This window comes from Actinocrinis sp., from assembly GCF_035605935.1.
In the GTDB taxonomy this organism is placed as follows: Bacteria; Actinomycetota; Actinomycetes; order Streptomycetales; family Catenulisporaceae; genus Actinocrinis.
Genome location: NZ_DATNGK010000289.1, coordinates 1 through 48,107, shown reverse-complemented (window position 1 = coordinate 48,107; position 48,107 = coordinate 1). Strand labels below are relative to the sequence as shown.

The 48,107-nt window shown below is 68.0% G+C and carries 38 protein-coding genes and 1 pseudogene; 23 read left to right on the top strand and 16 right to left on the bottom strand.

Annotation, left to right across the window (positions count from 1 at the left end; genetic code table 11):
• Positions 1-109: 109 nt before the first annotated feature.
• From VN779_RS23375 to VN779_RS23355, 5 genes are all read right to left on the bottom strand, one after another.
• Positions 110-787 carry a response regulator transcription factor gene (locus VN779_RS23375; RefSeq protein WP_325726924.1) on the bottom strand — a complete coding sequence of 226 codons (678 nt, stop codon included), beginning with the start codon at positions 785-787 and terminating at the stop codon, positions 110-112.
• Positions 788-814: 27 nt separating this feature from the next.
• Entirely contained in the window at positions 815-2,023 is a 1,209-nt protein-coding gene (locus VN779_RS23370; protein ID WP_325726922.1) for a sensor histidine kinase, read from the bottom strand.
• 54 nt (positions 2,024-2,077) lie between these two features.
• Entirely contained in the window at positions 2,078-2,575 is a 498-nt protein-coding gene (locus tag VN779_RS23365; protein ID WP_325726920.1) for a hypothetical protein, read from the bottom strand.
• 191 nt (positions 2,576-2,766) lie between these two features.
• Positions 2,767-4,455, bottom strand: coding sequence for a phosphatidylglycerol lysyltransferase domain-containing protein (locus tag VN779_RS23360; protein ID WP_349260909.1), 1,689 nt, complete (start codon positions 4,453-4,455; stop codon positions 2,767-2,769).
• Between the two features lie 254 nt (positions 4,456-4,709).
• On the bottom strand, positions 4,710-5,495 hold the full coding sequence (locus VN779_RS23355; RefSeq protein ID WP_325726916.1) for a G1 family glutamic endopeptidase: 786 nt from the start codon (positions 5,493-5,495) through the stop codon (positions 4,710-4,712).
• 250 nt (positions 5,496-5,745) lie between these two features.
• On the opposite strand from VN779_RS23355, the gene VN779_RS23350 reads away from it, so the two are divergent.
• The 4 genes from VN779_RS23350 to VN779_RS23335 all read left to right on the top strand — a co-directional run bounded on the left by VN779_RS23350 (position 5,746) and on the right by VN779_RS23335 (position 9,279).
• Positions 5,746-6,672: an LLM class F420-dependent oxidoreductase gene (locus VN779_RS23350; RefSeq protein ID WP_349260908.1), complete on the top strand. Its 927-nt coding sequence runs from the start codon at positions 5,746-5,748 to the stop codon at positions 6,670-6,672.
• A 76-nt stretch (positions 6,673-6,748) separates the two neighbouring features.
• Entirely contained in the window at positions 6,749-7,690 is a 942-nt protein-coding gene (locus VN779_RS23345; protein ID WP_325726912.1) for a cation diffusion facilitator family transporter, read from the top strand.
• A gap of 123 nt (positions 7,691-7,813) precedes the next feature.
• Positions 7,814-8,158, top strand: a complete 345-nt coding sequence (locus tag VN779_RS23340) for a hypothetical protein (protein WP_325726910.1) — start codon at positions 7,814-7,816, stop codon at positions 8,156-8,158.
• A gap of 629 nt (positions 8,159-8,787) precedes the next feature.
• A complete protein-coding gene (locus tag VN779_RS23335; protein ID WP_325726908.1) occupies positions 8,788-9,279 on the top strand; it encodes a DUF3145 domain-containing protein in 492 nt (163 codons plus the stop codon).
• 89 nt (positions 9,280-9,368) lie between these two features.
• Here the strand turns inward: VN779_RS23335 and VN779_RS23330 are convergent, their stop codons facing one another.
• The 5 genes from VN779_RS23330 to VN779_RS23310 form a co-directional block, all read right to left on the bottom strand.
• Complete coding sequence (locus VN779_RS23330; protein ID WP_325726906.1) at positions 9,369-11,024, bottom strand: DUF2079 domain-containing protein; 1,656 nt, start codon at positions 11,022-11,024, stop codon at positions 9,369-9,371.
• Between the two features lie 88 nt (positions 11,025-11,112).
• Positions 11,113-11,439, bottom strand: coding sequence for a hypothetical protein (locus VN779_RS23325; RefSeq protein WP_325726904.1), 327 nt, complete (start codon positions 11,437-11,439; stop codon positions 11,113-11,115).
• Between the two features lie 78 nt (positions 11,440-11,517).
• Positions 11,518-12,342, bottom strand: a complete 825-nt coding sequence (gene otsB, locus VN779_RS23320; protein WP_325726902.1) for a trehalose-phosphatase — start codon at positions 12,340-12,342, stop codon at positions 11,518-11,520.
• A 49-nt stretch (positions 12,343-12,391) separates the two neighbouring features.
• Positions 12,392-13,657 (bottom strand): helix-turn-helix domain-containing protein, encoded by a 1,266-nt coding sequence (locus tag VN779_RS23315; RefSeq protein WP_325726900.1) that lies wholly within the window; start codon positions 13,655-13,657, stop codon positions 12,392-12,394.
• A gap of 140 nt (positions 13,658-13,797) precedes the next feature.
• Positions 13,798-15,093, bottom strand: coding sequence for a geranylgeranyl reductase family protein (locus VN779_RS23310; protein ID WP_325726898.1), 1,296 nt, complete (start codon positions 15,091-15,093; stop codon positions 13,798-13,800).
• 704 nt (positions 15,094-15,797) lie between these two features.
• On the opposite strand from VN779_RS23310, the gene VN779_RS23305 reads away from it, so the two are divergent.
• The 13 genes from VN779_RS23305 (at position 15,798) to VN779_RS23245 (ending at position 36,274) form a co-directional block, all read left to right on the top strand.
• Positions 15,798-16,787, top strand: a complete 990-nt coding sequence (locus tag VN779_RS23305) for an ABC transporter permease (protein ID WP_325726896.1) — start codon at positions 15,798-15,800, stop codon at positions 16,785-16,787.
• 68 nt (positions 16,788-16,855) lie between these two features.
• Positions 16,856-18,655, top strand: a complete 1,800-nt coding sequence (locus VN779_RS23300) for an ABC transporter substrate-binding protein (RefSeq protein WP_325726894.1) — start codon at positions 16,856-16,858, stop codon at positions 18,653-18,655.
• A 127-nt stretch (positions 18,656-18,782) separates the two neighbouring features.
• The gene (locus VN779_RS23295; RefSeq protein WP_325726892.1) at positions 18,783-19,784 is read left to right on the top strand and encodes an ABC transporter permease; all 1,002 of its coding nucleotides are present in this window, start codon (positions 18,783-18,785) and stop codon (positions 19,782-19,784) included.
• On the top strand, positions 19,781-20,866 hold the full coding sequence (locus VN779_RS23290) for an ABC transporter ATP-binding protein (protein WP_325726890.1): 1,086 nt from the start codon (positions 19,781-19,783) through the stop codon (positions 20,864-20,866). Before VN779_RS23295 ends, VN779_RS23290 begins: the two co-directional genes overlap by 4 nt.
• Positions 20,863-21,903: a dipeptide ABC transporter ATP-binding protein gene (locus VN779_RS23285; protein ID WP_325726888.1), complete on the top strand. Its 1,041-nt coding sequence runs from the start codon at positions 20,863-20,865 to the stop codon at positions 21,901-21,903. The genes VN779_RS23290 and VN779_RS23285 overlap by 4 nt, the downstream gene beginning before the upstream one ends.
• Positions 21,904-22,251: 348 nt before the next feature.
• The gene (locus VN779_RS23280; protein ID WP_325726886.1) at positions 22,252-24,135 is read left to right on the top strand and encodes an ABC transporter substrate-binding protein; all 1,884 of its coding nucleotides are present in this window, start codon (positions 22,252-22,254) and stop codon (positions 24,133-24,135) included.
• 194 nt (positions 24,136-24,329) lie between these two features.
• Complete coding sequence (locus VN779_RS23275) at positions 24,330-25,283, top strand: ABC transporter permease (protein WP_325726884.1); 954 nt, start codon at positions 24,330-24,332, stop codon at positions 25,281-25,283.
• A gap of 58 nt (positions 25,284-25,341) precedes the next feature.
• Positions 25,342-26,262 (top strand): ABC transporter permease, encoded by a 921-nt coding sequence (locus VN779_RS23270; protein ID WP_325726882.1) that lies wholly within the window; start codon positions 25,342-25,344, stop codon positions 26,260-26,262.
• A 49-nt stretch (positions 26,263-26,311) separates the two neighbouring features.
• Positions 26,312-28,369, top strand: a complete 2,058-nt coding sequence (locus tag VN779_RS23265) for an ABC transporter ATP-binding protein (protein ID WP_325726880.1) — start codon at positions 26,312-26,314, stop codon at positions 28,367-28,369.
• Positions 28,370-28,631: 262 nt separating this feature from the next.
• The gene (locus VN779_RS23260) at positions 28,632-29,402 is read left to right on the top strand and encodes a hypothetical protein (RefSeq protein WP_325726878.1); all 771 of its coding nucleotides are present in this window, start codon (positions 28,632-28,634) and stop codon (positions 29,400-29,402) included.
• A gap of 331 nt (positions 29,403-29,733) precedes the next feature.
• Entirely contained in the window at positions 29,734-30,786 is a 1,053-nt protein-coding gene (locus VN779_RS23255) for a LacI family DNA-binding transcriptional regulator (protein ID WP_325726876.1), read from the top strand.
• A gap of 233 nt (positions 30,787-31,019) precedes the next feature.
• Entirely contained in the window at positions 31,020-33,989 is a 2,970-nt protein-coding gene (locus VN779_RS23250; RefSeq protein WP_325726874.1) for a glycoside hydrolase family 48 protein, read from the top strand.
• A gap of 317 nt (positions 33,990-34,306) precedes the next feature.
• Positions 34,307-36,274, top strand: coding sequence for a ferric reductase-like transmembrane domain-containing protein (locus tag VN779_RS23245; protein ID WP_325726872.1), 1,968 nt, complete (start codon positions 34,307-34,309; stop codon positions 36,272-36,274).
• A 70-nt stretch (positions 36,275-36,344) separates the two neighbouring features.
• Here the strand turns inward: VN779_RS23245 and VN779_RS23240 are convergent, their stop codons facing one another.
• Complete coding sequence (locus VN779_RS23240) at positions 36,345-38,516, bottom strand: alpha-galactosidase (protein ID WP_325726870.1); 2,172 nt, start codon at positions 38,514-38,516, stop codon at positions 36,345-36,347.
• Positions 38,517-38,752: 236 nt separating this feature from the next.
• On the opposite strand from VN779_RS23240, the gene VN779_RS23235 reads away from it, so the two are divergent.
• Entirely contained in the window at positions 38,753-38,920 is a 168-nt protein-coding gene (locus tag VN779_RS23235) for a hypothetical protein (protein ID WP_325726869.1), read from the top strand.
• Between the two features lie 33 nt (positions 38,921-38,953).
• Here VN779_RS23235 and VN779_RS23230 read toward each other — a convergent pair whose 3' ends face one another.
• On the bottom strand, positions 38,954-39,682 hold the full coding sequence (locus tag VN779_RS23230; protein ID WP_325726868.1) for a hypothetical protein: 729 nt from the start codon (positions 39,680-39,682) through the stop codon (positions 38,954-38,956).
• Positions 39,679-41,370 carry a serine/threonine-protein kinase gene (locus VN779_RS23225; protein WP_325726866.1) on the bottom strand — a complete coding sequence of 564 codons (1,692 nt, stop codon included), beginning with the start codon at positions 41,368-41,370 and terminating at the stop codon, positions 39,679-39,681. Before VN779_RS23225 ends, VN779_RS23230 begins: the two co-directional genes overlap by 4 nt.
• A 206-nt stretch (positions 41,371-41,576) precedes the next feature.
• On the opposite strand from VN779_RS23225, the gene VN779_RS23220 reads away from it, so the two are divergent.
• Both VN779_RS23220 and VN779_RS23215 read left to right on the top strand, forming a co-directional pair.
• On the top strand, positions 41,577-42,035 hold the full coding sequence (locus VN779_RS23220) for a hypothetical protein (RefSeq protein WP_325726864.1): 459 nt from the start codon (positions 41,577-41,579) through the stop codon (positions 42,033-42,035).
• Positions 42,036-42,194: 159 nt separating this feature from the next.
• Positions 42,195-42,968 (top strand): maleylpyruvate isomerase family mycothiol-dependent enzyme, encoded by a 774-nt coding sequence (locus VN779_RS23215; RefSeq protein ID WP_325726862.1) that lies wholly within the window; start codon positions 42,195-42,197, stop codon positions 42,966-42,968.
• A 194-nt stretch (positions 42,969-43,162) separates the two neighbouring features.
• Here VN779_RS23215 and VN779_RS26595 read toward each other — a convergent pair.
• Positions 43,163-43,240: pseudogene (locus tag VN779_RS26595) on the bottom strand (cysteine hydrolase); the annotation flags it as partial.
• A gap of 204 nt (positions 43,241-43,444) precedes the next feature.
• Here VN779_RS26595 and VN779_RS23210 point away from each other — a divergent pair.
• From VN779_RS23210 to VN779_RS23200, 3 genes are read left to right on the top strand one after another with little or no spacing between them, the layout of a single operon-like run.
• Positions 43,445-43,834, top strand: coding sequence for a GntR family transcriptional regulator (locus VN779_RS23210; protein ID WP_325726860.1), 390 nt, complete (start codon positions 43,445-43,447; stop codon positions 43,832-43,834).
• On the top strand, positions 43,831-44,730 hold the full coding sequence (locus VN779_RS23205; protein ID WP_325726858.1) for an ABC transporter ATP-binding protein: 900 nt from the start codon (positions 43,831-43,833) through the stop codon (positions 44,728-44,730). Before VN779_RS23210 ends, VN779_RS23205 begins: the two co-directional genes overlap by 4 nt.
• Positions 44,727-45,737 (top strand): hypothetical protein, encoded by a 1,011-nt coding sequence (locus tag VN779_RS23200; protein ID WP_325726856.1) that lies wholly within the window; start codon positions 44,727-44,729, stop codon positions 45,735-45,737. The genes VN779_RS23205 and VN779_RS23200 overlap by 4 nt, the downstream gene beginning before the upstream one ends.
• 328 nt (positions 45,738-46,065) lie before the next feature.
• Here VN779_RS23200 and VN779_RS23195 read toward each other — a convergent pair whose 3' ends face one another.
• Together VN779_RS23195 and VN779_RS23190 are read right to left on the bottom strand one after the other, a co-directional pair.
• Positions 46,066-46,539: a DUF6884 domain-containing protein gene (locus tag VN779_RS23195; protein WP_325726854.1), complete on the bottom strand. Its 474-nt coding sequence runs from the start codon at positions 46,537-46,539 to the stop codon at positions 46,066-46,068.
• A gap of 701 nt (positions 46,540-47,240) precedes the next feature.
• Positions 47,241-47,621 carry a hypothetical protein gene (locus tag VN779_RS23190; protein ID WP_325726852.1) on the bottom strand — a complete coding sequence of 127 codons (381 nt, stop codon included), beginning with the start codon at positions 47,619-47,621 and terminating at the stop codon, positions 47,241-47,243.
• Positions 47,622-48,107: the final 486 nt, after the last annotated feature.

The following is a 48,107-nucleotide window of genomic DNA, read 5'->3' as shown; positions in this document are numbered from 1 at the left end:
CCTTGCCAGGCCCGCCGCTTGGCCGATTCGCTGTGCCGTACCCGACAATTGCGGCAAACCGCCGCTGATAGTGCGTGACGGTTGACCCCAAAATGGGATCAGACGCCCTCTAACGCACGAGACCGTGCCGGTATGCGTAGCGCACGGCTTGCGCGCGGTCCCGCGCGCCGGTTTTCGCGAACAGGTGGTTGATATGTGTCTTCACCGTCGCTTCAGACACGAACAGTTCGGCAGCGATCTGCACGTTAGAGCGGCCCGCCGCTATCAAGCGGAGCACTTCCACCTCACGCACCGTCAGGTTATCTGGAGTCGGAGCTGCGGCATCAGGGACCGCCACCGGTCGAGTGGCTGTCGCTGCTGACACCAGCCTGCGTTGGATCTCGCCGTCGAGAACGGACTGGCCTGCGGCGGCCGCGAGCACGGCGCGCGCGATGTCTTCGCGGCCGGAATCCTTGGTCAGATAGCCGAGCGCGCCGGCTTGCAGCGCGCCATGGATCGAGACGTCGTCGGCGTAGGTGGTCAGCACGACGACCTTCGTGCGCGGGTGTTGTGCGGTGATCCGCGCCGTTGCCTCGATGCCGTCCATGACCGGCATGTGCAGGTCCATCAGCGCCACATCAGGGTCCGTGGACGCGACGGCGTCGAGCGCCTGCTTGCCGTCCGCCGCCTCAGCCACCACCGTGATCTGCGGATCGAGATCCAGCAGCGTGACCAGTCCGTCCCGTACCGCGGCTTGATCGTCGCCGACAAGAACACGGACCGGGACCTTGTCAGAACCAGGGCTCACGAGACCAGCAGAGTTCACGCTCCAAGATTAGAGCCGCGCGGGACGAGCCGGGATGCGCAGGCTCACACGCCAACCGTCCCCGCACGGCCCCGCTTCGAAGGTGCCGCCGGCTAGCTCGGCGCGTTCCTTCAATCCGGCGAGGCCATACCCGCCGCCCGAGGAGGCAAGGGCGGTGATCGGCGAGGTCGCTGCCGTGTTCGTCACGGTCAGCTCGGTGGCCGACTCGGTACAGGCAAGGGCCAGTTCGATGGGCGCGCCCGGGGCGTGCTTGCGGGCGTTCGTCAACGACTCCTGCGCGGTGCGGTACAGCGCGAGTGCCGCGTCAGGCTGAAGATTGGCGGGTTCGCAGTCCGCGATGACTGTGGCCGCGGCACCGGTATCCGATTCATACGTCTCGGCCAACCCGTGCAGCAGGCTGCGCAACGGTGGGGTGTCCTCACGCAGCGCCGCGATCGCTCGGCGGGTCTCTGTCAGCCCCTCGCGTGCGATGCGGCGCGCGGTGATCACATAGTTGTGTGCCTTATCCGGGTTGGTACCGCTGCTGAGTAGGGCGTCAGCGGCCTCCAACTGAACGGTCAACGCGGAGAGCGAGTGCGCGAGCACATCGTGGATCTCACGCGCGATCCGGCTACGTTCGGCCAGCGCCGCAGCGTGCGCCTCCTCGGTGTTGGCTCGCCGGGTTTCAGCCAGCAGCTTCTCGGCGGTGTTGGCTCGCTGAAGCTGCGCGTATCGGCCGAGGCCCAGACCGTAGAAGCCGAACAGGACGCAGACATATCCGGCTGCGGTACCGAGGTTCGTCCCGGCTACCGCAGCCGTGCAGAACATGATCACGCTGAACGCGGCAAACGCACGCACCGAAGTTCGCACGCAGAAGCGCATCGCGACGGACAGCGTCGCCGCTGCCGGGAATGCGATTGCCACAGACGGCATGTTGAGCGCGGTCAGCACCGCGCCGGCCGCCCCGGACGTGCAAAGCGCCACGATGACGGCTCGCTCGCCGATCCGCTGCGGCGCGACGCTGACTCCGGCTGACCAGATGATCCAGCCCGCGCAGCAGATCGCCAGGAGGATCAGGGCGAGCAGGCCGATGCCGCTGCCGCTGAACGCGATGTGATGCCGCTCGGTCAGCACGCCCCAGGTGATGAAGCCGAGTGCCACCAACCGGCCGGGGAACACGCGGTACCGCGCGGGCAGCAGCCGCGGGTCGGCGTTCCACTTGTCGGTCCAGTCGATCACGTCGCAAACGGTATTACCTGTGGGCTGATCAGCGAAGAGCATTGCGGGCTCCGTTCACGCCGCGCGGGCCGGGCGACCGCCGGTGCGCGCGGTGACCGCCAGCGACTCGCCAAGCAGCGAGACGCCGAACATCAGCAGCAGGCTGGCCGAGGCCACGGCCTTGGCGACGCCGAGGGAAGGCGCTGCCACGTCCATGCCGAGGCGCACCGCGATCGTCCCGATCCACAGCGCCGCGGTGGCGATGGAGTACCGCTGCATCAGCTGACCGCCCTGGCTGTAGATACGGACAGTGAAGCCGCGCAGCGCGCCGAGGACCGCCGAGATCAGGCCGCCGGCGATCAAGAACGCCAGGTCCGTGCCGTTCACGGTGACCGGCGGGGTCTGGTGGCGCAATTGGACCAGGCTCGCTATGCCGACCACGACCAAGATGATCGGCAGTCGCCAGCGCCGCCGGTCGCCGTTGATCGGGTGCGGCGCGAACCGGCGGCCGATGACCAGGACGAGCACCGCGACGACGATCAGCGCTTGGATGATGGTGATTCCCGAGCTCATTTCCGCTCCCGCCCCCCGCTTTGCCGCGGGCATTTCGAGGTCTGTTGAGGTACAGCTCGAACCTAGGCAACCAGGCGCGTCGCGGGATCAACCCGCGGGTTGGGCCAGGGTGGATCCTGGTTTGACCGGAGGGGGAGAAGCCAAGTGCGCCATCAGGATGCGTGAGACGCGATAGGTGGCGCTGCGCCGTGTTAGGGCAAGGGCAAGGCTTGCCGTTTACGCGGCGACAGCGATGGCAACTCCAGGAACCCCTCGGCGTGCGCGTAGGCGACGCCGATGCGCGGTAGATCCGACGAACGCCGATAGAGCACGAATCGCGGTTCCCAAATCGGACGATACTTCGCATTGGCCCGATAGAGGGACTCGATCTGCCACCAGCGGGAGAAGAACAGCAGCACCGCGCGCCACAACCGCAGCACCGGCCCGGCGCCGAGCCGGGAGCCGCGCTCGAAGACCGCGCGGAACATGGCGAAGTTCAGCGACATTCGCTCCACGCCGACCTCGGCGGCCCGAAGGATCAACTCGATGACCATGTACTCGATAACGCCGTTGTCGGACGCCTTGTCGCGCCGCATTAGGTCCAGCGACAGGCCGTTGCGTCCCCAGGGCACGTAGGACAGCAGCGCGCACAGCCGGCCCTCGAAGTCATGGCACTCGACCATGACGCAACGCCCGTCCGAAGGATCGCCCAATCGGCCGAGCGCCATGGAGAAACCGCGCTCGCTCGCCCCGTACCGCCACTGGTCCGCCGCCTTGATCAGCGCCGCGAACTCGTCCGGCTCGATGTCCTCGTGCCGGCGGATACGTACTGTGTACCCGCCGCGCTTGACCCGGTTATACGCCTGCCGAACTACACGCATCGCCCGGCCGTCGAGGGTGAAGTCCGCGACCTCGACGACCGCCTCATCGCCGAGCTCGAGTGCGGTCAGGCCATGCCGCTGGAAGATCGTGCCGCCTTCCTCACTGGCCCCGGCCACCGCGGGCGTCCATGCGTGCTGATACGCCTCGTTGAGCCACGCGTCGATGGCACCCGGCCACGCCTCGGGGTCGCCGAGTGGATCACCCGAGGCCAGCGATACGCCAGCGACGACGCGGTAAGCAACCGCCGCCTTGCCCGTGGGCGAGAAGACGACTGCCTTATCGCGGCGCAGCGCGAAGTACCCGAGCGAGTCGCGATCGCCGTTCTTGTCGAGCAGCGCGCGCAACCGCTCCTCATCCTCGGGCGAGTGCCGCCAGCGGCCGCGCGGGGAGCGGAACAGCGCGTAGAGCACCAGCAGGAACAGCACCAGGCTCATCAGGTTGATGATGATGCCGACCCAGTGCGGTACGACCAGGCCGTTCGGCACCTCGTCGTCCCCCGCGAGCGTGGCAACCCGGGCCAGCGTGAACTTGGCCCTATCGGCCAGGCTGGATTGGCCGATCGCGCCGAAAGCGGTGACCAGCAGCACGCCGATCGCCACCGAGACCGCCGCGCCGCCGAGCAGCACCCCCGCAGCCAGCTTCGGATTGTTCCGGTCGCCCTTCGCGTAGAACTCGCGGCGACCGAACAGCAGCGCCAGCCAGAGCAGCGTGGTGACCGCTGCGGAGAACCAGTTGAACGCGTGGTCGCGGAACTCAGGGAAGAAGAGCGCGTAGATGTAGAGCGCGGCGGTCGGCGTCAACAGGATCAGATTGAAGATCCACGCGGCGCGTTTGCGGCGGCCCAGCGTGATCGCGAGGAAGGCGGTGAAGGCCGCCGCGGAGTACCCCGCCGTCACGGAATAAGGGGTGAAGAAGTCGCCCGAGTTGTGCTGCCGGACCGTGTTGCCGAAGGACACGAAGATCGCGCCAAGCAGATTCAGCCAAGCGGCGATACGCAGATACCAGACCGCATAAGTCATGGATGGCTTGCGCAGCCTGCCATGGAACAGGCCCTTGCCCTCCGCCGAGGCGGCGACGGGGCCTTTGCGGCCGGTCGAGCGCTCCGTCGTGCTCGCTGCCATCCGCTCCCGCGTCCCTTCGATGCCCGAATCGTCCCCTCCATCCTGGCGGAGGAGGGCCATGGGACGCGAACTCCGGTCAATACGCCGCCGCGTTCGCCCGACCGTGGCGGGGCCGGGCGAACGCGACGACAAGACCTAGAGGGTCAGCCGGTTCAGTTCAGCGACTTCCAGGTGATGGAGAACGAGGTCCCTCCGGACAAGGACGAGGTGCTCGCCTGGGTGGTTCCGGAGGAGTCCACGATGTCGATGCTGTCGTAGGTGGTGTTGCCCAGGGCGGAACCGTTGACCGTCGAGCCGGTGAAATTCACCTTGCCGAAGTCGGCCAGCGGCAGTACGCCGTTGCTGTATGGCGCCTCCGCGATGATCTCGGCCGAGGCGCGCGACAGGCCGCTCTGGGTCTTGCTGGTGGTCTTGGTCCAGCCGCGGGTGGTGTTCTTGAGTACCAGCTGGTACTTGTTCGAGCCGAGATAGCTGACCGTGGCGGTGAAGTGGTCGCCGGGTCGCACGGTGTTGCTGTAGTTCACCGGGTAGGCCGGGTACATCTCGTACCAGGACGAGTAGTACGCGACGCCGCCGGAGCAGTCGGCCTCGGTGCCGGTCTGCTCGACCGAGTTGGAGGCGTAGCCGTCGAGGCCGACCCAGAAGCTGGAGTAGCCGTCGCCCGCCGAGCAGTTCACCGAGGGCTGCACCCAGGAGGCCGAGACGCTGGTGTACGTCGAGCCGTGCGCGGCGTAGCCGCCCCAGTTGGTGCTGCTGGTGGTGGCGTGGGTGCCGTGCGAGTGCAGGAAGAGCGGCTGGCTGCCGTGCGTGTGCTGCATGGGCGCGTTCACCAGCGGAGCGGCGATCGCGGCCGGCGCGGCGGCGGCGGGCAGGGCGAGCGGCGTGACAGCGAGCGCCGCGGTGCCTATGGAACGGATAGCGCGGTGGAACACGGACATGGATCTCCTTGGAGCGGCCCGCGATCGCGGGCGTGCGTGGGTGCGGCCGCCGCGAGCGTTCGCCCCTGTGGGTGGCGGGGCACCGGGCGGCCGGTGGGTGATCCGGTAGCGCTACCGTGATCACGACGCTAATGATCGGAGCACAGCGGGGCAAGGGCAGCTCAAGAAAATCGTTGGTAAAGGCTCCCGCACACAACCGGTAAGGAGCACCGGCCGCCGCCGGGCCGGTCATGGTGCCAGGATGGACGCCATGCATCTGCGCATCTTCACCGAACCCCAGCAGGGCGCTTCCTACGACACACAGCTCGCCATCGCCAAGGCGACCGAGGAGTTGGGCTTCGACGCCTTCTTCCGCTCGGATCACTATCTGAAGATGGGCGAGGCCTCCGGGCTGCCCGGACCGACCGACGCCTGGATCACGCTGGCCGGTCTGGCCCGCGAAACCTCCCGCATCCGGCTGGGCACGCTGGTCTCCCCGGCGACCTTCCGGCTGCCCGGCCCGCTGGCGATCCAGGTCGCGCAGGTGGACCTGATGTCCGGCGGCCGGGTCGAGCTCGGTCTCGGCACCGGCTGGTTCGGCGACGAGCACACCGCGTACGGCATCCCGTTCCCGGACAAGCGCTTCGATCTGCTCGAAGAACAGCTCGCCATCGTCACCGGGCTATGGGACACCCCCGAAGGCGAGACTTACTCCTTCCAGGGCAAGGCATATCAGCTGGAGAATTCACCCGCGCTGCCCAAGCCGGCGCAGCGGCCGCACCCGCCGATCATCGTGGGCGGCGGCGGCCCGAAGCGCACTCCGCGGCTGGCCGCCCAGTACGCCGACGAGTTCAACGTCGGCTTCCGGCCGCTGCAGGAGACGATCGACGGGTTCGAGCGAGTGCGCGCGGCGGCGAGCGAGCTGGGCCGGGACCCGGGCTCGATCGTGTACTCGGTCGCCAGCACGACGGTGGTCGGCAGGAACGACGCCGAGGTGGCGCGGCGGACCGAGGCCAGCGGCGTACCCCGTGACTGGCTGCGGACCAACGGCTACGCGGGCTCTCCGGCCGAGGTCGTCGACACGCTCGGCCGCTTCGCGCAGGCCGGGGCGACTCGCGTCTACCTCCAGATCCAGGACATGACGGACCTCGATCATCTGGAGCTCATCGCGGCCGAGGTGGCTCCGCAGCTGAGCTGAGTTGGGGTCAGCCGGTGCCGACAACCGTTGTCATTGTCATATCTCAATATGCTGTTTTACCGGCTATGCTGGTGGTATGAGCGGCGAGCACGGGCACGAGCATGAACACGGCCATGGCGCGGCGGTCTCGGCCGACTCGGATCGCCGCTACCTGACCGGCGCGCTCGGCCTGATCCTGGCGTTCATGGCGGCGGAGGTGACCGTAGGCCTCGCCTCTCGCTCACTCGCCTTGATCTCCGACGCAGGCCACATGCTCACCGACGCCGCGTCGCTCGGTCTCGCGCTGTTCGCGATGCGGCTGGCGGCGCGCCCGGCGAGCGGGCCGTGGACCTACGGACTGCGCCGCGCCGAGATCCTTTCCGCGCAGGCCAACGGGATCACCCTGCTGGTGCTCGTCGTCGTGTTCACCTACGAGGCGGTGCGCCGGTTGGTCGAGCCGCCGATCGTGGCCGGGGGAGCGGTCACCGTGACCGCGCTCGTCGGCATCGCGGTCAACGCCGCGGCGGCGCTGCTGATCAGCCGGGCGAACCGGACGAGCTTGAACGTCGAGGGCGCGTTCCAGCACATCCTGAACGACGCCTGGGCTTTCCTCGCCACCGCGATCTCCGGGATCGTGGTGCTGACCACCGGCTTCAACCGCGCCGACGCGATCGCCTCGCTCTTTGTCGCGGCGCTGATGGCGCGGGCCGGGTACCGGCTGGTGCGCGACTCGTGGCGGATCTTCCTGGAAGGCGCTCCGGCCGGGCTCGATCCGGCCGCGGTCGGCGGCGCGATGGCTTCGGATCCCGAGATCTCCGAGGTGCACGACCTGCACATCTGGACCATCACCTCGGGCTTCGCGGCCCTCTCCGCGCATGTGCTCGTAGTGCCTGGCCAGGACTGCCACGCGGTACGCGGCCGCCTTCAAGAGCTGCTGCGCGAGCGATACGGGATTCAGCACACGACGCTTCAGGTGGACCACGCGCCGGAGGCTCTGCTCACGATCGAACGCACCCCGCCGCACAGCGAGCACCGCTAGGGCGTTGGGCGTTCGGCCGCTGACGCAGTCGCGTGCGATGGAATGCACATCCGACTAATGTCACGGCTAAGTAACGCTTGCGTGGAGGTCTTGTACCCGCGGCTGCTCTGGGAGAAAGTCGCAATGCCGGGTGGATCGGGGCTCTCGCCCGAAACCTCCCGGCGACCGGCTTTTGGACCGGTGTGCGCCGCCCCGGCCGGTTCGTCCGCCGCGGCGGCACAGACCGAAGAAGCGTCAGACCAGCGCAGCGGAGAGGGCGGAAAGCTGATGGATCGCCACGGACGCCCGCCGGCCTCGGATGTCGAGGCCTGGCTCGCGCAGGAGTTGTCGTTCCTCTATGCCGTGGAACGCAAGATCCTGCGCCGCGCCGCGCTGGCGAGACGCAGCCGTTGGCTGTGTGCCGCACTGCTTGCCGCGGGCGTGTGCTGCTCCGTTTGGGCACTGGTCGGCACCATGGGCAAGAGCTGATCGAGGGATCTATCCGCTCTGCCGCGGACCGGCCAGATGTGACGCGGCGACAGCGCCGATGGCCCAGCCGAACTAACCGCGGACGCGTCATGACCAGCGCTTGGGTGGCAATGTCCGAAGATTCGGACGACCGGCTGAGCCGCTGATCGGTCCGCTCCGGTGATCCTTCGTCAGATTGTCACCCGTACGGGCTCCTGACATGCCCGGGATGCTTCCAATAAGGTCGCGGGGCGGGACGGCGGTACCTGATCCACCGGTTGCCTGAGCCACATGGCACTTGGTTGATACGGGCTCGTCTTCCCGAGGTCGGCACTTGTTCCACGCGTTGATCGCCGTTTCGCGATACGCTTGCGGCGGCTGCGAGCCAGAACTTCGCCTCGGCAAAAGGTGAGGCAGGCTCGTTTGTGGGGAACATTCTGCACAGCAGTTGCGGACGCCTCGTGCATCCGCACGGACCGATCGAGAGATTGGCCCGGTTGTGTGGTTGCGTTGGCCTGATAAGTGAATATACAGACAAGTACGACTCGCGAAGGCGACACAGCGACGGACTCGCTGGGTTGGCAGCTACGGGACAAGGCCGCTGGGGAAGGCGCACCTCGTCCACCGATCGCCGACCGAAGGAGACCGCCGTGCCTACTCGTGGAGTCCTGTACATCCACTCCGCGCCCCGCGCGCTGTGCCCGCACGTCGAGTGGGCGGTCGCGGGTGTCCTGGGCGTGCGCGTGAGCCTGGACTGGGCGCGGCAGCCCGCCGCGCCGTCGACCTGGCGCGCCGAGCTGCCGTGGACCGCGGAGCCCGGCACCGCGACCAGGCTGGCCTCCGCGCTGCGCGGTTGGCAGCTGTTGCGCTTCGAGGTGACCGAGGAGCCCTCGGTCGGCGCCGAGGGGGAACGCTACTCCTCCACCCCGGAACTCGGGGTGTTCCACGCCGTCACCGGAGTGCACGGCGACATCATGATCTCCGAGGACCGGCTGCGCGCCGCGATGCTGCGGGCCGGGCGCGGCGGCGATCTTGAGGCCGAGCTGCAGAATCTGCTCGGCAAGCCTTGGGACGACGAGCTCGAGCCGTTCCGCTGCGCCGGCGACGGTGCGCCGGTCCGCTGGCTGCATCAGGTGGTTTAGCAGCCGGCTCAAGCAGGCGATTCGGTCAGGGCGGCCCGCACGGTGGAGCGGGCCGCCGGCTCAACGGCTTGGCCAAGCGCTGCGGCAGCTCAGCCAAGTGCCGCGTCATGCAACACGATCCAGCCGTCACGCTGGAAGACGATCCGGTAACCCTTCGACTCAAGCCGCTGCACTTCCGCCTGCTGGGCCGCGACGTTCTTGAACGGATACGAGGGCCGCTCAACGTCCGCGAGCACCCACGACGCGGGCGGATAGTGCCGATCGCCTGGCGGCGCCCACAACACGACCTTGTCCCGGCTGAGCAGGTGCGGGCCGATCTGCGTCGCAGAAGCCACATACACGTTGTCCGGGATCTGCGACGCCGCCTGCTTCGCGGCCACGACGCTCGGATTCGACACGTCCCAGAAGGCCGCCTGCGTCATGTGGTGCATCGGATAACGATCGAACGTCCACCACGCGTATGCGGCCACGTACATCGCGAACGCCGTCATCAGCGCGCTGCGGACCAACTGTCCGTGTCCGGCGACCGTGCCACTTAGCCGAGCCGACGTCAGCCAGCGGGAGAGCCGCAACGCCCCGTCGACGCCCCCGCAGAAGATGATCGGCACCAAGAACGCGTTGTAGTGGTACGGCATCACCCAGTACAGCTGATTGACCGACAGGAACCGCTCCATCACCAGCGGCAGGGCCATCAGGCTCAGCGGGGAGAGCAGGCACAGCCCGAGCACGGGCCATAGCAGCATTTCCAGCGTCTGCCGCTTGAACGGCGAGTTGAACAGCGTGCCGAAGGTGTTCCCCGGGTCGGCCAGCATCGCGTGGATCGCCGCTGACTGGTTCGAGCCGAACTCGGTGTAGGTGAAATTCCGGTTCGGGCTGCCGCCGGCCGCGGGCAGCAGCACCTGCGCCACCAGCCAGACCATGCCGATCCCGATCGGCACGAGCGCGAGGAACCAGGCACGGTCACAGCGCCGGATCGTCTCCAGCAGCAGCCGCGGACGCCGCGGCGCGCGCCGCAGCAGCCGCCACCAGTCCCGCGCCGTCGCGTCCTTCGTGGCGAGATAGAGCCCGAAGACGGCCACGACGAAGCCCATGTCGTCCTTGACACCGAGCAGCAGCAGGCTGATCAGCGCGGCCTGCCGCAGCCGTCCGGCCTGAGCCCGCTCGATCATCCACATCAGGATCGGCAGTTCCAGGAAGACCTCGTGGAACTCGAACCACAGCGCCATCTGCAGCGGCCAGGTCACGCCGTAGCCGATCACGACCAGATACGCGGACAGGTTCCCGGCGAACGCGCCGAACCGCCCCGAGTTGCGCACCGCGCGCCGCACGAAGAGCCACAGCGGGATGATCGGCAGCGCGGTTAGCACCCCGGTCTCGATCAGCAGCGTCTCGGGGCCGTCGTGGATCCAGTAGAAAGGGGCCAACAGCACCAGCAGCGGGGTGAAGTGGTCGGCCAGTTGCAGGGTTCCGGCGTCGCCCGCGCCGTGCAGCCCGACGAAGGGGGAGTGCGGCCCCATGAAGTGCGCGTAGCCGGAGATGGCCTGGTCGTATTCGCCGACATCGGCGAGTCCGTCCTGCAGCGTCGAGTGCAGGATGAGCAGGTAGGTCGAGTACAGCGCCGCGTACAGCGAGACGATCGCGCCGACGCCGAGCACATGCGGCCAGCGGCGGGGCGGGGCCTCGCGCTCGTCGACCGGCGCGGCCTCGCCTCCGATGGTTGCTGGGGTACTCGCGACGGCGGTCAAGGCCGCTCTCCACTCCTGTCAGGCGAATGTTCGGTTTCCGGCAGAGGATGGGCTGTTCTGCTTGAGTGCGGCGCCGTTCGGGCGCGGTTCAATACCTGCTGCCGTGCTCGTCGGCCTCGCCCTTGAGGATCTGCCGGCCGCGTTCGGCCATCGTCTCGGCCACCGCCTCGGTGACCCCGATCCGCTCGGCCAGCTCGGGGTAGGTGATCCGGTCGAAACGGCGCGGGTCGGTCAGTTCCGCCGCAGCGATGGCCTGATACGCGCCGGCCCGGTCGGCGGCCGCGCGGAACGCCGTGTGCAGATCGGTGGCGCGCTCAAGCAACTCCGCGGCGTCGGTGATGTCGTCCAGCCCGAAGAACCGATTGTCCTGCGCTTCCTCGGCAACCGGCTCATACAGCAGCGGCACGGGGCGCATGCGGGGTTGCTCCTTCACCGGGACAGTTTCTCACGGTGCGCCGATGTCGTGTCAGTCGTAGACCCGCTTTCGGCCGGTCTAGGCCAACGAATCCAGCAGCGTGGGCACCGATTCCGGCGCGTCCAGCAACACATCAGCGTGCTCGCCGAGTGCCGCGCCCCGGCCTTCCGCGGTGCCGACCGCGACCCGCACGGCGTGGAATCCGGGCTGCTCGGCGGCCAGCTTGTCCAAGGCGGCGAACGCGGGCAGGTCGCCGAGATCGTCGCCGAAGTACCAAGCTCCGGCCAGATCGCCGGCCGCGCGCAGCACCACCGCGCCCTTGTCGGTATCCAGCGGGGGCTTGAGTTCCACGACCATCCGGCCGTGCTGAAGCCGCAGGCCGTGCGCCTCGGCATGCAGCGCGGCCCAGGACTCGATGGCCGGTTCGAGCGAAGGATCGGTGCGGAAGTGCAGCGCGCACGAGAGCCGCTTGTCCTCGATCAGGGCGCCGGGGAACGCATCCCGGGCTTGCGCTACGACACGCGCGATCACCGGCGCGTACGGTTCGGCCTCCGGCGCGGTGATGACCGTCGCGCCGCCGTCCGGCGAGTATTCGAGTCCGTACAGACCGTGCAGATGCAGACCGGGCACGCCGCCAAGTCGCCCGGCGAGGAACGCGACCGGCCGCGCGGACACGACCGCGGCGAGCCCGGCGTTCCGAGCCAGCGAGGCGAGCGCGGCGGTAGCGCCCGGCACCGGCCACACCGACTCAGGGTCCTGTTGAATCGGGGCCAGCGTTCCGTCGAAGTCGAAGAAGAACCCATATTCGCCCAGACGCGCGCCGGTCCTGGCCACCAGAGCGGCGACGGCGGCGCTCCCCGCTTCGTTCTTCTCCGCCGCGTCCCGCGGCGCGTTCTCATCCATGGTCACTCGTCCAACCTGCCGCAGTCCGCTGCCTGCCGCAAGCTGCCAGTCAGCGCAGGTCACGCAGCGCCAGCGCGGTCAACAGCAGTGCGACGCCGCGCGGCGTGGCCGGATCGAGGCCGGTCAGCTCGGTCACCCGGGCGAGCCGGTTGTCCACGGTGTTCGGGTGCAGACCGAGGCGGCTCGCGGTGCGGCGCCGGTCGTACTCCTCCTCCAGGAATACGCGCACCGTACGCAGGAGATCGGGTCGCTCGGCCAGCGGATCAAGCAGGGTGCTGAGCCGATCCGAACTCTCGCCGGGCCGGGTGAGGTGATATTCCAGCAGCACATCGTCAAGCGCGTAAACCCCCGGCCTGCGGCCGAGAGCGCAGACCAACCGCAGGATCTCGCCGGCCGTGCGCGCGGCGGACTCGATCTGCTCGGGCTGCTCGGCGACCGTCACCGCGATCCGTATCTCGCCTCCCCAGACGCCGGCGAGCGCGCGCACGAGCTCGTCGGAGACCGATCGCGCGGCGGCTGGCGCCAGGGAATCACCTCCCGCTGAGCGCGGCACGAGTACGTGGCCGCCGGTTCCTTCAAGCAGAACGGGAATCGGCGCGCCGAAGTAGGTGTCGATGGCTTCGTGCAGCCGGTGCAGCCGACGGTGTATCGCGGCCTGCGCCGCGTCGGCGCGCTTCGGCGTCGCGGTGCTCGCTCGTTCCTCAGCACGGCCAAGCCCCAGCGCAAGCACGGTCGCGCCCTTCGCGAGCCCGAACTCCTCGAGCGCGGCCGGGTCCTGCGGGGCCACTCCGGCGACCAGGTCGCGCACCAGCTCGCGGCGGCGGTCCCGGCGCGCGGAGCCGAGCAGTTCAAGCTCCTCCTGATAGGCCTGCGTGACCTCGTCGATCGCCTCGTCCTGGGTGGCCAGCAGCAGCCGCGCGAGCTGCGGCAGTGCGGCCGTCTCCTCAGGACGCGCGGCGCGGCAGAGCTCTTCGAACACGACGCGCGCCGCGATCGTGTACGTGCGCAACAGGATCGGCAGCGGCATCCCCTCCTCAGCGCGGTGCGCCGCACGCCGCCGGAACAGCGCTCTGGCAGTCTGCACAGCTCCCTCGGCGCCCTGAACGCGCTGCAGGAAGGTCAGGACGGCGAGGCGGGCCGCGTCCGTGACGTCGACACCGCGCAGCGTCGGATGGTCGGGCAGCTGGACAGCCCACTCCGCGGCCACGCGCTGCACGAATCCATCGACCAGGGGTTCGCACCTGCGGGCCAGCTCGCGGGTGGATTCGGAGGCGGGAGAGGAGGGCTCGGCACCGGCAGTTGAACGCGGTGGCATGACCGATCCGCCAATCGACCCAGTAGTTCCGGCATGACGACGAGGGCGGCGGCTCGAACGGGCGAGCGTCACAGACCTCGTACTCATTGTGCCAAGCGGCCGCCTAGATGGGCAGAGCGACCCCGCGATCCGGCGGCGCCCTAGGAAATGGCGCGCAGTGCGGCCTGGGCGGCGCGCGAGCGCAACAGCTCGGCGAAGGTGGTCCGGCCGTGGCAGACCTCTGCGAACGCACGCCAGGCGACCGGCAGCGTGGTGACCGCCGCGTGAAAGAAGCCGGGGCGTTTCTCGAAGGCCGCGAGCAGCCGCTCGCCGGCCGCCATCTCGACGCCGAGTAGTGCCTCGACCTCGGCGGCGTACTCGGCGGCGGCTTCGGCAACCGCCTGCCCTTCAGAAGGCGGCCCCGCGGCGGCCATCCGGGCCGCCGCCTGCCCAGCCAGGCGACCGGAACGCAGCGCGTAGGAGATGCCCTCGCGGGTCCATGGGTCCAGCAGACCGGCCGCGTCGCCGGCCACCAGCACCCGCCCGCGGCAGAGCGGCGATTCCGCGGTGCGGCAGCGGGTCAGATGACCGGAGTCCTGCGCGGCCGGCAGTCCGGCAAGTCCGAGCTGTTCGATGAACTGCCGGTAGTACGCCCGGGTCTCCTCGCCCCCGCCACGCGCCGCGATCACGCCGACCGTCAGTGCATCGCCTTTCGGGAAGACCCATCCGTACGAACCGCGCACCGGTCCCCAGTCGATCAGCACCCGACCGGCCCAGCGCGCCGCGATCTGCGGCGGCACCGGGATCTCCGCCTCCAAGCCGAGGTCCACCTGACGGCAGGTCACGCCGACATGGCGGGCCACTCGGCTGGCCGAGCCGTCCGCGCCGACCACTGCACGAGCACGCACCCGCGACCCGTCCGCGAGCGTCAGCGATACCGCCGCTGCTAGGTCCTGCACTGGGTCTTCCGTGCTCATTTCCGGCGCTTCGGCCTGTTCGACCCCGGTCACCACGACGCCCTCACGCAGCTCGACCCCAGCCTCCACCGCCGCCTTGACCAGCGCGTGGTCAAAGTCCGTGCGATTGACCAGCGCCAGCATGCCGCCGTTCCGGTCGCGCTTAGTCCGCTCCTTGCGCCCTTGCTGAGTGAACGTGATCGCGTCGATCCACTCCTGGACCGGCAGTTCGAAGCCTTCGGGCAGCGCCTCGCGGGACAGGCCGATCAGGCCGCCGCCGCAGGTCTTATATCGGGGAAAGGTAGCCCGATCGAGCAGGACGACCTGCGCTCCGGCCAGTGCCGCCTCGCGGGCGGCGCTCGCTCCGGCCGGGCCGGCGCCGACCACAGCCACGTCCCATACCGTGTCCCGCAGCGAAGCGGATTCGGCCGCCGCGGTGTTCGGCTCGGTGCCGGATTCCCGTACCGCTCCGGATTGCTGTGCACCGCGAGATTCGGTCACGTCCCCTGATTCCTGCTGCGCGCTCGATTCGCGCGCTGGGCTCGATTCACGAGCAGCACGCGATTCGCCTGCCGCCGCCGAAATCGGCTTGACGCCATCCGGCCGTACCGGTGCCTCGAACGGGTGATGCGATAGCGGTGCCGCCGCAGGAGAACTGATCACGGCTCACCAGCGTAACCCGCCCGGAGCTGGGCTCCTTGGGTGACCAAGCGGCACGGGTCTGACAACAATTCGGCCACGATGCACTCCGACTTTGGTCGGCGCGGTTGAAGCTGTTGTCACAGCTGCATGAACAACCACATACAGCGAGTATGGGATGATCAGGACAACAACCGCCTTGGAACTCGGAGAGGTACGGGTTCCATCACAGTTCGGACACACATTGCCGCACGGGTGTTCCGCCGGGAAGCAACGCCGAGGATTGTTCTCCCAGACGGGGCATGGTAGGAATTCCCGCGATCAGGGACGGCGCGGACCGCAGAATCCGTCGCTCAGGGCACCCTGGCCTGCGTAATTTGGCCGTCGCCCACCCCGATTGCGGGATTTGTCCCATCATGTCGCACAATCGGATCACATCCGAGGAATGCGGCTGAGCAGCACGACCCCGGACCGGCAGGCCCGGAGTAAGCACGTAAGATCCGCATACCGCTTACCAACCTGGTCCCGACGGGTTCCACCGCGAACGACGAGGACGTCACACCACGATGACTGTGCCGAACACGGCGGCTGACGAAGCCGCCGAAGTGGGTATACCGGCGATCCCGGGAAACCCGATCGAGGGTCGCTCCCTGGGCCGGATCGCCTGGGACCGGCTCAAGCGCGACAAACTCGCCATGGCCAGCGGCGCGTTCATCGCGCTGCTGATTCTGCTGGCGATCTTCGCCGACGTCATCAACCATGCGATGGGCCTCGATCCCAACCAGTTCAACGGCAACCTGGTCGACCCGGGTTCCCTGCTGCCGTACGGTGCGCGCGGCGGAATGAGCTTTAATCACCCCTTCGGTCTCGAGCCCGTCAACGGCCGGGACCTGTTCGCCCGCATCGTCATCGGCGTGCGGCCCAGCCTCATCGTGGCATTGGCCGCGACCGCGCTGCAGATGGTCTTCGGCATCATCATCGGCTCCGTGGCCGGCTACTTCGGCGGCTGGACCGACGGGATCCTCTCCCGGATCACCGACGTGTTCCTGGCCTTCCCGATCCTGATCTTCCTGATCGCCATCGGCTCGATCATCCCCAGCCAGGCCTTCGGCCTCGGCGCCTACGGCGTGCACCTGGTGGTCATGATCGCCGTCATCGGCATCTTCAGCTGGGCGTATCAGGCCCGGCTCATCCGCGGCCTCGTGCTCTCGCTGCGCGATCGTGAGTTCGTCGACGCGGCCCGCGTCCTGGGCGCCCGCCCGAGCCGGATCATCTTCCGCGAGATCCTGCCCAACCTTGCCAGCCCGATCCTGGTGTACACCTCGTTGGCGATCCCAGCGAACATCGTGCTCGAGGCCTATCTCTCCTTCCTTGGCGTCGGCACCCCGCCGCCGAACGCCTCGTGGGGGCAGATGCTCTCCACGGCCGTGGACTTCTACCAGGTCGACCCGGCCTTCATGCTGGTCCCCGGACTCGCCGTGTTCCTCACCGTGCTCGCCTTCAACCTCTTCGGAGACGGCCTGCGCGACGCCCTAGACCCCCGGGCCGGCCGCTAGAAGCGACCGTTCCGGTTTTCCAACAGAACACCCCTCCGTTGCGCAGTCCTGAAAGGGGCATTCACGGAATGCAGCGTACAACCAAGATCGCCGCGGCGGCCGCGGCGGCCGCGCTAGTCGCGTCGGTCGCTACCGCATGCAGTAGCAGCAAGGGCGGCAGCAGCGGCGGTTCCGCCAATCCTGCCGACACGATCAAGTTCAATTACGGTGTCACCGGCGTGGTGAATCCCTCCACGCACAAGGGCGGTACGCTCGTTCTCGGCGGCTCGCAGGACCTTGACTCGGTGGACCCGGTCAACCAGTACTACGCGTACTCCTGGAACTTCTCCCGGTACTACGCGCGTACCCTGATGACCTACAAGATCGGTGCGCCCGGCGCCCAGTCGACGCAGCTGGTTCCCGGCCTCGCGGCCGCGGCTCCGACCTCCTCGGCGGACGGTCTGACCTGGACGGTGAAGATCCGCTCCGGCCAGAAGTTCTCCAACGGCGAGCCGATCACCTCCAAGGAAGTCAAGTACGCGATCGAGCGCTCCTACGCGCTCGACTCGGTGAACCCGGCCGGCCCCGAGTACTTCTCCTCGCTGCTGACCGACGGCAAGTACCCGGGTCCGTACAAGGACAAGGCGGCGGACCACCTCGGCCTGACCGGCGTGGACACCCCGGACGACACCACCCTGGTGTTCCACCTGGTGAGCAAGTACGGCGAGTTCCCCTACGTGCTGACCATGCCGCAGACCGCGCCGGTCCCGATCGACGTGGACCAGAACGCGTCGACCGGCGGCCTGAACTACAACACGCACGTGGTCTCCAGCGGCCCGTACGAGATCACCTCGTACGTCGCGGGCAAGACGATCGACCTGGCCCGTAACCCGAACTGGTCCGCGGCCAGCGACCCGAATGACCCGGCCCTGCCGGACAAGATCACGGTCAAGACCGACTGGGACCCGAACGGGCTGGACGCCGCCATCCTGGCCGGCACGGTCGACGCCGAGTACGACGGCGGTGGCCTGCAGCCCGCCGACGTGGCCGCGGTGCTGAGCAACCCGGCGAAGAAGAAGTACACGGACAACCCGGCGGCCAACGCCACCCGGTACGTCACGATCGACCAGGACGTCGCGCCGTTCAACAACATCCACTGCCGCAAGGCCGTGGCCTACGCGCTCAACAAGGTCGACCTGGTCAACGCGCGTGGCGGCGAGATCGCCGGTGCCAAGCTGGCCAACACCATGCTGCCTCCGGGCGTGCAGGGTCACACGAACGCCAACCCGTACCCGACCGGTCCGGACTCCAAGGGCGACGTGACCATGGCCAAGCAGGAGTTGCAGGCCTGTGGTCAGCCGAACGGCTTCTCCACCGGCATCATCACCGTGAACACCGGTAAGGGCCCCGGCTTCGCCACCGCGCTGCAGAACGCGCTGTCCCGTGTCGGCATCACCACCAACATCACGCAGGTTGAGGGCTCGAAGTACTACAGCCAGAACCTGCAGCGTCCCGACGTGATGAAGAGCAAGGGCTTCGGTCTCGGTGCGGCTGGTTGGGGCCCGGACTGGCCCTCCCCGTTCGCGTTCTTCTCGCAGATCACCGACGGCCGCCTGCTCTCGGCGACCAGCAGCGGCTCGAACTACGGCCGCCTGAACGACCCGGTGGTCAACGGCCTGCTGGACCAGATGAAGGCCAACACCGACCCGTCGCAGAACGCCACGCTGGGCGCCAAGGTCGACGCGCAGGTCATGTCCGACGCCGTGTACATCCCGTACGGCTTCGACAGCCTGCTGATCGCCCGCGGCAAGAACGTGACGAACTACTACATCACGCAGGCCTACAACGGCGAGGTCGACCTGGCTGCGCTGGGCCACGCCGGATCCTGAGTCCGGCCACGGCCGGAAGGTAAACCCTCCTTTCGCGAGCAGAACTGGAAGCAGGTGAAGGCGTAGGGCGGCGTGGGGGCGGATCTCCGATCGAGATCCGCCCCCGTGCCGGAACCGGCCGATATCAGTGTTCGCTTACATCCTTAGACGACTCTTCCAGGCCGCGCTGGTCATCATTGTCGTCAGCATCATTACATTCATCATCTCCTACGTGATGCCGCAGTGGTTCGGCGAGAACCTCGCCGCCACGTACGCCGGCAAGGGCCAGACCCCGGCCACGGTCGCGGCCATCGGCCAGAAGCTCGGCTTCAACCAGCCGCTGGTCGTGCAGTACTGGAACTACTTCACCGGGATCTTCACCGGGCGCACCTTCGGCAACGGTTCGGTGGCGCTCAGCTGCCCGGCCCCCTGCCTCGGCTACTCGTACATCACCAGCCAGCTGGTGTGGCCGAAGCTGATCGCCGACTTCCCGGTCACCTTCTCCCTGGCCATCGGTGCCGCGGCGCTGTGGCTGTTCTTCGGCGTCCTCGGCGGCGTCGTCGCGGCACTGAACAAGGGCCGGCTCGCCGACCGCTCGATCATCGTGGTGGCGCTGGCCGGAATCTCGATGCCGGTGAACTTCACCGCCCTGGTGGTCGCGCTGCTGGTGCAGTACCAGCTGCACTTCATGGACCAGATCCAGTACGTGCCGTTCACCCAGAACCCCTGGAACTGGGCGCTGAACATCTTCTGGCCGTGCGCGGTCCTGGCGTTCATCTCCGCCGCCGCTTATGCCCGAATCACCAGATCCACCATGCTCGACACGCTCAACGAGGACTACGTGCGCACCGCGCGGTCCAAGGGCCTGCCGGAGTGGAACGTGGTCGGCAAGCACGCCATGCGCGCCATCTACACCCCGATCATCACCATGTTCGGCCTCGACTTCGGCTACCTGCTCGGCGGCGCGGTGGTCACCGAGAAGATCTTCGGGTTCCACGGGATCGGCTTCGACGCGGTGGACGCTATCGGCCGCAGCGACATCCCGGTGGTCATGGGCGTCACGCTCATGGCGAGCTTCTTCATCGTCGCCGCCAACTTGATTGTGGACCTGCTCTACGGAGTGCTCGACCCGCGAGTGAGGCTTGGATGACCACGGACCAGGAGTTCCCGATCTCCGAATCGACGCTGGAGGGACCGGCCGCGTTCCTGGACGTGCGGGACCTGAAGGTGCACTTCCAGACCGACGACGGCCTGGTCAAGTCGGTGGACGGGATCAACTTCAAGCTCGAGCGCGGGCAGACCCTCGGCATCGTGGGCGAGTCCGGCTCCGGCAAGTCGGTCACCTCCCTCTCGCTGATGGGCCTGCACAAGCGCGCCAACAAGCGCGGCCGCGGCGGGGCCCTGATGTCCGGCGAGATCTGGCTGGACGGCCAGGAACTGGTGCACGCCGACGCGGCGGAGCTGCGGGCGTTGCGCGGCGAGAAGGTGGCGATGGTCTTCCAGGACCCGCTCTCCTCGCTACACCCCTACTACAAGGTCGGCGACCAGATCGCCGAGGCGTACCGGGTGCACCACAAGGCCTCCAAGAGCGAGGCACGCCAGCGCGCGATTCAAATGCTCGACCGGGTCGGCATTCCGCAGCCGACCTCGCGCGTGGACGACTATCCGCACCAGTTCTCCGGCGGTATGCGCCAGCGCGCGATGATCGCCATGGCCCTGGTGTGCGACCCGCAACTGATGATCGCGGACGAGCCGACCACGGCGCTCGACGTGACGGTGCAGGCGCAGATCCTGGACCTGATGCGCGACCTGCAGCAGGAGTTCAACAGCGCTCTGATCATCATCACGCACGACCTGGGCGTGGTCGCGGAACTCGCGGACAACATCATGGTCATGTACGCGGGCAAGGCCATCGAGTACGGCCCGGCCAAGACCGTGTTCACCGAACCGCAGCACCCTTACACCTGGGGTCTGCTCGGCTCGATGCCGCGCCTGGACCGCCCCGTGCTCGAGCGGCTGCTGCCGATTCCGGGCACTCCGCCGTCGCTGATCAATGTGCCGTCCGGCTGCCCGTTCCACCCCCGCTGCGCGTTCGCCGTCCGCAACCACGGCCGCAGTGAGACCGAGGTGCCGCAGCTGCGCCCGGTCGACCCGCGGCACCTGGTCGCCTGTCACATGTCGTCCGCCGATCGCAAGCAGATCTTCAACGAGGAAATCCGGCCGCACCTATGAGCACTGACACTCACTCGACGACCGAAGAGCTGCTGTCCGTCTCCGGGCTTCAGAAGCACTTCCCGATCCGGCGCGGCCTGCTGCGGCGGACCGTCGGCGCGGTCAAAGCGGTGGACGGGATCGACCTGACCGTGCACACCGGGGAGACGCTGGGCCTGGTGGGCGAGTCCGGTTGCGGTAAGTCGACCACCGGCCGGCTGCTGACCCGGCTGCTCGAGCCCACCGGCGGCAAGGTCGTGTTCGAGGGGCGGGACATCACCCACCTGCGGCCCGGTTCGCTGCGGCCGCTGCGCCGCGACATTCAGATGGTGTTCCAGGACCCGCAGTCCTCGCTCAACCCCCGCCAGACGGTCGGCGCGATCGTCGGGGCGCCGTTCCAGATCCAGGGCGTCAAGACCGAGCACGGCATCAAGCGCGCGGTGCAGGACCTGCTCTCGCTGGTCGGCCTTTCCCCCGAGCACTACAACCGGTACCCGCACGAGTTCTCCGGCGGCCAGCGCCAGCGCATCGGCATCGCCAGGGCGATCGCGTTGCGGCCGAAGCTGATCGTGGCGGACGAGCCGGTCTCCGCGCTCGACGTGTCGATCCAGGCGCAGGTGGTCAACCTCTTCGAGGATCTGCAGGCGGAACTCGGCCTGGCCTATGTGTTCATCGCGCACGACCTTTCCGTGGTGCGGCATATCTCGGACCGGGTCGCGGTGATGTACCTCGGCAAGGTGGTGGAGATCGCGGAACGCGACGATCTTTACGGCCGTCCGCTGCATCCCTACACGAACGCTTTGCTTTCCGCGGTGCCGATCCCCGACCCGGAACGCAAAGAGGCCTCAGGGCGTGAGCGGATCCTGCTCACCGGTGACGTACCCTCGCCGATCAACCCGCCCTCCGGCTGCCGGTTCCGCACCCGCTGCTGGAAGGCTCAGGAGATCTGCGCCACCGTCGAACCGCCGCTCGAGGTCAAGTCCGGCGGCTCCGCCACGCAGCGCGCCGCCTGTCACTTCCCGGTGATGGCGGACGAGCGGGTCGGTTCCTACAGCTGACGCGACGTCATATCCTGCTGGGTGTACGCCCGACGAGTGATCGGGCGTCACACCCGGGGGTGAATTCGTCTTTCCGTTCCACCGAGGGTTTTCCCTATATCTCGCGGACCCTATTGACGCGTTCTGCCCGAACGCGTAACGGGACGGAAATGCCGTTTCTATTGCTGCGCCTTAACGTAATTGGTTCTTGATCTGCAGGCTCTGGACAGCACCGGGTAACCACTATCAGGCTGTGTCGCAGACGGCGACTTTGGTCGGTGTCAGTGTCCGGGGATCAATCGTCCGGGGATCAATAAGGCCGTCGGGTTCGCCCGCGTGCCAGTCTCGTTGAGGAGTTGGGATCAGGCCATGACTATGAAGAACTCCCGCTGGTTGGCGGCGGGGGCGGTATTCGCTTCCGGCGCGCTCGCGCTCTCCGCGTGCTCTTCTTCGGGCGCGTCCAAGCCCCAGGTCAAGGTCGCGGCGAATTACGCCTTCGGATCCATCCCGGCGCAGTCGAACACTGTCAAGGAGGGCGGCACCCTCAAGATCGCCCAGGACGCCGGTCAGGACCCGAACAACATCCTGCCGATCGTGACCGCGGCGAACTCCTCGGTCTACGACATCAACCAGTTCAACCAGCTCAGCTGGCGGCCGCTGTTCTGGGGTCCGAAGGGCGCCGTCCCCACGATCGACTACAGCAAGTCGATGACCGACGCGGCCCCGACGGTGTCCGCAGACGGCAAGACCTTCACGATCAAGCTGAACGGCAAGTACACCTGGTCCGACGGCTCGCCGGTCACCACCGCGGACGTGATCTTCTACGTCGACGAGCTCAAGGCCGCGGTGAAGGAGAACGCCGCGAACTCGGGCAACTACACCCCGGGCCAGTTCCCGGACAACGTCACGAACATGACGGCGACCGACGCGAACACGATCAGCTTCACCTTCGACAAGGTGTACAACCCGACCTGGGTCCTGGACTCCGAGCTCGGCCTGATCATTCCGATGCCGGCCAAGGCCTGGGCGAAGACCTCCGAGAACGGCGCCACGCTCGACTACACGAACCCGGCCAACGCCAAGGCGATCTACGACTTCCTGGCCAAGCAGTCCGCCAGCCTGTCGACCTACCAGACCGACCCGCTGTGGCAGACCGTGGACGGCCCGTTCAAGATCAGCTACTACAACGCCTCCACCGGCGCGGCCAACTTCAAGGCGAACACCGCCTACACCGGCGCGAGCAAGCCGCACATCGCCGAGCTCGACGAGCTGTCGTACACCTCTGACGACGCCGAGTTCAACGACCTGCTCGCCGGCAACCTCGACGTCGGCTACGTCCCGTCGAAGGACTACACCCAGACCGGCAAGCTGACCGCGAAGCAGTACGCGGTCTACGGACTGCCGGACTTCGGCTTCAACTACATCTACTACAACTTCAAGGACACCACCGACAACTTCGACAAGGTCATCGGCCAGCTCTACGTGCGCCAGGCCTTCGCGCACCTGCAGGACGAAGACGCTGAGATCAAGGGCATCTACCACGGCGCCGCCGCGCCGGCCTACGGCTCCGTGCCGGTCGCCCCGCAGTCGCCGTACACGCCGGCCAACGCGCTGACCAACCCGTTCCCGTTCTCGGTGGACGCCGCGACCAAGCTGCTCAAGGACCACGGCTGGACCGTCGTGCCGAACGGCAAGACCACCTGCGCCAGCCCGGGTACCGGCGCCAACCAGTGCGGCGCGGGCATCACGGCCGGCCAGGACATCTCCTTCGTGCTCTACTACACCTCGTCCAAGGCGGCGACCACCGCCCTGGTCACCTCGTGGGTGGGCAACCTGAAGAAGATCGGCGTCAACGTCACGCTCAAGTCCGACACGTTCAACAACATCATCGCGAACGAGTCGGTGCCCAGCTCGCCGAAGAACAACGCCAACTGGGGCGCCGGAGACTTCGGCGGCTTCACCAACGGCACCTACCCGTCGACCGACAACCTGTTCAACACCGGCGGCTCGTACAACCAGGGCGGCTTCTCCGACCCGGCGCTGGACACGCTGATCAACGCCTCGCTCAACTCGACGGACCCGAACGCGATCCAGAAGGAACTGGCCGCGGTCACCGCCGACCAGCCGGGCATCTTCCAGCCGAACGAGGACCGGATCTACGCCTGGAAGACCAACATCTCCGGCCCGGCCGCCTCGTTCGAGACGCTGACCCAGTTCGGCCTGAACCCCGAGGACTGGTACTTCACCAAGTAGTGCTTCGGATTCGTGCCGCGGGGACGGTTTACCGGCCCCGCGGCACGCCGATACCGCGGATAGGCCCGCCTGCACTCCTCCCCGGGAGCGGGCGGGCCGAGCGGTACCCGGGCCGCGGCTGACAGACCCCGTCCGGTTTTCCATCGCAGCGACTATTCCTCCATCGGCACGACTAAGAGGAGGAGATCCCGGTCATGGCCGGCTATCTCATCCGGCGCTTCGGGACGGCGATCGTGATCGTCCTCGGCGTCACCCTGTTGACCTTCGCGATGCTGCACATCGTCGCCCCGGCCAACGCGGCGGCACTCGCCACCTTGGGACCCAAGGCCACGCCAGCCGCGATCAAGGCTTACGACCACGCCAACGGCTTCGACCGGCCGCTGATCCAGCAGTACCTGACCTATCTCAACCGGCTGCTGCACGGGAACCTGGGCTGGTCCTACCACTTCAACCAGTCGGTCACCGCGCTGCTCAGCGAGAAGGCCCCGCTCAGTGCGTTCCTCTCCGGCAGCTCCCTCGTACTGGCCGTGGTGGTCGCCGTCCCGCTCGGCATCTACCAGGCGATCAAGCGCAACACCTTCGGCGACGTCGCCGCGACGAGTGTGACATTCGTGCTCTACTCGATGCCAGTGTTTTTCTTCGCGATCATCCTGATCCAGGTCTTCGCGATCGCGCTCAACTGGGTGGACCCGGGAGTGGGCCAGGACCAGTCCCTCACCGCCGCGCTCGGCAATGTCAAGGACCTGATCCTGCCGATCGTCGCGCTCTCCAGCACGGCCGTGGCCGGCTACTCGCGCTATCAGCGTTCATCCTCGCTGGACGTGCTGGCGCAGGACTACATCAAGGTGGTCCGGGCCAAGGGACTGTCCGAGCGGCTGGTGCTCGGCCGGCACCTGGTGCGCAACGCCTGCCTGCCGATGATCACCCTGGTCGGCATCTCGCTGCCCGCGCTGATCGGCGGCAACCTGCTGATCGAGTTCGCCTTCAACATCAACGGACTCGGCCTGCTGTTCGTCAACGGCCTGCAGGTGGACGACTACAACATCGTGCTGGCGTACACGCTGCTCGGCGCCATCTTCACCGTGGCCGGCAACCTGATCGCGGACATCCTGCTGAGTATCGCCGACCCGCGGATCAGGCTGGTGTGACCATGCACCGGATCCCAGCCCAGAACCCGCACGCGTCCAGCCGTCCGAGGGAGCACCAGTGAGCCTCATCGACCTCTCACTCGAACCGGCCCCCGCCTCGCAGCCGCCGGAGGGCGGCGAGGTCCTCGTGGTCACCAGCGGCTGGCGGCTGGTGCTACGCGAGTTCCTGCGCAACAAGCTGGCCGTGGCCGGCGTGGTGCTGCTGGTGTTCTTCGTCGTGTTCTGCTTCCTCGGCCCGCTGGTCTACCACACGGATCAGCTGAGCACGGACCTCACGAACACCGACACCCCGCCTGGTCCCGGCAATCCGATGGGCACCGACGGCAACGGATTCGACGTGCTCGGCCGGATCATGCTCGGCGGGCAGACCTCGCTCAAGATCGGCTTCCTCTCCGCCTTCATCGCCACCGTGATCGGCACGCTGTGGGGCGCCGTGTCCGGGCTGATCGGCGGGGTCGTCGACGCCGTGATGATGCGCATCGTCGACACCATCCTGTCGATCCCGTTCCTGCTCATCGTCCTGATCATGGCGCACAGGTACGGCTCGAACACCTGGAACATGTCGCTGATCCTCGGGGTGTTCTCCTGGCTGCTGCCCGCCCGCCTGGTGCGCGGCGAGGTGCTGACGCTGCGCACCCGCGACTACGTGGCCGCGTCGAAGGCGATGGGCGGCTCGAACATTCACCTGATCTTCAAGCACCTGATTCCGAACGCCATGGGCACGGTGATCGTCAACATCACCTTCCAGATCGCCGACGCGATCCTGGCCCTGGCCGCCCTCGGCTACCTGAACTTCGGCGTGCAGTACCCGAACACCGACTGGGGCGACCAGCTCTCCGACGGGGTCGGCTCGCTGGTCGCGGGCTACTGGTGGCTGGTCTATCCGGTCGGAATCTGCCTGGTCCTCGTCGTGATGGCGTTCAACCTGATCGGCGACGGACTGCGCGACGCGGTCGACGTGCGTCTGCGCAAGCGCTGAGGTTCGGAGACTAGGCCGTGTGTGAGAAGCAGGAAGGCGAAGAGGGCTGATGGCTCCCATCCTCGAGGTCCGCGACCTCAAGACCCACATCCAACTGAGCAGGTCCGTCGTCCAGGCCGTGGACGGCGTCTCGTTCTACCTGAACCCCGGCGAGACCCTGGGCCTGGTAGGCGAATCCGGCTGCGGCAAGTCGATGACCGGCCTGTCCCTGATGGGGCTGCTGCCGCCGGGCGGCCACATCGTCGGCGAGTCGTCGATCGTGCTGGACGGCCGGGAACTGGTCGGCCTCGACCAGGCCGAGATGCGCAAGGTGCGCGGCAACGAGATCGCGATGGTCTTCCAGGACCCGCTGACCTCGCTCGACCCGACCAAGACGATCGGCTATCAGGTCGCCGAGCCGGTGCGGCTGCACCGCGGCCTGAACAAGCAGCAGGCGCGCGAACGCGCCGCCGAAGTGCTCGCGCTGGTCGGCCTGCCCCGGCCGAAGGAACGGCTCGACGACTTCCCGCACCAGCTCTCCGGCGGCCTGCGCCAGCGCGTCATGATCGCGATGGCGCTGGCCAACGAGCCGAAGGTGCTGATCGCCGACGAACCGACCACGGCGCTCGACGTGACCATCCAGGCGCAGATCCTGACCCTGCTGGCGGACCTCAAGGACCGGCTCGGCATGGCGATGATCCTGATCACGCACGACATGGGCGTGGTCGCAGGGCACGCGGACCGGGTCAACGTCATGTACGCGGGCAAGATCGTGGAGACCACCGACACCACACGGCTGTTCGCCCGCATGCGCCACCCCTACACGCAGGGTCTGCTGGCCTCGATCCCGAGGCTGGCGCAGGACAACACACAGCGCCTTTACTCGATCCCCGGTATCCCGCCGGACCTGGCCAACCCGCCGGCCGGCTGTCGTTACGCGGCGCGCTGCGCGTACGCCACCGACCAGTGCCGCGAGGACGAACCGCGTCTCACCGGCGAGACCGCGGCGCACCGCTTCGCCTGCTGGCATCCGGTGTCTGGTCCGCTCGAACTGAGCTCGGCCACCACCGCGCAGGACCGCCCGGCCGCGCCCGGCCCGGTTGCCGACACCGGCGAGCGCCCGCTGCTCGAAGTCGTCGATCTGGTCAAGGAGTTCCCGCTCGGCGCGGACCTGTTCGGCCGCAACCGCACCAGCGTCAAGGCGGTCTCCGGAGTCTCCCTCTCGCTCGGTCCCGGACAGACCTTCGGCCTGGTCGGCGAGTCCGGCTGCGGCAAGACCACGCTGGGCCGGATGATCGTCGCGCTGGAGCGCCCGGACAGCGGGGCGGTCACCCTCGCCGGTGAGCGGATCTCCGCGCTGCGCGGCCGCGAGCTGCGCCACAAGCGGCGCGATCTGCAGATGATGTTCCAGGACCCGTACGGCTCGCTGGACCCGCGGATGCGGGTGAGCGGCATTCTGCGCGAACCGCTTGCCGTGCAAGGAATCGGTAGCTCGCGGGAGCAGTTGGCGCGGGTCTCGGACCTGCTCGGCGAGGTCGGCCTGCCGAAGAGCGCGCTTGAGCGGTTCCCGCACGAGTTCTCCGGCGGGCAGCGCCAGCGGCTGGGGCTTGCTCGTGCGCTGATCCTCAACCCGAAGCTGATCGTCGCCGACGAGCCGGTATCAGCGCTCGACGTGTCGATCCGTGCGCAGGTTCTCAACCTGATGAAGCGGCTGCAGGCCGCGCACGGCCTGTCCTACGTCGTGATCTCGCACGACTTGGCCGTGGTCAAGTACCTGGCCGACCGGATCGGCGTGATGTACCTCGGCAAGATGGTGGAAGTCGGCGGCGGGCAGGACATCTACGAGCGCCCCGCGCACCCTTACACCGCCGGTCTGCTCGAGGCGATTCCGGTCCCGGAGCCGGAGATCGAGAAGGCGAAGCGCACCGCGGCGGTCAAGGGCGAGTTGCCCAGCCCGATCGATCCGCCGTCGGGCTGCCGGTTCCGCACCCGCTGCCCGCTTGCCCAGGACCGGTGCGCGATCGAGGAGCCGTTGCTGCGGCGGTTCGGCGACGACCACGTGGCCGCGTGCCACTTCCCGTTGCAGACCCCGCTGTCGGACGCCGCCTCGGAAACGGCTGCGGTGTAGCTAGCGGGCCGGCTTGTGGTTGGCCGGTCGACTGACGTTTACTCAGTCGGCCGGCCGAACCTTATCGTCGAGTTGAATCCATTTCCGCAGCGTTACCGCACCCCACGGGCGTCTCACCGGCTGAGAGCACGCTAAGACCTTCCGTGGCGCGCGTGAAAGTCGTGAAAGACCGTTCCGCGCCGCATTCGGCGATCTCTACGGTGGCGCAATGGGCCGCTGGAGTGCATCAGTGCGTATTCGTCGCCTTCCGATACTCGGGCCTTTGCCCGCTAGATCGGCGCTGGTCGTGGCGGTCGCCGCGACCGCGGGCGCCTTCGGGCTCGGCGGCTGCTCCAGTTCGCCACCCGCGACCGCGGGCGAGAGCGCCACGACGCAGCTCCAGCAGGCGGCCGGGAGCCTCGACGCGACCAAGACCTTCAAGCTGACCGTCGACACGCACGTGCCCAACGGTCCCGGCGCCGTCCAGACCTCGAGCCCGCAGCCGGGGCCCTCGCCCGCGCCGAGCACCGAGTCGATCAAGATGTCAGGGACCTGGGACGCCGCCACCGGTCTGGCCCGGATGGACGGGACGCTCAACTCCGTCAAGACCACCATCTTGTCCGCCTCCGGGGTGGAGTACGTCTCGCTCGTCCCCGGGACCGCGCAGAGCGCCGGCAAGAAGTGGCTCAAGGTCGACGACGCCAATGCAACTTTCGGGGATTTCTGCAATCCACAGCTCGTCGCGCAACTTCTTCGGGCGTACCACGAGGTCCGGTTGGTCGCTTCCGGACACCTTTCCGGGACCATCGAGACGGCCGAGGCTGACCAGCACATCGCCGATCCGAACCTGGTCGCGTCGCTGGCCGGGCTCCCCCCGACGCTGCGCTTCGACGTGTGGACCGACGGTTCGGGCACGCCCACCAAGATCGAGTTCGCGCTGGCCGGCGCGGGCGCTGTGACCACCGGCGATGTGCGCCTCGATTCCTTCGGGACCGCTCCCGCGCAGGTCAGCGTGCCGACAATCAACGAGGTGGAGCAGGCTCCGGTCGGCTGAACGGACAATAGCCTTACTTGACCGGTTTATGAAAGTTTCAGGCAAGCCGGGACGATCAGCGCCCTGTTGACCTGTCCGAAGCCGGGCCTCGAGTAATCGCTTACCGGACACTCTTGACGGCGGGTTTCCGGCTCGCAACGCTGTGCCCACCTCCGAGAGAGCGCTCCCACACTTCGCGCTCGCTCATCCACCCCGCCTCAGCCCGGTTTCCGTGAGGAAACCGAAAAAAGTTCGTGCGGACCGGCAACCCACCCGGGTCCCCGATCGACTTAGAGTCGCCGCCCGATCAACCGTGCGTCGTGTTACTGAAACCTCACCGTGGAGGTCGCAGTTGCCCCAGCAAACCGACACCGCGCTCGCCGTCGGAACCCACCTGGACAAGGCTCAGTTCGGCAAGCCCACCCTGGCCGACGTCGCCGCGCTCGCCGGGGTCTCCGAGGCGACCGCCTCGCGAGTGCTCAATGGATCAGCCCGCGTCAGCATCGGCGCGCGCAGCCACGTGGAGGACGCCATGGCGCGTCTCGGCTACGTGCGCTGGCGTGCCCCGCGGGCGCAGACCTCGCGCAGCGGCTCGGTCGCCGCCATCGTCACCGAGTCCAGCGCGCGGTTCTTCTCAGATCCCTTCTTCGCCCGTCTGCTGTGGGGTGCCTCCCGCACCCTGTCTGCGGCCGGGCTGCAACTCGCGTTCCTGGTCGTACACGACCAGAACGAGTACGCCGCCGCCGAGCGCTACATCCGGCGTGGCAGTGCGGACGGCGTGATGCTCGTCTCCGCGCACGGTCGTGACCCGCTGCTGCTTACCCTGCAGGCCGCGGGCATCCCGACCGTCGTGTGTGGCAGACCCCTGGTTCCCTGCGGCGCCTGGTACGTGGACGCCGACAACTCCGGAGGCGCGCGCACCGCGGTCGGCCACCTGCTGCGCTCGGGCCGCCGCCGCGTGGTCACGATCGCGGGACCGCGCGACATGGCCGTGGGCATCGACCGCCTCTCCGGCTACCGGGACATGCTCGAAGCCGCCGGCCTACCGGCCCTGATCGGCTACGGCGATTTCTCCCAGGCCTCCGGGGAGCACGCGATGACCCGGCTGCTCGAACGCCGCCCCGACCTGGACGCGGTGTTCGCCGCCTCCGACCTGATGGCCGCGGGCGCCCTGCGCGCGCTGCGCCGGGCCGGGCGACGGGTGCCGGAGGACGTCGCGGTGGTCGGCTTCGACGACGACCCGATCGCCCAGCACACCATGCCGCCGCTCACCACCGTGCGCCAGCCGGTGGAGGAGCAGGGCGCGGTCATGGCCAGGCAAGTCATGGCCCTGATCGAGCACGAGTCGATCTCGGAGACCCAGAACAAGCTGCCGACCTCGCTGGTCCAGCGCGAGTCCGCCTGACGCGGACGAGCGCCGCACTCGCGGTCCGGGCGGTCGCCCCGCAAAGGAGCGACCGCCGGGGATCGGCTGTGCCCTGAGCGCTGTGCTTCAAGCATTCGGTAGAGCGCTCTCACAGCCTGAGGGCGCCCCGCCCTAGGGTCCTGACCGGCCCGCCCGGGACCGCGGTCCACCGCCTCCCGCCGCACTTTTCGGCGCGATAGCGCGCCGATGTCCAGAAGGAGAAACCCCTACCCATGAGACAGGCAGTAAGCAGCAGCCCGCTGCGAAGAAGGCTGAGAAGGGTCGTCGCGGCCCTGATCGCCACTTCCTTCGCCGCGGTCGGGCTGACCGCCCTCCCGGCGCAGGCCGCGACAACCCAGTGTAAGGTCACTTACACCAATCAGTCCGACTGGGGTTCCGGGTTCACCGCCAGCATCACCATTCAGAACCTTGGCTCGGCCTGGACCAGCTGGTCGCTCGGCTACAGCTACGCGGGCAGCCAGACGCTGACCAACGGCTGGAGCGCCAACTGGACGCAGAGCGGCACCAAGGTGACCGCGGCCAACGCGTCCTGGAACGGCAGCGTGGCCACCAACGGCTCGGTGACCATCGGCGCCAACTTCAACTACTCCGGCACCAACACCAACCCGACGGTCTTCTCGATCAACGGGACGGTCTGCGGCGGCGCGCACACCGCGCCGAGCGTGGCGATCACCAGCCCGGCGGCCGGAGCGACCTTCACGGCGCCGGCCACCGTCGCGCTGACCGCGACCGCGTCCGCCTTTGACAGCGCGACGATCTCCAGCGTCGCCTACTACAGCGGCACGACGCTGATCGGCTCGGCGACCGCAGCCCCGTACTCGGTGAGCTGGACCGGCGTGGCGGCGGGCAGCTACTCGATCACGGCCGTGGCCACCGACAGCCAGGGCGCGACCACGACCTCGGCTCCGGTCGGGATCACGGTGTCCCCGAACACCTCCCCGGCGATCGTGGCCAACCCGACGTCGCTGACGATCGCGCAGACCCAGACCGCGACCTTTGGCGTGACGCTGAACAAGGCGCCCACGGCGAACGTCACGGTATCCGTCGCGGCCGCCGCAGGCGGCAACACCGGCCTGACCGTGACCGCTGGCTCGTCGCTGACCTTCACCCCGTCGAACTACAACACGGCGCAGAACGTCACGATCACCGCGGACAAGTCGTCCACCGGGAGCGCGACGTTCAACGTCACGGCCACCGGCTACACCGCGGCTTCGGTCAGCGCGAACGAGATCGCCTCGACCGGCGGCGGCACGTACACGCAGGACTTCCTGACGCTGTACAACCAGATCACCAACCCGGCCAACGGATACTTCAACTCCCAGGGCATCCCGTACCACTCGGTCGAGACGCTGATGGCCGAGGCGCCCGACTACGGCCACGAGACCACGTCCGAGGCGTGGAGCTACTACATCTGGCTCACCGCCACCTATGGCGAGGTCTCCGGCGACTGGTCGAAGTTCAACAACGCGTGGACGCTCATGGAAACCTACATGATCCCCAGCCACGCGGCCCAGCCGACCAACAGCTCGTACAACCCGTCGTCCCCGGCGGCGTACGCGCCTGAGGAGCCGCTGCCTTCCGACTACCCCGTGGCCACCACCACCTCGGTGTCGACCGGGCAGGACCCGATCGCGGCCGAGCTGAGCCAGACCTACGGGACGTCGGACATCTACGGCATGCACTGGCTGGAGGACGTCGACAACAAGTACGGCTTCGGCGACACCCCGTCCGGCGGTTGCGAGCTCGGCCCGGGCGCGGCCAACAGCCCGTCCTTCATCAACACCTTCCAGCGCGGCTCGCAGGAGTCGGTCTGGGAGACCGTGCCGCAGCCGACCTGCGACAACCTGAAGTACGGCGGCAAGAACGGCTACCTGGACCTGTTCATCTCGGGTTCCGGCACGCCGCAGTGGAAGTACACTGACGCCCCCGACGCCGACGCGCGCGCGATCCAGGCCGCCTACTGGGCGGACACCTGGGCCAAGGCGCAGGGCAAGGAGTCTCAGGTCACCACCACCGTGGCCAAGGCCGGCAAGATGGGCGACTACCTGCGGTACTCGTTCTTCGACAAGTACTTCAAGCAGATCGGCAACTGCACCAGCACCAGCTGCCCGGCCGGCTCGGGCAAGAACAGCGCGCACTACTTGCTGTCCTGGTACTACGCCTGGGGTGGCTCGCTGAGCACCTCCGGCGGCTGGGCCTGGCGCATCGGTGACGGCGCGGCGCACTTCGGCTACCAGAACCCGCTCGCGGCGTACGCGCTCTCTACGGTCCCCGCGATCGAGCCGAAGTCCCCGACCGGCGCGAGCGACTGGGCCATCAGCCTCAAGCGCCAGTTGCAGTTCTACCAGTGGTTGCAGTCCTCCGAGGGCGCGATCGCCGGTGGCGCGACCAACAGCTGGGGCGGCAACTACGGCACCCCGCCGTCTGGTGATTCCTCCTTCTACGGCATGTGGTACGACTGGGAGCCGGTGTATCACGACCCGCCGTCCAACCAGTGGTTCGGCATGCAGACCTGGTCGATGGAGCGCGTCGCGGAGTACTACTACGTGACGGGCGACACCACCGCCGGGGCGCTGCTGAAGAAGTGGGTCACCTGGGCCGAGTCGCAGACCACGGTCAACACCTCGACCGGGGCCTGGCAGATCCCGTCGAACCTGACCTGGACCGGCCAGCCGGACACCTGGACCTCGACGACCACCTCGGTGGCCAACACCGGCCTGCACGTGACCGTGTCCAGCTACGGCCAGGACAACGGCGTGGCGGCGTCGCTGATCAAGACGCTGACCTACTACGGCAAGAAGGCCAACGACACCACCGCCTCCACCATGGCCAAGAACCTGCTGGACGTCATGTGGGCCAACGACCGTGACTCCCTCGGAATCACGACCCCGGAGACCCGCACCGACTACAACCGGTTCAACCAGGTCTACCCGTCCGGCACCAACCAGGACGGGGTCTACATCCCGTCCGGCTGGTCCGGCACCATGCCCAACGGCGACAAGATCGCGCCTGGGGCGACCTTCCTGTCCATCCGCTCCTGGTACACGCAGGACCCGCAGTGGTCCAAGGTCCAGGCTTATCTGAACGGCGGGGCCGCTCCCGTCTTCAGCTACCACCGGTTCTGGGCGCAGTCGGACATCGCGATGGCTTACGCGGTGTACGGCATGTTGTTCAACGCGTAGCAGAGCCCGCACGAAACGTGACGCAAGACGCCCGACAGCGTCTTGCGTCACGGGCGGACGCCGGACGGATAACCGGTCGGCCCGCATAACCTGCTAGAACGTAAGGCCGTCGATTCCGGTGAACGGAGTCGGCGGCCTTCGCGTGTACTGGGTCGTTTGGACAGCGCGGTACGGCCGCGGAGGCCTGAACAGTTCGGCAGGGATGGCAAAATCTTGGACATGAATTACCCACGGACGCTCATTCGGGCGAACCGGTCTGTTGCAATTCCAGTGCCACTGGGGGGCAGCGCCAGCTCGGACAGTGAACGGAGTCCGCGATGACCGACCAAGCCGATGGCGATCCAGCCTGGCTGAGAGACTTCCCCTGGCTTGGTGGTATTGCCCCGCAATGGGTGCAGCAGCAGCGTGAACAGTATCTGCGCCGCCAAGAGGAAGAGCGCATGCTGCGCGAGAAGCAGCGTCTGCTGATGCAGCAGTGGGCCGCTTACGACGCCCAGCAGCATGCTGTCTTGCAGGGGCACGTGGACGTCACGAACACCGGCCGTCATGTCGCGATCACCGACCCGTCCGCGCAGCGCACCGCCGCGCCGTCCGGCGCGACCCGCTCGGCTCTCGGACCCGGAGCGGGCCCGGCCACCGGCAGCCGTCCCGGTTCGGTCTCCAGCACCGGCTCGCACCGCGCCGTGCGGCCGGACGTCACAGCCACTGGTTCCCACCGGGCTGTCAGAACGGATGTGACGGCCACCGGCACGCATCGTGCGGTCAGGCCGGACATGACCAGCACCGGCACGCATCGTGCGATACCGCGTCAGATGAGCCCGGATACCGAGGAGTTCGGCGCGACGACGGGCAGCTATGTGGCCGCGCCCCCGGACCGCTTCGCGATACCCGAGCGGCCCGGCCTGACCCAGTGGTGGGTCGACCCGGCGAAGGCGTGGACCTACGCGCGCCCGGCTCTCTCCCGGCACGCGCTGGCCGGGGTGCTGGTGCTGCTGGCCTTCGCCGGCGGCGCCGAGGTGATCTTCCTGTGGTGGCTGCAGACCCCGGCCTCGCGGCTGCAGCACCTGGGCGACGAGTACATCATGGGCGCGCAGCTCACCGGTCTGCTCGGCGCGTACCTGCTGCTGATCGAGGTCGCGCTGATGGCGCGGATCCCGTGGCTGGAGCGGCGGATCGGCTCCTGGCTCGCGACGCTGCACCGCGGGCTCGGCGCGTACCTGATCGTGCTGCTGGCCGCGCACACCGGGCTGGTCATCGCCGGCTATTCGATGAGCCTGCAGGCCAAGCCGAGCGACGTGGTGAAGTCCATCTTCGGGACATATCCGTACGTGCTGATGGCCACCGGCGGCTACGCGTTGCTCATCGCCATCGGCGTCTCGTCGATCAAGCACTTCCGGCACAAACTCGGCTATGACCGCTGGCACAGCCTCCACCTGGTCGCCTATCCGGCCGCGGTGATGGCGTTCTTCCACCAGATCTTCCTGGGCGCGCAGTTCACCCGGAACGCGTACGCCAAGGACACCTGGATCGCCATGCATGTCGTGGTCGCGTCCGCGATCCTGCTCTACCGCGTGTGGGTTCCGGTCAGCCGGACGCTCAAGTACCGGCTGCGCGTCGTCGGCGTCGTCGTCGAGTCGGCGGACACGATCTCGATCTACGTCGGCGGCGTCAACGTGGACCGGCTCGGCGCGCAAGCCGGGCAGTACTTCCGCTGGCGCTTCCTTGGCCGCGGCCTCTGGTACCAGACGCACCCCTTCTCGCTGTCCGCGGCGCCCACGAACGGAGTGCTGCGCCTGACGGTCAAGGGCGTCGGCAACTACACGCGCAGGCTCAAGCGCCGCATCCGCCCCGGTATCCGGGTCATCGCGGACGGTCCGTACGGCGCGTTCACGGCCGAGTTGCGCCGGCGGCAGCGGGTGTTGCTGGTCGGCGGCGGCGTGGGCGTGACCCCGCTGCGGGCTATCGCGGAAGCGCTGGACGGCGGCCCGGGCGACGTGATGTTCCTTCAGCGCGCGTCTTCGGCGGCGGATCTGCTGATGGCGGACGAACTGGAGAAGATGGACGCGGACGGACGGCTGATTTACGTGCCGGTGCTCGGAAAGCGCGGCAAGACCCCGCGCGAGGATCCGATGGCTCCGCACCGATTGCGCGAAATGGTGCCAGATCTCGACGAGCGCGAGGTGTTCATCTGCGGCTCGCCGGCGATGGCGCGCTCGACGATCAAGAACCTGCGCAAGGCCGGGATTTCCTGGCGCCGGATCCACACCGAGCTGTTCGACTTCTGATATACGTCACAACGCCGAGCGCCGGGGACCGTTCGCGGTCCCCGGCGCTCGGCGTTGCTCCTCGTTCGCGCTACACCTGCCGCAACTCGACCACGAGCGACTGCCCCGGCTTGTCCACCAGCTGCGGCGCCGCCAACCCCGCCATCGACAAGAGCTTGCCCGCGATCACGATCGGCCGGTCTTGCGCCGCCCACCGCGGCCAGGTCTCGCGAACCGCGGACACGACCGGCAACACCGTCAGCTCGTAATCAGCCTGCGGATTCAGTCCGGGGAAACGCAGCGCCGCCGCGTGCTCGAACGTCGAGGTTTCCAGTTGCACGTAAGCGAACAGTGCGTGTGACCGGTCCTGCGAGACCACGCCGTGCAGCCACGCGGCCGGGTCCGGATGGTCCGCGCGCACGATCTCGCCGGAGTGCAGCAGCGGCCGCAGCCGCTTGTACTGCGCGATCCAGTCGGCGAGCCGGCCCAGTTCGTGCTCGTCCCAGCCGGTGATGTCGGATTCGATGCCGGCGTGCCCGAACAGCGCGGTGGCCGCCCGGAACGACAACTCGGTGGCCCGCGTGCTCACGTGCGCGGGGGAAGAGCCGATGTGCGCGCCGATCAGCTCGTAGGGAATCAGCAGACTGGTCCAGCGCTGGATGGACTGCCGCTCGATCGGGTCGATGTTGTCCGAGCCCCAGACCCGGTCGGTGTGCTCCAGGACGCCCAGGTCCACCCGCGCACCACCCGACGAGCAGGACTCGATCTCCAGGCCTGGGTGCCGCGCGCGCAGCTCGTCGAACAGCCGGTAGACGGCCAAGGTCTGCGCGTGCACGCCCGGAACACCGTCGTGCAGCGGCTCGGCGATATCCCGGTTGTGATCCCACTTGATGTAGTCGATCCGGTACTCGCCCACCAGCGAATCGAGCCGCTCCAGCAGGTACGCGAAGGCTTCCGGCCGCGCCACGTCGAGCACCTGCTGGTTGCGGTGCTCGACCGGCAGGCGCGCCGGATCGGCCAGGAACCAGTCGGGGTGGGCCCGGGCCAGGTCCGAATCAGGGTTCACCATCTCCGGCTCGAACCAGAGCCCGAACTGCATGCCGTGCTTGCGGACCCGCTCCACCAGCGGATGCAGGCCGTTCGGCCACACGGTCTCGTCGACGTACCAGTCGCCGAGCCCCGCGTTGTCGGTCCTGCGGTGCCGGAACCAGCCGTCGTCGACGACGAAGCGTTCAACTCCCACTGACGCGGCCTTGTCCGCGAGGTCCAGCAGGCGATCCAGCGAGTGGTCGAAGTAGACCGCCTCCCAGATGTTGAGCGTGACCGGCCGCGGCGTGACCGGGTGCACGGCGCGCGCCCGCAGCTTCCGGTGCAGCCGCAGACTCAGCTCATCGAGCCCTGAGTCACCCGACACGAAGTACACCCACGGGGTCTGATACGTCTCCCCGGTCAGCAGCCTGATCTCACCCGGCTCGAGCAATTCCCCGCCGCCGAGCACCGCGCCGCCGTCCGCCAGCCGCTCGAGATACTGCACGTGGTTGCCGCTCCACGCGGTGTGCACGCCCCAGACCTGCCCGGACCGGAAACCGAACCCGTTGGTCCCGGCGATCAGCGGCCCGGCGTCGAACCCGGTGCGGCCGCGCCGGTTCTCGCGCACCCAGGCACCCTGCCGCACGGCGGCTCGTTGCGGTGAGCGCTCGCGGGACCAGCGGCCGCTGAAGTCCAGCACCTCGACGGCCTGCGCGGGCACGGGCATCAGCGCCGCGAGCCGGTCGAGCAGGTAGGGCAGGGCGCCGGTGTTCGTGACCGCGTGCCGGATCCTGAGCACCCCTTCTCGGCTCAGTTCCAGCTGGCTCTCCAGCGCGAGCCCCGCCGCCAAGTCCGCTGCCCGCGCCACGATCGTCCCGCCGCCGTCGGCTCCCTCGTCCGCGCCCGCTACCGCGACCGGCTCCGTCAGCGCGAATCGCAGCGGTCGCCAAGCCCCGTCCTCCCAGTGCCCGCTCAGCGCTGGTCGTCCGTACCACCCTTCGCCCTGCGATGGGATTAACGGATGCGCAGGTCCGGGCCGGCTCAACGCGAGGCGCGCGGAGCCGTCGCCGTGTTCGCCGCCGCCGTGTGCGGGCAGCCCGAGGTCGGCGCCCCAGTACAACACCTCCGGCAGCCCAGAGCCCGACGCGTCGAGCACCAAGCCCACCCCGCCGCCCGAAAGCGAGATCAATCCAGCTGCGGCCGCGCCCACTGCGGCCTCACGCACTTCGTCCACGGCGCTCTCAATTCCAACATTTGTCAACGTGAACCGACGAGTTCATCCTAGAGACCGCGCAGAACCGGACGCAATGGCTTGCTCTGACCGCGCCCATCCCGACCTGCGGCGATCTTCTTCTCCGCGCGCCGTGTGCGCGCCCCACGTATGCGCCCACATACAACGGCCGCGCCCGGGTACCCGAGTGCGTCAAGCGACCACGCGGCACCGCACGACGTCCCACCCAAGGAGGATCGATGCCGTACGCCAGAGGCTATGCGCATCGCAGAAGGCTGTACCCGAGGCGGCACTACGGTCGCTACAACCGTAGCCACTACAGCCGTCGCAGGAGACTGCCAAGCGACCTGGCGATCCTGGCTGTGTTCGCCATCGTGCTGATCATCATCGCGCTCTCCACGCACTGACGCTCTCGTCCGATCCGCCGCGGCGCGCCGCGGTCAGGAGCAGGAGTAGGCGAAGCTGGCGGATGCGCTGAGCTGGCTCGGGCCGAGCACCTCAAGCGTCGCGGTCGCGTTCATCGTGCCCCGTCCGTGGAACGACCACAGCAGCACTACACGCACATCGGTTGATCCCTTTGCCGCCTGCTGACGAAGCGCGTCCGAGACGGTTCCATCGCTGCGGCGCCAACGGTACGTAATCGCGCCGTTGGCGCCGTTGGTGTGCATCGTGGCGGTAACGGTCGCCGTTCCGTCGCAGCTTAGCGTCGGCGACGCAGCGAGGACGGCGGCATCGGTCACCGTGAGGGATGGACCGGAGCGCTGCCACAAGAGGATCGCGAGCACGGCGATGAAGACGAGCAGCGGCAGCAGCCAACTGATCAGTCGCCGACGCCGGCGGCGGCGCGCGTCGTCACCTTCGGTCGGCGGTGCCTCCCCGCGCCAGATGGCAGTGGCCTGACTCAGGTCTGCGACCGCTGCCGGCTCCGGCACGCCGGGCCCGAAGCGCAATAGTTCGCCGGAGGCCGGCGCCGAGAGATTGATCGTGACCTGATTCGCCGCCTCCAGTCCGGGCAGCGGCCGCGTCGCGGGCACGAGCAGTTGCGTTGGAGGCACCAGTGGCTCGGTCGCAGGCGCCGTGGGCGTCGCGTGCACCATCGGCACCGTGGACATGGTCGGTTCCGCGGGCGGAGTCCAGTGCCGCGGCCCCTCGCGCTCGTCGCTGGTCATGAGATCTCGCAGGCGGCGGCGAGGACGGTCGACGTCGAGCCATTGCCTCGAGTGGCCGCGGGATTCGTGGAGACCGTCAGGCCCCAGTACACGCCTTGATTCCCGAAGCTTTGGAAGTAGGCCGTCGCATTGACGAAGTCGGTCTGCCCCTTCGGGATCGTGACCGAGGAGGCGCCGACGGAATGCTGCGCGCCGTTCGCATCCGTGTAGTACCAGGCGAGGTAAAGGGTTCCCGCGGCAGCGCCATCCGACGTCACTGCAACGGTCGCCCCGGCGCCGTGATTGCCCGAGCAGCCGAACTTGGTGATGGCCACGGAACGCACGTGGAGCACCGGAGGCGGAGGCGCTGACGATGGCGCGGCACTCGGACTCTTAGCAGTGCTCGAGGGTTGCGAGGTCTGGGCAGCGTCCGCGGTCGGTGAGATGGAGGGGGCACCTGGCGATGCGGAGGGCGAGGCTGAGGGACCCCGCATGTTCGCAGCGGACGTCGCGGAGTCAGAGGCCTGTGGCCCCTCGGCAACGGTCGGTGCCACCGACGTCGTCGCGCCGCTGGTGGCACCGTAACCGGCCGCGACTGTGCCCGGACCGGCACCGCCGCCCCCGCCTCCATGGGAAGCCGCGGCGACTGCGGCCAAGCCCCCGACCACCGCGCCCGCGGCCACCGCGCTGAGGATTGCCTTGACTGCTCGACTACGCAGCCGGTGGCCCCGCGGCCGGGACTCTCGAGGCGACTCAGGAGACTGATCTTTGCCTCTCGGCGGCGATCCCGAGCCAAGGTCCGTCGTCGCGAACGTGGTCGAGGCGGACGGGACGCCAGGGGCGCCCGCGAGCAGCAGAAGGGGCAGCATCGCGATCAGGGTCGCCAGTTTGCGCTGTCCCCGTTCCTCCCAATCCTCGCCGTATCCCGCGCGCGCTACGTCTTCGAGTGCTGCTACGAACGCGGAGGCGCTCGCCGGTCGCTCCCGTGGCGCCTTGGCCAGTCCGCTGCGAACCAGTGCTCGTACGTGCTCGGGCGCGAGTTCGTCGGGGATCGGCGCCTGAGTGTGCTGAATCATCAGCTCCATGACGGTCGTGCCGCTGTACGGCCGATCCCCGGTAACGCACTCGAAGAACGTTGCCGTCGCCGCGTAGACGTCGGCGCTAGGATGCGCCGGTTCGCCGGAGAACTGTTCCGGGGCCATGTAAACCGGTGTGCCGGCGGCAGCTCCTGTCTCGCCCGAACGCGCTGCGATGCCGAAGTCGACGAGCTTTGACACGCCCCGCGGCGTCACCAGGACGTTCTCGGGCTTGTAATCGCGGTGCACCACGCCGGTCTCATGCGCCGCGGCCAAGCCCAGGAGCGAGCCCTTGAGCACGACCAGCGCCGCCTCGGGAGTGGTCGCGCCCTCAGCGCGCAGCAGGTCCCTAAGCGCGATGCCCTCGACCAGTTCCATGACGATGGCGGCGCCGTGCTCGCTCTCCACGTACTCGTACAGCCGCGCCACGTGCGGCGAGTCCAGCCCGCTGAGCAGCACGGCCTCGCCCCGGTACGCGGCGCGGAACTCAGCCGTCGAATGAAGCGTGCGAACCAGGTACTTGATCGCGACTGGCGTGCCGGTGGCATCGTGCCGGGCCAGCATGACCCGTCCGGTGGCGCCGGAGCCCAATTCCCGCTCATGGCGGTACCCCGGAAGGGTCCAAACCGCCATATCAGCGGCGTCACTCGCCGAATCCATACCAATCCCCCCAGAAGCGGCTGTTGATACCGCGTCCTTGTCAAGCCGAGCCATCGTAGCGACGCACAGCGTGCGCCGGAAGCATTTGCGTGCGTCCGGCCCTTTGGGGCAGCCGCCGGCCATCCGCATCCCGGCCCGCCGCCGCAGCACTGTCCGCCGTGAGTCAGTAGCCTGCTTCCATGGATTGGGTCACGCCGATAGGAACGGCACTCGGTGCGGCGGCCGGCATCGGATCGGCAGTTTTGACGGAGCGCGCGCGCTGGTCGCTCGGCCGCGGCGATCGCAAGCGCGAAACGCTCAAAGCGTCGTATATCGCTTTCCTGACGAACATGACCAAGGCCGGCGAGCAGGTGTGGCATGCATCCCGCGAGCGCCAGCCCGGCTGGCAGGACGCGATCCTGACGGCGCTGCGCGATCACGATGTGCAGACCGCGAGATTCGCGCTGATGCTGGAAGCTCCAGCGAGCGTCAGGGAACAGGCGGAGAACTATTTCGACTGCTTCATCTCGTGGCGAAACGCCGCGCAAGAAGGCGCGCGCCGTGGAGAACCAGCGTTCGACGAGGCATGGCTGGCGTACCGCTCAAGCCGCAGCGCCTTGCAGGACGTCATGCGCCCCACCCTCGGCAGTATCGGCTGACTGCGTGTCAGCCGACTGAAACCGAGTCACTACTGCGCGCAGGTGGCGCGTAGTGCGCGGAGTATCAGGACGGCTTCGGCGCCGGCGCTCCGGCCGTCGACGCGTTCATGCCGGCTAATTCGCTACCGACGGCCGGAGCGCCGTGATACACAGTCCGACGTGCAAACTATCTTGGAGTTCCCCGAGGTCCTGCGGTTGATCGAAGACCGCTCGGCCGCGTTCCGCGCCGCGATCGCGTCCGCCCCGGAGCTCGACGTCCAGGTCCCGACCTGCCCGGATTGGACGCTGCGCGATCTGGCGCAGCACCTGGGCGACGGCCGCCGCCGTCAGGCCGCCATCGTCGCGGCGGGCCCGGGCGCGCAGCCCCCGGCCAGGACGGACCCGAAGGGCGCCCCGACCGCGCCCCGCGACCGCGAAGCCCTCGACGCCTGGCTCGCCGAGTCGACCGAGCTCATGCTCGACGTGCTGCGCGAGGCTGGCCCGGACCGCGGCTGCTGGACCTGGTGGGGCCGCTCGCAGGCCCCGCAGACCAGCGGAGCCGTGGCCCGGCACCAGATCCAGGAGATCGCCGTCCACACCTACGACGCCCAACTGACCCAGGGCGCCGCGCAGCCACTGCCCGCCGACGTCGCGGTCGAGGGCGTCGACGAGTTCCTGACAACCGTCTCGGCGACGACCGTCCCCTGGCCGTTCAAGCCGGCGACCATCGACGTGCACGCAACGGAGGGCCGCTCCTGGCGCCTGACCCTCAACGCCGACGGCGTCCGCTGCGCCGACCTCGCCGCCGACGCGGAGCCGGGCGACATGACGATGCGAGGCGCAGCGAGCGAACTGGTCCTCTACTGCTACGACCGCGTCCCGCTCGACAGCCTGGAGATCACCGGCGACACCGAGCCGATGGAGCAGCTCGCAGACTGGGACCCGAACGCGTAAAACGGGCAAAACGCGCAGTTGTGACGCAACTGTCAGTGGTGCGCGCGCTCGCGCGTTGACCTGGTCCATCACGCACTTCAGTACTCGGCGCCAAGGTCGAGTGGCGCGCCGCATCGTCGCGTGCCTCGCTGGCTGACAAGCGGCCGTAGCGCCTTCGGCGGTTACCCGAAGCGCCCGCTGCGCTGGACGCGAAGGCGGGCTGTGGACTCCACCCCGATGCTGGTCGCCACGCCGGCGACCACGACTTGCGTGACGCCGGCTCGCCGGAGCTTGGTCGCCCTCACCCCGCCCCGGGGCGGCGTGCCGTGCCACCGCGACAGTCACATCAATACCGACAACTGCGGCCACATCAATACCGACAACTGCGGCGCACCGGAGTTCTGCGCGCCCGCTAACGGGACCACAACGACGAAGCCTTGACAGCATCCCGCGGCAATCATCTAAAGTGCTAACACTTTAGATGAATAGAGGGATTGGTGATCGAGTTCCGGCTGGACCCGCGCTCCGGTGTCGCGGCGTACCTGCAGATCGTCCAGCAGGTCCGGCAGGCGCTGCTGCTCGGCATGCTCGCCGAGGGTGACCGGCTGCCCACGGTCAAGCAGGTCGTTGGCATGGTCGCGATCAACCCGAACACCGTGCTCAAGGCCTATCGGGAGCTTGAGATGGCGGGGCTGGTCGTGGCGAAGCCGGGGGCGGGCACCTTCGTGACCAAGACGCTCACGCAGTCCTCGATCACCGAGCACGAGCCGCTGCGCCGCGAGCTCGAGGCCTGGCTGGCCAAGGCCCGCGCCGCGGGCCTCACCGAGGCTGAACTCGACGCGCTGATCCGCGCCACCGTCCGCGACACCGCCGATGAGGAGAAATGACCGCGATCGTCGAGGCCCACGCACTGGGCAAACGCTTCGGAGCGCGCTGGGCGCTCGCCGACTGCACCCTGAACATCCCGCCCGGACACGTGGTCGGCCTGGTCGGGCCGAACGGCGCCGGCAAGTCCACCCTGCTCAAGCTGGCCTGCGGCCTGCTGACCCCGACCAGCGGCAGCATCACCGTGCTCGGAGGGCGCCCCGGCTCCGGGCGCGAGCAGATCGCGAAGGTCGGCTACCTCGCCCAGGACGCCCCTGTCGAGCCTGCGCTCTCGATCGCCGACCACCTCAGGCTCGGCGCGCACCTGAACCCCAGGTGGGACAAGGCTCTCGCCTCCGCGCGCATCGCAAGCCTCGGCCTGGATCCGAAGCAGAAAGCCGGCAAGCTCTCCGGCGGTCAGCGCGCCCAGCTCGCCCTGACCATGGCCACGAGCAAACACCCGCAAGTGCTGATCCTCGACGAACCGGTCGCCAGCCTCGACCCGCTCGCCCGCCGCGACTTCCTCAAGCTTCTGATGGACACGGTCGCCGAACACGGCACGAGCGTCATCCTCTCCTCCCACCTGATCTCCGATCTCGAGCGGGTGTGCGACTACCTGGTCGTGCTCGCTGCTGCGCAGGTCCGTTTGGTCGGCGAGGTAGAAGAGCTCACCGCCGTCCACCGTTGGATCACCTGCACCCGGCGCGACGCCGACACGCTGCCGGCCGGCGTCGAGGTCGTCTCGGCCAAGCACACCGACCGGCAGTCGACGTTCATGGTGCGCAGCGACACCCCGATGCCGCCCGGCGACTGGGTCAGTGAACCGGTCGGCTTGGAAGACCTGGTGCTGACCTACATGGAACGCGGCCCCGCCTCGGCCGGACCCCTCGCCCCGCGCAATGTGGAGAGTGCCCGATGATCTGGCTGACCTGGCGTCAATTCCGCTTCCAGGCGACGGTGACCCTGACGATCCTCGCCGCGGCCACGATCTACGTGATGACCACCGGCCTACGGATGCACCACGCGTACGCCGCCGACATCGCGGCCTGTCCTCACCCGGAGATCGGCTGCAGGTTCTTCCTCTCATTCCAGGGGAGCTACAACGCCGAGCAACGACTGCTTGAAATGCTCGTGTTCGCAGCACCGGCCCTGATAGGGATCTTCTGGGGCGCACCGCTGATCGCCGCAGAGCTCGAGCGCGGCAGCCACCGGATGCTCTGGAACCAGTCGGTCACCCCGACCCGATGGCTCGCGGTCAAACTCGCCATCCTCGCACTCGCGGCCCTGCTCACCGCCGCAGTCCTCAGTCTGCTGCTGACCTGGTGGGCCAGCCCCCTCGACCAGCGCTCGAACGACCGGTTCGCCGCGATGACCTTCGGCACCCGCGGCGTTACCCCGCTCGGCTACGCGGCCTTCGCCTTCGCCCTTGGCACCGTCCTCGGCCTGCTCATCCGGCGCACCCTGCCGGCCATGGCGGTCACACTTGCGGTGTTCATCGCGCTGCAGATCGTCTTCGCCGCCGTGCTGCGCCCGAATCTGCTGCCCTCGACCGCCGCCACCATGCCCATCAACGCCACCACCATGAGCCAGGTCCAAGGCATCGGGACCGGCCCCGACCCCAGCGGGCCGGTTCAGATCTTCCGCCCCGGAAAGGCCGACGCATGGATCCTGTCGGCCACCAACCTCGAAAACAGCTCCGGCCACGAAATCTCTGGTAACCAGGTCAGCACCTGCCTCAACAACCAATCGCTAGACCTCACCGGGATCGGCGACTGCCTCGCCCCCTACAACCTCCACATCGACTACACCTACCAGCCCGCCGACAACTACTGGCCCCTGCAATGGCTTGAGACAGGGTTCTACCTCGCCCTCGCCGCGCTGCTTGGCGGCGCCTGCTTCTGGCGCATCCGCCGACACCGCGACTAGCCGCAGGACTTATCAGCGAGCTTCCCAGTGAGAATTGCCGACCTGGCGTTCGCTGTCGCGTTCGCCTGCAGGCAGGGTGTTATCTGACACCACGTACGGAATTACGTGGCAGCTGGGATCGTCTTCCACCATGATCTCGCGTTCGCCTCGTGCGAGTAGGTGGGCGAAGCCAATGTGCTCCTGGAGCACAAGCACGGGCAACGGCGCGGCACTGAGTAAAGGGTGCTTCCTGGCCGAAGGCGCAGTGATGGCGCGTGACCTCGGTGAGGGCTTCAGGCGATTGCGTTGTGGCGAACACCGGCAGGCTCGACTGTGGAGCGGCCCGGGGCTATCGCGGCTCGTGCCCCGAATCGCTTGTGCCCACGGTCGCCCGGCGGACCCGGGCGCCGAGGTACTCGATCGGGGCGGTGAGGGCGGCCGCGTAGGCGGCACCGGCGCAGATCTCGACGACGTCGCCGCGGCCGACCGAGCTGACCAGGCAGAGCTGCTCGGCCACGAAGCGGCCCCAGGCGCGCTGGTAGCTCACCGACTGCTGCGCGAGGGAGAAGGAATACGGTGCGACGACGTCGCCGGGGTCGAGCAGCCCCCAGCGGCCGCTGACAATGAACCACGGCACACCGCTCGCCTCGGCCCGCGCCCGCCGACGTGCGAACAGCGGGCTGACATACAGGTCGCGGGCCGTGGCGGGCTTGCTCAGCTGGGCCTTTCCACCTGCGACGAGGATGACGGACACTGCGCTCGACGAGGGGGGCGAGGACGCGGCGAACGGTGCCGTGGATCCACGGCCGGGGCGCATGGGCATGGCAGATAGGTACACGATCGCGGCACAGCAAGCCAGCCGGGAGGCGCACGGATGACCGCACCGAGCCAGGAAACGTCCGCCTGCGGGGCAGGGCGAATGTAGCGGCACCAGCGCGTGCTTCGTAATGCCGACCGCTTTACAGATGCTGGAAAGCGCCAGATCGGCATGCTCGGAAACTGGTTGGTCTCTCCCTCCGGCGATCGCCGCCTTCGCTGAGTGCTACGAGGAACAAGCCCATGCGTTTCTGAGCAGGGCGCCGCGCCGCCGTGCTGCGCGGCGCATGGCTGCCGCGATCGGGACGGTACTGCTGACGGTACTGCTGATCTTGGAGTCCACAGCTGCTGGTTTGGACGACGAATCCGCGGTGGGCGCGTCCTGACGTCGAATGCGCCCCACCCTCGTCGCCCTGGATGGGGCAGAAGCCTGCTTCGGGCTCGGCACGCTCGCTGAACGCGGAGAAAAACGTGGTGGCATGTCGCACAAGAGACTGACATCCTCGAAGCAGCACTCTGATAACGATACTGCTGTGCTACGGGCGGCTCAGCTGCGCTGAGTTGGGATCAGGATTCCCAAGTGTCTGTTTCCATGTTGTAGCGGTGTCAGTCGCCGCCGTAATGACCAGAACCGCCCGGACTTCGGCACGCCGTCGCGGGGTCGCCGCCGGGTGCCCGAGGCGCTGATGTCGCCGTGGCTGGGCCCGGTCAGGCGAGGGCCGTCGTGTCGATGGCCCCGCCGGCCAGGAGAGCCGCTCTGAACTCGGCCGTGATCTGGCGGGCTAGGCCCAGATTCCCTCGTGCGTTGGCGGCGGGCTTGGCGACTTGCCCGATCAGGGCGCCTTTTCCCTGCTCGCTTGCGGCACGAGACTGCTGCCGGGCGTAGACCAAGTCGAACATGACTGCGACCTGCTTGCCGTCTATCTGCAGGACCACTCCGGCGTCGATGTTCCGCAGCCTGCGGGGCGTGACGATCTTCAGGCCAGCGGTCGGCACCCGGACGACCAGTTCGTCGGGGTGCTGGATGATCGTCAGTTCGCCATCGGCGACTCGTACGGTGGAAGGAGCGGTGTACGGTCGGCTCAGCAACCACCGGAGGCTGTCCTTGAATGGCTCCATAGAGCACAATTCCTGGGCGAATGTTTCGCTCATCGCGTTCCTACTACTTTCTAAGGGCTAACCCGGTTGGGTGCAGGTCCTGAGGGCGTGAGTGCGCCCGCACAAGTGTGTTGCCCGCCTGTTCTTGGATCACGCTGTATGGCTGGAGTACCGCCCGGGGCTGGCAATTGCCGTGCCGGCATCATCCGGTGCCGATCCTTGGCGCAGGTGGCTATGCGCCGTCGATGGGCGCTGGCGTCCCCGGCAGCGCGACGGTGTCGCGGTTCGATCGATTGTCATACGCGTTACGAGGACTTCGCACTCTGATATCTATGGTCTCCACCGGCACCGTTAGCCTCCCGGCAACTTCTGAGACGCCGCTTTGGCCTCTGGTCTCCACGGCTCGTGGGCGCAGTAAGGGGCAACCCGCTGCCGTCGCGGGAGGCTCAAGGATTACGAGTCTGCATTCTGATATTC

Coding starts and splice junctions, on each gene's coding strand:
- VN779_RS23345 (WP_325726912.1), top strand. CDS start 6,749: ATGAGCGGCGAGCACGGGCACGAGCATGAACACGGCCATGGCGCGGCG.
- VN779_RS23285 (WP_325726888.1), top strand. CDS start 20,863: ATGAGCACTGACACTCACTCGACGACCGAAGAGCTGCTGTCCGTCTCC.
- VN779_RS23305 (WP_325726896.1), top strand. CDS start 15,798: ATGACTGTGCCGAACACGGCGGCTGACGAAGCCGCCGAAGTGGGTATA.
- VN779_RS23195 (WP_325726854.1), bottom strand. CDS start 46,539: ATGCCCATGCGCCCCGGCCGTGGATCCACGGCACCGTTCGCCGCGTCC.
- VN779_RS23205 (WP_325726858.1), top strand. CDS start 43,831: ATGACCGCGATCGTCGAGGCCCACGCACTGGGCAAACGCTTCGGAGCG.
- VN779_RS23275 (WP_325726884.1), top strand. CDS start 24,330: ATGGCCGGCTATCTCATCCGGCGCTTCGGGACGGCGATCGTGATCGTC.
- VN779_RS23325 (WP_325726904.1), bottom strand. CDS start 11,439: ATGCGCCCCGTGCCGCTGCTGTATGAGCCGGTTGCCGAGGAAGCGCAG.
- VN779_RS23245 (WP_325726872.1), top strand. CDS start 34,307: ATGACCGACCAAGCCGATGGCGATCCAGCCTGGCTGAGAGACTTCCCC.
- VN779_RS23265 (WP_325726880.1), top strand. CDS start 26,312: ATGGCTCCCATCCTCGAGGTCCGCGACCTCAAGACCCACATCCAACTG.
- VN779_RS23360 (WP_349260909.1), bottom strand. CDS start 4,455: ATGACTTATGCGGTCTGGTATCTGCGTATCGCCGCTTGGCTGAATCTG.
- VN779_RS23230 (WP_325726868.1), bottom strand. CDS start 39,682: ATGACCAGCGACGAGCGCGAGGGGCCGCGGCACTGGACTCCGCCCGCG.
- VN779_RS23220 (WP_325726864.1), top strand. CDS start 41,577: ATGGATTGGGTCACGCCGATAGGAACGGCACTCGGTGCGGCGGCCGGC.
- VN779_RS23280 (WP_325726886.1), top strand. CDS start 22,252: ATGACTATGAAGAACTCCCGCTGGTTGGCGGCGGGGGCGGTATTCGCT.
- VN779_RS23315 (WP_325726900.1), bottom strand. CDS start 13,657: ATGCCACCGCGTTCAACTGCCGGTGCCGAGCCCTCCTCTCCCGCCTCC.
- VN779_RS23350 (WP_349260908.1), top strand. CDS start 5,746: ATGCATCTGCGCATCTTCACCGAACCCCAGCAGGGCGCTTCCTACGAC.
- VN779_RS23340 (WP_325726910.1), top strand. CDS start 7,814: ATGCCGGGTGGATCGGGGCTCTCGCCCGAAACCTCCCGGCGACCGGCT.
- VN779_RS23225 (WP_325726866.1), bottom strand. CDS start 41,370: ATGGCGGTTTGGACCCTTCCGGGGTACCGCCATGAGCGGGAATTGGGC.
- VN779_RS23200 (WP_325726856.1), top strand. CDS start 44,727: ATGATCTGGCTGACCTGGCGTCAATTCCGCTTCCAGGCGACGGTGACC.
- VN779_RS23300 (WP_325726894.1), top strand. CDS start 16,856: ATGCAGCGTACAACCAAGATCGCCGCGGCGGCCGCGGCGGCCGCGCTA.
- VN779_RS23250 (WP_325726874.1), top strand. CDS start 31,020: ATGAGACAGGCAGTAAGCAGCAGCCCGCTGCGAAGAAGGCTGAGAAGG.
- VN779_RS23355 (WP_325726916.1), bottom strand. CDS start 5,495: ATGTCCGTGTTCCACCGCGCTATCCGTTCCATAGGCACCGCGGCGCTC.
- otsB (WP_325726902.1), bottom strand. CDS start 12,342: ATGGATGAGAACGCGCCGCGGGACGCGGCGGAGAAGAACGAAGCGGGG.
- VN779_RS23235 (WP_325726869.1), top strand. CDS start 38,753: ATGCCGTACGCCAGAGGCTATGCGCATCGCAGAAGGCTGTACCCGAGG.
- VN779_RS23365 (WP_325726920.1), bottom strand. CDS start 2,575: ATGAGCTCGGGAATCACCATCATCCAAGCGCTGATCGTCGTCGCGGTG.
- VN779_RS23290 (WP_325726890.1), top strand. CDS start 19,781: ATGACCACGGACCAGGAGTTCCCGATCTCCGAATCGACGCTGGAGGGA.